Source organism: Ralstonia sp. 24A2, assembly GCF_051783885.1.
Lineage (GTDB): Bacteria > Pseudomonadota > Gammaproteobacteria > Burkholderiales > Burkholderiaceae > Ralstonia.
In genome coordinates this window covers 230,687-288,357 of the sequence record NZ_JBPVZD010000001.1, presented here as the reverse complement: position 1 = coordinate 288,357, position 57,671 = coordinate 230,687, and the positions used below count along the sequence as shown (strand labels likewise).

Here is a 57,671-nt window from a genome sequence, read left to right as displayed (position 1 = left end):
CAGCGCTTGCGTCGTACGGCCATGCGCGTCGGTGTAGTCGACGCGCAGGCCACGGACATCAATTCGGCTCATCGCGATGCGGTTGCCACGGCCTTGGCGCCACTGGCCACACGCTGCACGAAGCGCGAATCAATGGTCGCGCCGTAGTCCGGCAGCACTGCCTGGATCGTGCCCTGCGTCTTCAGGAACTGCGCGGTCGCCAACAGCGATTGCGCCGCACCCGACTGCGCACCGCCGCCCAGCCAGCGCTTGGAGGCCTGCTCCGCCGCATCCGGGAAGGCATACAGCGCGAGGCTAGCCGGCACATCCGCCGCTGCCGCGCCCGAGGTCTTGGCCACCGCCGCCACCTGCGGCGAGGTCACCGTCCAGGCGGCCTTGTTGTCGCGGTAAGCCGCATCGGCCTTGGCCAGCACCTCGACAAACTTGGCGATGAACTCCGCGTGGTCACGTGCAAACTTGCGGTCTGCCACGAAGCCATCAAAGGTCGACTTGCCGGTAGCGGACGCGATCTTGCCGGAGGTGGTCAGCACCGTACCGTTCTTCTTCACCTTGGCGAGCACAGGGTCCCAGATGAAAGCGGCATCCACGTCGCCCCGATCCCACGCGGCAGACAGCTCCTGCGGACGCAGGTTGACCACCTTCACGTCGCGAGGCTCCAGCCCGGCCTGCTGCAACGCGACCAGCGCGTGGAAGTGCGAGGTCGACACATACGGCACGCCCAGCGTCTTGCCCTTCAGATCGGCCACACGCGACACGCCGCTGCCGTTGCGGGCAACCAGCGCCTCGGCGTCGTTGATGTTGTCGAGAATCCAGAACAACGACAGGTCCACGCCCTGCGACACACCCGCCGCAATCGGGCTCGACCCTGCCTCGCCAATCTGCACCGAACCCGAGGCGATGGCGCGCACCACATCGGCACCGCTGGCGAGCTGGCGATAGGTCACCTTGTAGCCCGTGGCGCGCTCGACCTCGCCGGTAGCCTGGGCGTAGCGCCAGGGCAGCACCATGTCCTGATAGGCGATCACAACTTCGCGGTCAGCCGCGCGTGCAGGAGCGGTGCCGAGCAAGGCGAGCGAAACGGCCGCAGACAACGCAGCAGCCAGCAAACGGGGGAGAGAAAAACCAGCCATGAAGGACTCCGGCAGAAGAAGAACGCGCACATGCGCCGGAGTCGATTGTGTGAGACGACAGAGGAGCCTGTCGTCGAAGAAAATCGGCTGAGCTTATGCAGCCGACCTGTAGATCAATATTGGCTGAGCGTGCTGGACAGCAGCTTGGCGGTGATGTCCACGATGGGGATCACGCGCTCGTAGGCCATGCGCATCGGCCCGATCACGCCGAGCGTGCCGACGATCTTGCCGTCGACCTCGTACGGCGCGGTGATGACGGCCATGTCTTCGTGCGGCACGAGGCTGCTTTCGCCACCGATGAAGATCTGCACGCCCTCGGCGCGGCTCGATACGTCCAGCAGTTGCAGCAGGCCCGTCTTCTGCTCGAACACGGCAAAGAGGCGCCGCAGCTTGTCCATGGACGACGACAGGTCTTCCACCTCCAGCAGCTTGCGCTCGCCAGAGATGACCACCGGGTCTTCTTCCGATGCCGCGCTGCTGCCCGCCTCCACCGCCGCCTGCATCAGCGTGGTCATGTCGGCCTGCAACGCAGACAACTCGCCGCGCAGGCGCTCGCGCACGGCGTCGAAGGTCAGGCCGCCGTAGTGTGCGTTGATGTAGTTGGCCGCCTCCACCAACTGCGACGGGGTGTAGGGCGTATCGGTATGGATGATGCGGTTCTGCACGTCGCCCTCGGGCGTGACGACGATCAGCAGGATGCGGTTTTCCGACAACCGCAGGAATTCGATCTGCCGGAACGCGTGCGAGCGGCGCGGCGTCATCACCACGCCGGCAAACTGCGACAGGTTGGACAGCGTTTGCGCCGCCGCCGCAATCACCCGCTGCGACGATTCCGACCCGTGCGACGCCAGTTGCGTGCGCACCTGCTCAGCAATCACGCCGGCCATCTGCTGCGCCATGCGGTCTTGCGCGCCGAGCACGTCCAGCGGGCTGGCCGTTAGCATGGTGTCGACGAAGAGGCGGTAGCCGCGCGGCGTCGGAATGCGCCCGGCCGAGGTGTGCGGGCTGGCGATGAAGCCCATCTCCTCCAGGTCAGACATCACATTGCGGATGGTGGCCGGCGACAGATCGAGCCCCGAATACTTCGACAAGGTGCGCGAGCCCACGGGCTGGCCCTCGGCGATGTACCGTTCGATCAGGGTCTTGAGGAGGATGGTGGCGCGCTTGTCCATGGTTCTTCGATTTTACGCAAAATCGGGGCCAATCTACGGGTGACGCTGGCGTTTCTCGCCAAACAACGTCAAACGTAGCGGGGGTCATATCGATATGGTGTAATGCGCGCATGTCGATTCCCCCGTCCGCCGTGGCCCCGAAACCTCCCGCCGTCTCGTCTGCCTCGCCTTTCAAGACCGTCGCACTGGTCGGCCGGTATTCGGCCGCCAACATTGCCGGCCCGCTCATGGAGCTGGCGTCGTGCATTGCTGCGCGCGGACATGACATCGTGTTCGAGCGCGAAACCGCGCTCAATATCGGCGTGCAGGATTACCCTGCCCTGCCGCCCGAAGAAATGGCCCGCCAGGCCGATGTGGCCGTGGTGCTCGGTGGCGATGGCACGCTGCTCGGCATCGGCCGCCACCTGGCCGGCGCCCGCGTGCCGGTGATTGGCGTCAACCACGGGCGGCTCGGCTTCATGACCGACATCCCGTTCGACGACGTGCAGACCGTGCTGACCGACATGTTGTCGGGCCGCTACGAAGCCGAGACCCGCACGCTGCTGCAGGCACAGGTCGTACGCGACGACGAGGTCATCTTCTCCGCCCTGGCCTTCAACGACGTGGTAGTCAACCGCTCGGGTACGTCGGGCATGGTCGAACTGGCCGTGTCGGTCGATGGCTTCTTTATGTACAACCAGCGTTCGGACGGCTTGATCGTGTCCACGCCCACCGGGTCGACGGCGTATGCGCTGTCCGCCGGCGGGCCGATCCTGCATCCGGCGCTCTCGGGGCTAGTGCTGGTGCCCATCGCACCGCATTCGCTGTCGAACCGGCCGATCGTCATTCCGCAGGATGCGGAGGTGGTCATCCAGGTCACCAGCGGGCGCGATGCCAGCGTCAACTTCGACATGCAGTCGCTCACGTCCCTGCTGCCGGGCGACCGCATCGTGGTGCGCCGCTCGGAGCGCACCGTGCAACTGCTGCACCCAGTCGGCTACAACTACTACGCCACGCTGCGCAAGAAGCTGCACTGGCACGAGTACCCGACCGAAGACAACCGGCTGTAACCCAGACACCGTCCCACGCACCATGCTGCGCAGCCTCACCATCCGCGATTTCGTCATCGTCCACGCGCTGGACCTCGACCTGGCCGACGGCTTTACCGTATTCACGGGCGAGACGGGCGCCGGCAAGTCCATCCTGATCGACGCGCTGGCGCTCACGCTGGGCGAACGCGCCGATGCGGCCGTTGTGCGCGAAGGCGCGCCGCGTGCTGACATCACGGCGGAGTTCGACGTGCATCCGCATGTGGCGGCCTGGCTGGAAGCCCACGAGTTGCACGATGACGAGGGCGTCATCCTGCTGCGCCGCACGGTCGATGCCGCCGGCCGCAGCAGGGCGTTCATCAACGGCGCGGCCGTCACGCTGGCGCAACTGCGCGAAGTGGGCGAGCAACTGGTCGACATTCACGGCCAGCATGCGCATCAACTGCTGCTGAAAACGGACGCCCAGCGCAGCCTGCTCGACGCGCATGCTGGCCTGGAAGGCAGCGTGCGCGTGGTCGGCGAGCACTATCGCGAATGGCACGCCGTAGTGCGCCTGCGCGAAGCCGCCGAGCAGCAATCGCGCGAAGCGCAGCTTGAACGCGAACGCATCGAGTGGCAGGTGAACGAGTTGCAGAAACTCGCCCCCCAACCCGGCGAGTGGGAAGACATTCAAGCCGAGCACCATCGCCTGTCGCACGCCGCCAGCCTGATCGAAGGCACGCGCGCGGCGCTCGATGACCTGTCCGAATCGGAAGGCGCCGTGCTCGTACAACTGGGCGCCACGCTCCACACGCTGCGCGAGCTTGCCGAGATCGACCCTGCGCTGGCCGACGTGTTGGCCGCGCTGGAACCGGCCGAAGTGCAGATCCAGGAAGCCGTGCACACGCTTGCGCGCTATGCCGACCGTGCCGAGCTGGACCCGGATCGCCTCGCCGAAGTCGACGCCCGCATGCAGGCGCTGCACACCATGGCGCGCAAATACCGCGTCGCGCCGGAAACGCTGCCCGCCGAGTTGGCTGAGCGCCAAGCGCAACTGGCCGCGCTGCAGGCAGCGTCCGACCTGGATGCGCTGCAGGCACAGGAAGCACAGACCCACGCCGCCTATATGACGGTCGCCCAGGCGCTGTCGCGTGCCCGCGCCAAGGCCGCACATGAGTTGGCCGAGGCCGTGACCGGCGCCATGCAGGGCCTGTCGATGGCCGGCGGGCGCTTCGACATCGCGCTGCATGCACTGGAACACGGCAGTGCGGCAGGGCTGGAGCAAATCGAATTCCTCGTCGCCGGGCATGCAGGCGTATCGCCTCGCCCATTGGCGAAAGTCGCGTCTGGCGGCGAACTGGCGCGGATCAGCCTGGCCATCTCAGTGATTGCCAGCGAAGCGAGCCCAACCCCCACGCTGATCTTCGACGAGGTCGATTCCGGTATCGGCGGTGCCGTGGCCGAAGTGGTGGGCCGGCGCCTGCGCGAGCTGGGCACGCGTCGCCAAGTGTTGTGCGTGACCCACCTGCCGCAGGTGGCCGCACTGGCCAATCACCACATCCAGGTCGCCAAGCAGACGGTGGCCGGCAGCACGCGTTCAGACCTCGTCGTGCTGGACGCCACCAGCCGCGTGGATGAAATCGCCCGCATGCTGGGCGGTGCATCGCTAACCGACACCACACGCCGCCACGCCGACGAGATGCTGGCCGCCGGCCGCGCCCAACCGGCACCGGCGCCTGTCGCACGTAAATCGCGGCGCGTGGCGCAGTGATCGCCTATACCGGAAGCATCGCCGCCATCGCGCGCGCGAACGCTCCGGCGCCGCGCCCAGCCAACACCGTTGAACGCATTCAAGGAGAACCCCATGGCCCAACCGGCTGCCCGCCACCCCATGTCTTCACGCTCGCTACTGTCGTCCGCCAAGCCCGCGCTGGTGGCAGCGCTTGGCCTGTGTCTGCTGACGGCGTGCAAGTCGGTGCCCGCCATTGACCCTGGCCAACCGCCCGCCATGGACCCCGCCTCCGTCAACACCCAGCCGCCGGCTTCGGTGTCGGCCGCGCACGCCCTGGGCGACATCATTGTCGGCCTGAGCACACCGACCGCCTCTTCCACCACTGTGCAAGGCGTGCTCGACACCGCCGGCGCACGCGCAACGCCACGCCTGGCCTTTGCGGTGATGCGACCGATGTCGGGGGGGTTCTGGGTCGTACGCGCCAGCTCGGGCGATGCGGCAGCCACGCTGGATGGTGCAGTGGCGGCCTTGCGTTCCGCCCCTGGTGTCGCTTCAGCCGACCCGGATCGGGTGATGAAGATTCAGCGCTGAACACGACCCGGCGCGATTCAGCGTCGCGCACATCAGGCCTCCACACTGTGAAAAACGCATGGGCCCGATTCTGGGCCCATCGTGTTTTGTGCTGGTCGCATATCCTGCTACGACCCCAGCACACAGGCGAGCTTTCCCCACCTTAAGCCATCGGGTTTCTGCCATCCCAGGCGGGCAGGTCGCGTGCTACCTTTGGTTATGTGTAACGGAGTGTCAACGATCACCTCCTGACGACGTTTCTCATCACAACAAGATGCCATGGAGCGCGCACTGATGACCCCTTCCCCTTTCCGGTTGAAGTCTTGGCTCCGCGCAGGCGCGGGCGTTGCCTGTCTCGCCTGGCTGATGGGCGGTTACACAGCCACCGCGGTCGCCGCCACGGCGCGGCCGCAATACACGGGCGACCTGATCATCAAATGGCGCGACGACACCAGCGGCACACGCAAGACACTGTCCGCCGCTGAATCCAGCAACCGGCTGCTGTCGGTCGCGCAGACGGCCGGCAGCGCGCTGCAAGTCAAACGCACGTTGGCCACCGATGCGCAGCTCATGCACACGGGCCTGACCGATGCGGCCAGCATTGAAGCCACCGCCGCCAAGATCGCGCAGGACGCGCGCGTGGCCTATGCGGTGCCGGATCGCATCCTGCGGCCCAACACCATCCCCAACGATCCGTACTTCGCCACGCAGAACAACCTTGCCTCGCCGACACTCGTGCCGGGCGGCATCAACGTGGCTGCGGCATGGAGCATCACGCAGGGCTCGGGCAACATCGTCGTGGCAGTGGTCGACACCGGCTATACCGATCACCCGGACCTGGTCGGCAAGATCCTGCCTGGCTACAACTTCATCTCTGACCCTGCCCGCGCGGGCAACACGTTTGGCCGCGGGACGGACGCACATGACTTGGGCGACGGCGTGACCTCGGCGCAGGTTTCCACCATTTCGGGTTGCACCAGCAGCGACGTCGCCAACAGCAGCTGGCACGGCACAGAGGTCAGCAGCGTGCTGGCGGCCAACACCAATAACACGCTCGACATTGCCGGCGTGGCCTGGAACACCCAGGTCGTGCCGGTGCGCGTGTCGGGCAAGTGCGGTGCACTGCTGTCCGATACGGTGGACGGCATGCTGTGGGCCGGCGGCATCGCCGTATCGGGCGTGCCCACCAATGCCAACCCTGCACGCGTGGTCAACGTGAGCTTGGGCAGCACGGGCGCATGCTCGGCCGCCGAGCAGGATGCGGTGAACCGGCTGGCGTCAATCGGCACCACGGTGGTGGCTGCCTCGGGCAATGAAGCCGCACAAAACGCTGATGCGCCGGCCAACTGCACGGGCGCGATCGCCGTCACGGCACACGTGGACAGCGGTGAAAACGCCAGCTATGCCAACGTTGGTCCGCAGGTTGCGCTGTCGGCGCCGGGCGGCGGCTGTGGCAATTCGCAGGCCACCAGCAGCGGCTGCACGGGCACCACGTCAGTCATCCAGGCCGATTCCAACAACGGTGCGCAGACCCTCGGCAGCTACGTCGTCAAATCCGTGGCGGGCACGAGCTTCTCCACACCGGAAGTGGCCGGCACCATCGCACTGATGCTGAGCGTGCAGCCACTACTGTCGAACGCGCAGATCTTGGCCGGCTTGCAGCAGACAGCCCGCCCGCACCCAAGCGGCACGTACTGCGCCGTCAATACTGGCGTGTGCGGTGCAGGCCTGCTGGATACCGCAGGCGCAGTGGGTTACGCCCAGCGGACGACGCCGGCCGGCATTGGCAGCGGCACGTCGAACTCGGGTTCGGGTAGCTCCGGTGGGTCAAGCAGCGGTGGCAGCGGTGGCGGTGGTGCTGTCCCGCTGGCGGGCGCGGCGGTGTTGCTGGCCCTGGGGCTGGCATGCCGACGCAGGCGCCCGCTGCCACAGTAACCGCGGCTCAATCAAGTCGATCAGGACCGCCTCCCACGTGGAGGCGGTTTTTCTTTGGGCCTTCGCTTCAAACCCGTGCACCAGGCTAGGGTTCTTACCTAACTCGACCCGGACCACCCCATCTCAATCCTTTTAGACAATCCATCCATCAATTCAGCAATTCTTTACAAAAAAGAGGCCGCTCTGATGAAGATGATGGTTCCTGGGGGTGTGGTCCGTGCGCTGATGGCCTTCGGTCTGTTGTCGTGTCACGCTGCGCCGGCACTGGCGGCTGAAAAATCGACCACGTTCAACACGCAGTTGCAGTGGGTCACCCAGTTGATCGTCAAGGAAAAAGCCGGCACGGCGGGCGCGTTGAAGCTGCAATCCACGTCGGCAAACGGCGCCGAAAACCCTGCGGATGCCATCACCGTGCAACGCTGGTCAGCCACGGCGCAGTTGCCGATGACGTACAAGCGCGCGATGTCGGGCGGCGCCCATGTGGTGACCCTGCCCAGAATCCTGACGCTGGACGACGCGCAAACCGTCGCGCAGCGCATGGAAGCCAGCGGCCAGTTTGAGTATGTCTCGCCCGACCGCATCCTGCGGCCGATGGCACTGGCGACCGATCCGCTGTTCAGCCGGCAATGGAACCTGCTGCCCGGCGCGGGCGTGGCTGGCGGTGCCAACGTGACGTCCGCTTGGGATGTCACCACCGGCACGCCAACCGTTGGCATCGGGATTGTCGACACCGGCATCCGCGCGGATCACGCAGACTTTGCGGGCACGACTTTCGGCACGGGCCGCAACTTCGTCAGCAGCAGCGCGATGGCGGGCACCATCGACCCCAAGACCGGCACCGCCATCCCTAGCGGGTTCGTCAACAACGGCGCCAACAACAGTGCCGGCAATAGCGACCCGTCCGACCCAGGCGACTGGATCAGCGCCAGCGATGCCGCCTCCTTCCCCACGCTCTGTGGCAGCCAGAGCAACAGCAGCTGGCACGGCACCTTCGTGGCCGGACAGATTGCGGCGCAACGCAACAACAGCATCGGCATTGCGGGCATCGCACCCGGCGTGCACGTACAGATGGCGCGGGCGCTGGGCAAGTGCGGCGGCGTGACGTCAGACATCATGGATGCGATGACGTGGCTGGCCGGCGGCGCCGTCCCGGGCGTCGTGAACAACCCGACGCCAGCCAAGGTCATCAGCATGAGCCTGGGTGGCCCGGGAACCTGCTCCGCACTGGAACAGCGTCGGATCAATGCAGCTCGTGCGCTGGGCGTCACCATCGTGGTAGCTGCCGGCAATGAGTCGGGGCCCGTGGATGCCCCCGCCAACTGCGCCGGCGCCATCGCCGTCACGGCCCACACGCGGGAGGGTGACAACGCCTGGTACGCCAACGTGGGACCGCAAACTGCCATCAGTGCGCCGGGCGGCGGCAGGGGCACGGTCATCCCGGGCACGGGCAGCACCATCGTGTCGCTCTCCAACAGCGGCGCGACGGCACCCATTGCCTCGCCCAGCGGAGACACGACCACCAACGACATGGGCACGTCGATGGCAACGCCCCATGTGGCTGCCACGGTCGCGCTCATGCTGTCGGTCCAGCCTGCGCTAACGCCCGACAACATCACGGTGATCCTCAAGCAATCGGCTCGCCCCTTCCCGCCCGGCACGTACTGCGCCACGCATGCAGGCAGTTGCGGGGCCGGCATGCTGGACGCTGGCTCAGCCATCGCCCAGGCGCAAGGCACGCCCACCGTGCATGTCGCCCCATCGGCAGCAACCGTGGCGCCCAATGCTTCCGTCACGCTCACCGCGGTGGGCGGCGCCGGTTACGGCAGAACGGCAGGCAACCCAGTCTGGGCACAAACCGGCGGAAACCCCGTCACCCTGACCACCTCCACCCCGGACGCCAACGGCAACAGCACAGCCACCTTCACGCCGACTGCCACAGGCGCCTACAGCTTTAACGTGTCCCTGACCAACAATGCCGACGCTACGGCCACCGATACCGCCAGCGTGACCGTCACAAGCGCCACGCCACCGGGATCTGGCACGGAGACCGGCACGAGCACCGGCAGCACGCCCAATAGCAGCGGCGGTGGCGGAGCCATCCCGCTGACAGGGGCTGCCCTGCTGCTGGCCCTGGGGCTTGCATGCACACGTAAGCGCCTGGCGCTACGTTGATCGCACTCACTGTCCGCCTCCCGCATGGAGGCGGTTTTCGTTTGGGTGCCCCCACCTTCGGGCCGCGTCTTCCCTCATTCCCGTTGCGTGCTGCACCGCCATATCTGCACAGACGGGAGATATTAGGGTTTACACCTAATCGCACGTGAAGCACATCATCTCAATCCTTTTGGACAATGCTGCGACGCATTTTGCGATTCACAACAAAAAAACAGGGCTGCTTCAATGAAATCGATGGTTCCCGGGGGTATCGCCCGTGCGCTGGTGGCGCTTGGGCTGGTGTCGTATCACGCTGTACCGGCGTTGGCGGTGGGCAAGGTCGCCGCACCTGCGCCACAGTTGCAATGGGTGACGCAACTGATCGTGAAGGAGAAGAGCAGCGGGCTGAAGACGCAATCGGTTGCGGCAGGCAGCACGGTTGCTCGCGCAGACGTTGCGACGGTGCAACGTTGGTCGGCGGCCGCCCAACTGCCGGTGACCTACAAGCGCGCCATGTCGGGCGGTGCCCACGTCGTCACGCTGCCCAACGCCATGTCGGTTGCGGAGGCTCAGACGGTTGCCCAGCGTATGGAGGCCAGCGGGCAGTTCGAATACGTCTCGCCCGACCGCATCATGCGTCCGGCTGCCGTGCCCAATGACCCGCAGTTCGCCAGCCAGTGGAACCTGTGGCCGAGCACCGCGGTTGCCAACGGGCCAGCCACCCCGGCCGCCGGCGGGGCCAACGTCACCACCGCGTGGGATTCGACCAGGGGCGCGAGCTCGGTCTACGTGGCCGTCATCGACACGGGCCTGCTGACCAATCATGAGGATCTTGTTGGCGCCAACATCCGCTCAGGCTACGACTTCGTCAGCAACGACGCCCACCACTCCACTCCCGACCCAGCGAGCCACAACACGGTGCCACTGGGCTTTGTGGAGAACGATCCGCTCGACACGCCGGCGGGTCGCGATCCCAATCCGTCAGACCCTGGCGACTGGGTACTTGCTTCGGAAGCCTCCGCCTACCCAACCTATTGCGGCACCGCTTCCAACAGCAGCTGGCACGGCACCTTCGTGACGGGCCAGATCGTCGCACAGCACAACTCGGTCGGCATCGCGGGCATTGCGCCCAACGTGACCATCCAGATGGCACGAGCGCTGGGCAAGTGCGGCGGCACCACGTCCGACATCATGGATGCGCTGGCCTGGGTAACGGGTGAGAGCGGCGTGCCCGGCGCCGGCGGTGCGGCCCTGCCGGTCAATACGCCAATGGCGCAGGTGGTCAACATGAGCTTGGGCGGTGCCGGGGCCTGTTCCAACGCCGAACAGGCAACCATCACTGCAGCACGGGCACGGGGCGCCACGATCGTCGTGGCAACTGGGAACGACGGTGTGCGCAGCATCGGCGCGCCGGCCAACTGCAACGGCGTGATCGCCGTCACTGCACACACCATCGACGGCGACAATGCCACCTACGCCAACGTCGGCACCGGCACGACCCTCAGTGCGCCGGGCGGCGGCTCCGGCTCGGTCATTGCCGGCAGCGGCATCGGGATTCGTTCACTGTCCAATGCCGGCTTGACCACACCGGGCACCGACACCAATACATACAAGAGCAAAGTGGGCACCTCGATGGCCACGCCGCATGTGGCGGGCGTTGCTGCGCTGCTACTGGCCTACAAGCCCACGCTGAGCGTGAACGACATCAAAGCGATCCTGACGCAATCGGCACGCCCCTTCCCGGCGGGAACCTACTGCGCACAGAATGCCGGCGCATGTGGGGCAGGCATGTTGGATGCAGGCGCAGCCATCGCATTGGCGGTCGGCAACCCGACGGTGAGCGTCTCAAGCTCGGCCAGCACCATCGTTGCCAACAACGCCGTAACGCTTACGGCCAACGTTGGCGCAGGCTTCGGCAATACGCTCTCCAGCGTTCAATGGGCGGAAACTTCCGGCCCAAGCACGAACGTCACGGCAGCAGGCCCGGACAGCAACGGCAACTACACCGCCACGTTCACGCCGAGCACCGCTGGCACATACACCTTCAAGGTAACCGCGACCAACAACGTGGGCGGCACGGCAACCAGCTCGACCTCCGTGACAGTCACGGCGGCTGCGACCTCGGGCACCGGCACCACCACGGGCTCGGGTACTGCGCCCAGCAGCGGCGGCGGAGGTGGCGGTGCCCTCCCCCTGTGGCTGGCCAGCCTGCTGCTTGCAGGTGGCGCATTCGGCTTGGGTCGCAACCGTCGCATCTCGCGTCTGCCGTAAACGCAAAACGGACACGCTGGCGCCAAGCCGGCGTGTCCGCTCTCTTGGGCGACCGGCGTCTTGCCGGTCAGCCCCGCGCCTGCTTCCTACCTTGGGCGCGCCACTCTCCCAATACCCAGATCAGCAATCCACTCGCCGCGCCAAAGGCGTGCGCGATACGCACCACGCCAAACCCCCAGTGCGGGTCAAAAGCGATGGGCGACAGCCACGATTGCTCGAACCACACCTTTACCAGCACGCCCGTGCACAGCAGCAAGCCGATCCAGCGTGAGAAACGGTCGTCCGTGTCTTCCGTTGGTGAACGCAACAACCGCAGCCCACCCCAGGCCGCCAGACCATGCAGCGCGCCCGACAGCCCGCCGTACCACTGCACGCCCGGCTGACTGAGCAACGCGATCTGCACCAGCACACCGCACGCCACCAGCGCACCGACAATGGCCTGCGGCCGCAGGACACGTGCAAGCAGGAGCATGATCCCCGCCGCGGCCATCGCATCGGCCAGCCAGTGCCAGGTATCGAGATGCACCCACATGGCCGTGACGATGCGCCACCACTGGCCCGCGCGCACGGCATCGCGTTGATACAGCCCAATTGCATGCAACCACGGTACGAACGATAACGCAGCCGACAACGCAGCCACACCCAGGCACGCAGCCCAGGTATGCATCGCGTGCAGGCGCGCGCTCATCCGGCGTGCGAGCCTGACGGTGCGGACGCCGCGCCGAACACCTGCTCCCACAATGCCCGCACGTGGGCCGCTTCATGTGCGCAGGTACCAGCGGGAACGCGCGCGGCGGATTGCCCATCCAGCCGCAGCTTGTGCTGGCGCGCGCGGAAATCGCGGTAGGCATCGGCGACCTGTGCTGCCTGCGTGGCATCGATCAACCCCAGCTCGCCCGCCATGTGCAACAGCGCGATGTTGCCCTTGTTGCGGGTCAGCTCAGCATGCGCGGCGCTATGCAGCAGCACCAGGAACTGCACGGTGAATTCGATATCGACCATGCCGCCGCGGTCGTGCTTGAGGTCGAACAGTTCCGTGGGATTGGCGTGGCCCTCCAGCACGCGCTCACGCATCGCCACGATCTCGTCGCGCAGCGGACCAGCCTCGCGCGCCTGCCGCAGCACGGCGGTGCGTAGCGCTTCAAAGCGCGCGCCGATCTCCGCATCGCCCGCACAGAAGCGCGCGCGCGTCAGCGCCTGGTGTTCCCACACCCAGGCGGCGTTGTCGCCCTCGCGCATCTGGTAACGGCGGAAGGCTTCGAAGTGCGTAACCATCAGGCCGGCCGCGCCGTTCGGGCGCAGGCGCGTGTCCACATCAAACAGCGTGCCGGCGGCGGTATGGCTGGTCAGCCAGGTGATGAGCTTGCGCGCGAACGACGCGTACACCTCGGGCGCACGCTCGTGGTCGTCGTCGTAGAGGAAGATGATGTCGAGGTCTGACGCATAACCAAGTTCCTTGCCGCCCAGGCGCCCGTAGGCCACCACGGCAAAGCGCGGCACCTCGCAATGGCGCGTCGTCACCTGCTTCCACACGGTCTCCAGCGTCAGGTCCAGCATGGCGTCGGCCAGGTCGGAGAGCCGGTCGCTGATGTGCTCAACGCTGAGCATGCCTTGCAGGTCCTGCAACAGGATGCGGAACGTCTCCGCATGGTGTTCCTGGCGCAGGATGTCCATCTGCATTTCGACGTGGTCTTCGGCGGCGCGCAGCCGCTCGCGCACGCGATCGCGAAAAGCGGGCCAGTCCGGGTCGGCCGACAGCGCCTCAACGTCGAGCAGTTCGTCGAGCAGTTGCGGATGGCGCGTCAGATAGTCCGCCGCCCAGCGCGAAGCGTGCAGCGTGTGGGCCACGCGCTCCAGCGCCTGTGGGTATTCGCACAGCAGCGAGAGATACGACGAGCGCCGGCTGATCGCATCGAAGAAATTCAGGAAGCGCGCAATGGTGACGTCCGCATCCGTCTGCCGCGCAGCGTGGTCAAGCGCGCGATTGATCAGCAGGTCAAAACGCTGGCGACTCACCTCGGTCAGCGCGCGGTAACGCGGCGAGTTGCGCGTCGCGCGCAGACGTTCGAGCACGCCGTCGGCGTCGGCATAACCCAGGTCGGCAAGCTGCGTGCGGGCGGACTCGGTACGCTCATCGTCAAGCAGATCGGCGTGCCAGATGGAGGCGCACGGCGGTTGGCTGTCCTGTTTGTCAGAGAAGGTCTGCTCGAACTGCTGCGCCACTTCGTCCTGATAGGCCTCCAGCTGGGTAACCAGCGCGGCGTAGTCCGCAAAGCCCATCATGCGCGCCACGCGCAGCTGGTCTTCCGGCGCGCCCGGCAGATTGTGCGTCTGCGCGTCTTCGATGTACTGCAGGCGGTGTTCAAGCTGACGCAGGAAGCGGTAGGCCTCGGTCAGGCGGGCGACCACGTCGTCGTCGATCAGGCCGCGCTCGGCGGCGGCGCGCAGCACCTCCAGCGTGGGCCGCACACGCAGCCCGAAATCCTGCCCACCGCGGATCAGCTGAAACACCTGCGCAACGAACTCGATTTCGCGGATGCCGCCGCGCCCGAGCTTGATATTGGGCGCGCGCGCATGCAGCTGACCATCACCTTCGCCGGGCTGCCGGTTGGCGCCATTGCTGCGCTTGGCCGCCTCCGCGCGGATCTGCGCATGCAGCGCGCGGATGGCCGCGATCACGCCGTAGTCCAGATAGCGCCGGAACACGAACGGCCCGGTCACGCGATCGAGTTGCTGGATGACGCGCGCCGCGTGCGGGCTGGTCGGGTCGGTGATGACGCGGCCCTTGATCCAGGCGTAGCGCTCCCACTCGCGGCCCTGCACGACAAAGTACTCCTCCAGCATACCCAGGCTGCAGGCCAGCGGCCCGGCATCGCCGTTCGGGCGCAGGCGCATGTCGACACGGAAGACGTAGCCGTCTTCGGTCACATCGGCCAGTGTGTTGATCAGGCGCCGACCCAGCTTCGTGAAGTACTCGTGGTTGGACAGCGGACGCCGAACTTGGCCATCTTTGCCTTGCGTGTCGCCATCGTCGTCGTAGAGAAAGATCAGGTCGATGTCGGACGAGACGTTCAACTCGCGCCCGCCAAGCTTGCCCATGCCGACCACCACCAGCTCCTGCACCTCGCCTGAGGACTGCCCGATCGGCTGGCCGTGCAGCGCCTGCAGTTCCTGACCGATCACGGAGATGGCCGCACGCACGGCAAACTCGGCCAGGTCCGTCATGCTGCCGGTCACTTCGTCGAGCGTGGCGACGCCGGACAGATCGCGCTCGATGAGCGTGGCGAATACCTCGTTGCGCAGCAGGCGCAGTGCGCGCTTGAGTGCGGGCTCGATCTCCACGGCCTTGGCGTCGAACAGCTCGGTAAAGCGCGTGGACAGCCACGCGACGTCAACCGGACCCGCCGCGGCGGTTTGCACGCGCTCGGCCCAGCCCTCACGCGCCTGTGCCAGACGCTGGACATAGCGGGAATAGGCCTGCGCATACGGCAACGCGGCGGTGGCGATTTCCGGCGCGCGGGCCGGAGCTTGCAGGAACGGCTGGGCAGGCAAGGTGGAATCGGTCATGCGGGTCATGCGAACCATCAAGGGAGCTGCGAAGGAAACGTCCATTCTCGCTGAAATGCACGCGGGCCGGTCGGTGGTCACGCACTTTCACGGGCATCGGGCGTGCTTGCCACTCCGCGAGGGCCGTACCCAGCTCCAAATGTGGCACTGCGCCACGAATATCGGATAATCCCGGTCATGCCCCGCCTGCCCCAGCCCCCAGAATCGCCGAAGTCCGATGGCGGACACGCCAGCACCCTGTCCACCCGCCGGACAGGCCTGCGCGCGGCCGGCGCAATCTGGGCATGGATCACTCGGCTGGTGAGCGGGATTGCCGGTGGTTTTGTCGCCTGCATCCGCGCGCCGATCTGGCGCAAGCTGTGGCGCATCCTGTGGAAAACGGCGGTCGCACTGGTCGTCCTGGCCATGGTCGGCATGGTGCTGGTGCGCTTTGTCCTGTGGCCGCGCGTGAGCGTGGCGCGCGAATGGATGGAGCGCGAGGCGTCGAGCGCACTGCACGCCAACGTCGGCATCGGCTCGCTGGAAACCTACTGGGAGGGCTGGCACCCAGCCTTCCGCGCGCAGCGCATCGAGGCCCGTGACAGCGCCGGCCGCCAGACCTTTGCCGTGCAGGATGTGCAGGCAAGGCTGTCATGGCGTTCGCTGCTGCGCATGCAGATCACGTTTGCCGCGCTGCACGCCCGCCGCGCCGACGTATTGGTCCGCCGCACCCCCGCGGGCGCCCTGCTGGTTGCCGGCATGCCGCTGGGGCCCGATACCGGCGGCGACAGCAACTTCTTCGACCAGTTGCTCTCCCAGGGTGACATCGACTTCCGCGAAGGCGCTGTGCGCTGGCTCGACGAGCAGCAGAAGCTGCCCGAGGTGGCGCTAGGCAATGTGCACGTTCAACTGCGCAGCGGCCCGACCCGCCACCGGCTGGATGCCAGCGGCACTTCGCCCAGCCTCTTCAACGGCCCGATCAAGCTGCGCGCCGATTTCCGCCATGACCTGCTGTCCCGCCCGGGCGATTGGCGCCACTGGCACGGACAGGCCAACTGGCAGGTCGACACGCTGCAGCTGGCGGCGGTACAACGCTATGTGCCCGTGATGGAAGCCGCCAGGAGCGGCACCGTCAGTTCAGACGGCTCGGTGGAGTTTGCCGACGGCGTCTTCACGCGCAGCCAGGCACGGCTGACCGGCCAGCAGCTCGACCTGCAGATCCGCAAGGACCTCGACCCGCTCCAGTTGCGCAGCCTGCAGGCGCTCGCCACGCAGCAGCGCACCGCAAACGGCGAACACACACTGCGCATCGACACGCTGCTCTGGCAGCCACTGAACCCGCCCGCGCAACCGGCGCCCGCGCCCGAACTGGCCGGCCCCGGCATCGAAGCCCCTGCCAACCCGGCCGGCACGCCACGCGGGCTGCGCAACGCAAGCGTCGGCTGGGCCATGGATACGCGCGACGAGCTGCGCAGTCTGCAGGTGAAGGCCACGACGCTGGATCTGACCGATCTGCGCAGCATTGCCACCGCCATGCCGCTGCCCGCCCGGGTGCTGGAGCCGCTGCGCGCCAAGCAGCCCGCCGGCCGCATCGACGATCTCGACATCAACTGGCAGCGCGATATCTCCCGCTGGCGGCCAAATACACCGGCGCCGGTGCACTTCACGGGGCGCGCTACGCTGCGGCAAGTGTCCTTCGGGCCCGGAGCACTGCCCGCCGTGCCAGCCGGCCACCACCCCGAACCGGCCGTGCCCGGCGTCGAGAACCTCTCCGGCAACGCGGTCTTCTCCGACGACAAGGGCACATTGCGCATCGATTCCTCCGATACCGCCCTGCTCCTGCCCGGCCTCTTCGATGAAGCACGTGTGCCGCTGGACCGCCTGCAAGGCACCTTCAACTGGACCTATCGCAAGCAGGAACTGATCGTCAGCAGCGACAACCTGACGCTCTCCAATGGCGATCTGTCGGCCCGGTTTGCGGGCAACTACCGCCATGCGCCGGACACCAGCCATGTCGGCACCATCAACCTGAAGGGCACCCTGGAGCGCGCCACCGTCACACGTGTGCCGCGCTACCTGCCGCTCTCCGTCGGGCCGCACACGCGCGAGTACCTGGCCGGCGCCCTGCAGGGCGGCACCGCCAACGACGTCACCCTTGTCCTGACCGGCGACCTGTACGACTTCCCGTACCGCCCGCCGCACAAGGGCGTGTTCCGCGTCGAGGTACCGGTCAAGGACGTGACCTACCAGCCGGCCCCCGCTGACGCCTCGCACCCGACCGGCTGGCCGGCGTTCACCGACACCGAAGGCACCGTGGTGTTCGACGGGCCGTCGATGTCGTTCAAGGTGGCGCGCGCCAAAGCAGGTGACGTGACCTTGACCGACGTGAGCGGCAGCCTGCCCGACATGGGCGACCACCATCCCCTTCTCACCATCGACGGCCGTGCCGACGGCGCCACGCAAAGCTTCCTGCAGTACATCGAGGCCAGCCCGGTTGGTGGCTGGATCGGCCACTTCACCAAGGACGCACGCGCGCAGGGCAACGCCGCGCTGGCGCTCAAGCTCGACCTGCCGCTCAACGAAATGCACACAGCCCGCGCCCAGGGCAGCGTGACCTTCCTGCGCAACGACGTCACGCTGATCCCGCAGGCGCCGCCACTGACCGACGTGACCGGCGCACTGACCTTCACGCACAAGGGCATCGGCTTCGACAACCTGCGCGCCCGCTTTGCCGGCGGCGAGATTCGCCCGACCGGCGGCACCGCGCCTGACGGCACGATCCGCATCCAGGTCGCTGGCACCGCCTCGGCCCAGGGCTTGCGTGAAACCACGCCGGAAGGCAGCCCCATCGCCGCGATTGCCCGCACGCTGGATGGCAGTGCACCGTACAACGCCACCATCAGCGTCAAACAACATCGCCCCGTCATCCAGGTGCAATCCGACCTGACGCCAATGACGGTGCGCCTGCCCGCGCCGTTGAACAAAGCTGCCGGCCAGCCGCTGCCGGTGCGCTTCGACATGCAGCCGCTGGCAGCCAACAACGCACTCGACGAAGTCACGCTGCAGATCGGCAACATCGCCTCCGCTCGTTACGAACTGCGCAGCAACGGCAACGGCACCGAGGTGCTGCGCGGCGGCATCGGCGTGCGCCAGCCCGTGCCGCAACCCGCCGAGGGTGTGCAGGCCAACCTGATGCTGGACCGGCTCGACATCGACGCCTGGCGTCAGGTCTTCGCCGCGCCTGCAGCTGAAAAAGGCGCCGCGCAGGTCGCTACCGAACACGCTGTCGCCAGCGCCGCCAACAGCCACAACGCCTACCTGCCCACACGCCTGAACGGGCGCGCGCAGACGCTGCGCATTCTCGGCCGTGATTTCAGCAGCGTCAGTGTCGATGCCACGCGCGACGGCGCCAACTGGCAATCGAACATCGATTCGCGCGAGATCGCGGGCACCGCGCGCTGGCACGCGGAGAGCGCCGCCGTGCCCTTCGGCGAGCTGACCATGCGCCTGTCGCGCATGAGCATCCCCGATGCGCAGGAAGAGACCGCGCTGACCGAATCGCTGGCGCGCAGCTCGCAGGAAATCCCGTCGCTCGATCTGGTGGCCGACAAGTTCGACTTGCGCGGCAAGACGTTGGGCAAGCTGGAGATCAAGGCGCGCAGCCAGATCACCGATGGCACCCCGGTGTGGACGCTGGAGACGCTCAAGCTCGAACAACCTGCCGCCACCTTCACCGCACAAGGCACGTGGCGCATTCCGCGCCGTCTGCGCGGCGGTGGCGATGACCCCGAGCGCCGCACCTTGCTCGACTTCCACCTCGACCTGCGTGACTCGGGCGAGTTGCTGGAGAAGATGGGCTTCGCCAAGGTGCTCGACGGTGCCAAGGGCAAGTTCGAGGGCCGCGTGGTATGGCGCGGCTCGCCCATGTCGATCGACTACCCGACGCTCAACGGCCGCATGGCGCTGAACCTGGAGCGCGGTCAGTTCCTGCCGGTGGATCCGGGCCTCGCCAAACTGGTCGGCGTGCTGAGCCTGCAGGGCTTGCTGCACTTCGCCACCGACCTGCGCAGCGCCACCGGCCGCGGCACGCCGTTCGAAAGCGTGGCGGCCACCGGCACGATTGCCAGCGGTGTTGCGCGCACGGAAGATTTCACGGTCAAAGGCCCGCAGTTTCAGGTGGCGATGCAGGGCTCGGCCAACATCCTCGATGAAACGCAGGATCTACACGTGAAGGTCACGCCCAAGGTGGACGCTACGTCGGCGTCGCTGGCCGCAGCGTTCATCAACCCGGCCATCGGGCTGGGCACGCTAGCGGCCCAGTTGGTGCTGGGTGACCAGTTATCGAAGGCATTCGCCACGCAATATCACGTCACAGGAAGCTGGGCCAAACCGAAGATCGACAAGATCGCGTCCAGCTCCGGTGCAGGCAGCCATTCCGAAACCTCGGCAAAATAGGCCTCATGACTTCTGCGACCGTTGCTCCCGCCCACACCGCACCCGGCACGGATGTGCTCTCGGGTGCGCCCTTTGGTGCACCTTTCCGCGTCGCCGCCATCCAGACGGTGACGAGTGTCGAGGTGGACGCCAACCTGGCGCGTGCCGATGCGCTGCTCGCCGAGGCCGCTGCCCAGGGCGCGCAACTGGCCTTGCTGCCTGAGTACTTCTGCAAGATGGGCCGCAAGGACAGCGACAAGGTCGCCATCCGCGAAGATGACCAGGATGGCCCGATTCAGTCCTTCCTGGCCGATGCCGCGCGCCGCCACAAGCTGTGGCTCGTCGGCGGCACGCTGCCGATGTGGTGCGAAGACGAACAACGCGTGCGCAACACGTCGCTCGCCTATAACCCGGCCGGGCTGCGCGTGGCGCGCTACGACAAGATCCACCTGTTCAACTTCGTGCGCGGCGAAGAGCGTTACGATGAAGCCCGCACCATCGAACCCGGTGCCACGCCGATCGCCTTTGATGCGCCATGCGGGCGCGTAGGGATGTCGGTGTGTTACGACCTGCGCTTTCCGGAGCTGTACCGTGCGCTGTCGTCGCAGGGCAACCTGAACTTGATTCTGATGCCGGCGGCCTTCACCTACGTGACGGGCGCCGCGCACTGGGAAATCCTGCTGCGCGCCCGCGCGATCGAGAACCAGTGCTACGTGCTCGCCGCCGCACAGGGCGGGCGCCACGAAAACGGCCGCCGCACGTGGGGCCATTCCATGTTGGTCGACCCGTGGGGCGAAGTCATCGCCGCATTGCCTGAAGGCGAAGGCGTGGTCGTCGGCGACATGGACCCGGCCCGCCTTGCGCAAGTGCGCCAGGACTTGCCGGCGTTGAAACACCGTGTGATGTAGCCCAACCGAATTCCAAAGGACCCACTATGAACGCAGGCGACATCGCCATCCAGAATCTGTCCATCGCGCGCCGTGTGCTGCTCGATCCGTACGGCCTCGATGAAGCGCACCTGCAGCGCGCGCTGGCCGACATCTTCACGCACCGCGTCGACTATGCAGACTTGTACTTCCAGTACACGCGCAACGAGGCGTGGAGCCTGGAAGAAGGCATCGTCAAGTCGGGCAGTTTCAGCATTGACCAAGGCGTGGGCGTGCGCGCCGTCTCGGGCGACCGCACCGCATTTGCCTACTCCGACGACATCAGCCTGCCCGCGCTGATGCAGGCCGCCGGCGCCACGCGCACCATCGGCAAGGCCGGCTCCGGCCGCGTGAAGGTGGCGAACAGCCTGGTCAGCGGCCCGAGCGGCCATTCGCTGTATGCACCGAACGACCCGCTCGATTCGATGACGGCTACCGAAAAGGTCGCCCTGCTCGAGCGCATCGAAAAGCTCGCCCGCGCCAAGGACCCGCGCGTGGTGCAGGTCATGGCCGGCCTGGCCGGTGAATACGACGTGATGCTGGTCGCACGCAGCGACGGCGTGATCGCGGCCGATGTGCGCCCGCTGGTACGCATCTCCGTCACCGTCATCGCAGAACAAAATGGGCGCCGCGAAATGGGCAGCTCCGGCGGCGGCGGCCGCTATGCCTACGGCTACTTCACCGACGACCTGCTGCGCGAATACGTGGATGAGGCGGTCTCCTCCGCACTCGTCAACCTGGAGGCCAAGCCGGCACCGGCAGGCACGATGACCGTCGTGCTCGGCCCGGGCTGGCCCGGCGTGCTGCTGCACGAAGCAATCGGCCATGGCCTGGAGGGCGACTTCAACCGCAAGGGCTCGTCGGCGTTCTCCGGCCGCATGGGCGAACGCGTGGCGGCCAAGGGCGTCACCGTGGTGGATGACGGGACGCTGGCCAACCGCCGCGGCTCGCTCAACCTCGACGACGAGGGCAACCCCACGCAGTGCAACACGCTCATCGAAGACGGCATCCTCACCGGCTACATGCAGGACACGCTCAACGCGCGCCTGATGAAGATGCCCGTGACCGGCAACGCCCGCCGCGAGAGCTACGCCGCCCTGCCGATGCCGCGCATGACCAACACCTACATGCTCGGCGGCGACAAGGACCCGCAGGAGATCATCGCCAGCGTGAAGAAGGGCCTGTATGCGGTCAACTTTGGTGGCGGCCAGGTCGACATCACCAACGGCAAGTTCGTGTTCTCCGCCAGCGAGGCCTACCTGATCGAGGACGGCAAGATCACCGCACCGGTCAAGGGCGCGACGCTGGTCGGCAGCGGCCCGGAATCGCTCAAGCACGTGACCATGATCGGCAACGACATGCGCCTCGATTCGGGCATCGGCGTGTGCGGCAAGGAAGGCCAGAGTGTGCCGGTGGGCGTGGGCCAGCCGACCCTGCGCATGGAGAATATGACGGTGGGCGGCACGGTCTGACCGGCCGAAAAACCGTCGCTTGGGCGCCGCACGGGCAGAAACGCCGCTCTTGCGGCGCTCAAAAAAAGGGTTTATAAAGACGTTTCGATTGGTGCGGCGCAGTAGCGCTTCCCTGATTTTTGTTGCACTGCTTAGCTTTCTCTCCCATGTCCTTCGCCAAGTTTTTTTACTTTTACTTTTGGCATCTCGCACCGCTGGCGGAAGGAGAGGGGCGCTTGCAGCAAAAATAAAAGCACCCAGCAGATACCGAAAACCGCCAGCGACCCTGGCGGTTTTTTTTTCGCCCTGTCACCTGCCCCACCCCGGCGCCGACGCGAAACATGATCCGAACACAGTAGACGTTTCCAATACACGAACCAAGACATCCCCCTGGAGCTTTCCATGCCGAAGAACACCGATGATTTGCGCATTCGCGAACTGAAAGAGCTGACGCCGCCGTCGCACTTGATCCGCGAATTCCCGTGCAGCGACACCGTGTCCGATCTGATCTACCAAAGCCGGAACGCGATGCACCGCATCCTGCACGGCATGGACGACCGCCTGATCGTCATCATCGGCCCCTGCTCCATCCACGACACCAAGGCGGCGATGGACTACGCCCGCCGCCTGGTCGAACAGCGCGAGCGCTTCAAGAACGAGCTGGAAATCGTCATGCGCGTGTACTTCGAGAAGCCGCGCACCACGGTCGGCTGGAAGGGTCTGATCAACGATCCGCACATGGACGGCAGCTTCAAGATCAACGACGGCCTGCGCACCGCGCGCGAGCTGCTGATGAACATCAACGAGCTGGGCCTGCCCGCCGGCACCGAATACCTCGACGTGATCAGCCCGCAGTACATCGCCGACTTGGTGAGCTGGGGCGCGATCGGTGCACGCACGACCGAGTCGCAAGTCCACCGCGAACTGGCTTCGGGCCTGTCGTGCCCGGTCGGTTTCAAGAACGGCACCGACGGCAACGTGAAGATCGCTGTCGACGCCATCAAGGCCGCATCGCAGCCGCACCACTTCCTGTCGGTCACCAAGGGCGGCCACTCGGCCATCGTGTCGACGGCCGGCAACGAGGATTGCCACATCATCCTGCGCGGCGGCAAGGCGCCCAACTATGACGCCGCCAGCGTGCAGGAAGCCTGCGACGCCATCTCCAAGTCGGGCCTGGCCGCGCGCCTGATGATCGATGCGTCGCACGCCAACAGCAGCAAGAAGCACGAGAACCAGATTCCGGTGTGTGAAGACATCGGCCGCCAGATGGCTGCCGGTGACAACCGCATCGTCGGGGTGATGGTGGAGTCGCACATCAACGCCGGCCGCCAAGACCACGTGCAGGGCACGCCGGTGTCCGACCTGGCCTACGGCCAGAGCGTGACCGACGCCTGCATCGGCTGGGACGATTCGCTGAAGGTGCTGGAGACGCTGGCCGACGCGGTGCGCAAGCGCCGTCTGGTGCCCGGCAGCGGCAACTGATCTGCGTTGACCGGTTGTGAAGAAGGACGCCTGCGGGCGTCCTTTTCTTTTGGTGCTGCCAGTCCGAATCAGCCCCCAATCACCGCGCTTGCAAGGGCCCGCTAGCCCCGCAACACAGTCATGAGGTGGATCAAACAGAGGCAAGGTCGATGTGATCTTGAGAGTACCCCTCTCAATAGAATGGGGTCATACCCGTGGATGCCGATCACCCCAGAAAAATGACCAGTCGGCAGGGGCAACGCTCACACACCTATGCATACGACAAGGCGAGTTCTGCAGTTCACCCTGATCACAACAGCTTTCGCGGCATTGCAATTGGGGGCGCAAGCGCAATCACAACAACCGTCCGCTGCAAGGCCCACGGCGCAAGCCTCTGCGTCCACGCATGCCCAGTTGCCGCAGGTCATTGATGACCTGCCCGCAAGCAACACAAAGGACATGGACGAGACTACGCGTGCACAGGTGGAGCGCGGCCGCTATGTCGCGCGTCTGGGTGACTGCGTTGCCTGCCACACCAGCGACAAATCCAAGCCGATGGCGGGCGGGCTCGCACTGCAGACGCCGTTTGGTGCGCTGTATTCGACCAACATCACGCCGGACGTGGCAACAGGCATTGGCCGCTATACGTTCGAGCAGTTTGACCGCGCGATGCGCAAGGGCGTGGCCGCAGATGGCCACAACCTGTACCCGGCGATGCCGTATCCGTCCTACGCCAAGACGACGCCGGAGGACATGCAAGCGCTGTACGCCTATCTGATGCAGGGCGTGGCGCCGGTGCAGCAGACCAACCAGCCCCTGGGCATGTCGTTCCCGTTCAACCAGCGCTGGGGGCTGTCGCTGTGGAATTGGGCCTTTCTGGAGAGTGCACCCTTCCAGCCGAATCCTTCGCAATCTGCTGAGTGGAACCGGGGCGCGTATATCGTGCAGGGCCTGGGGCACTGCGGTGCCTGCCATACGCCGCGCGGCATCGGCTTCCAGGAAAAGACCATGTCCGAGGCCACCGCCCAGGGCAAATACTTCCTGGCCGGTGAAACGGTGGAAGGCTGGCGCGCCCTGAGTCTGCGCAGCCTGTGGACACCGCAGGATGTGGCCGAGATGCTCAAGACCGGGCGCAACCGCCACGGCGCCGTGTCCGGCAACATGGTCGACGTGGTGCAGCACAGTACGCAGTACATGACCAACGGCGATCTGCTGGCCATTGGCGAGTACCTCAAATCCTTGCCCACCAGCGCGGTCGACAAGCCGATGCAGGTTGTACAAAGTCCGGCGCCCGTCATCATTCCGCCCGACTCGGGCATGCTCACGCCGCCCGCAAGCCTCTACACCAGCCGCGGCGGCCTGGGCTATCTGCAGTTCTGTGCCGATTGCCACCGCAGCAATGGCGACGGCGTGCCCAACGTGTTTCCGCCGCTGGCAGGCAACCCGGTATTGAGCGACCGCAACCCGGCCACGCTGCTACACATCCTGCTGACCGGCTCTGCTACGGCACAGACGGTGCGCCACGCCCGGGTACTGACCATGCCGTCGTTTGCCCGACTAGGCGACCAGGAAATTGCCGACATCGTGAACTTCACGCGCGAGAGCTGGAGCAACGCCAAACGGCAACCGCAACCGGTGGCGGCGTCCGACGTGACCAAGGCACGCAAGGAACTGGAAGTCAGGCAGCTGGATGCCACCCAATTCGAAACGCCGCGCCTGGCCGCCATGCTCAATGAGCCCAACGCCAAGCAACTGGTGCTCGGTGCGCGCCTGAACATCGACACGCACAACCTGCTGCCCAAGAACGTCGGCAACAAGCTCAACTGCGCCAGTTGCCACCTCAATGCGGGCACGGTTGCCGATGGGTCTCCGTATGTCGGTCTGTCTGCCTTCTTCCCGAGCTATGCACCGCGTGCGGGGCGCGTCATCACGCTCGAAGACCGCATCAACGGCTGCTTCCTGCGCTCGATGAACGGCAAGCCGTTGCCGGTGAATTCCGAAGAGATGAAAGCGATGGTCGCCTACTTCGACTGGATGAAGCGCGAGACCAAGCCGCAAGACAAGGTCGCCGGGCGCGGCGTAGGCAAGATCGACAAGGGTCTCGTGCCCAATACGGACAACGGCCGGAACATCTACGCAGCGCAATGCGCGCTGTGCCACGGCGCCAACGGCGAAGGCATCACGAACGCGCAAGGCCAGTCCGTCTACCCGCCGCTGTGGGGTGATCAGTCGTTCAACATCGGTGCCGGCATGGCGCGTACCTACACAGCAGCCGCGTTTGTGAAGAACAACATGCCGATCGCGTTCCACAACCGGTTCCCGTTGGGGCAAGGCGGGCTGACGGACCAGGAGGCCCTGGATGTGGCGGAATTCTTCTCACACATGCCCCGCCCGGATTTCGCGCCCAAGGTCAACGACTGGCCCCGGGACAAGAAGCCTGCTGACGCCCGCTACTGATCCATGACGCCCCTGGGCCACCAGGGGCCGTGGGTGCGGCGCAATATAAAACAAATGTGACCAAAACATATCAAAATCACACAAGTGCGTTGTCTTTGACATATCGTAGGGAGATTCCCCTGCCCACCCCTGGAGGCAACCATGGCAGACACCCTGGCGGATACCGCCGTCAATACCGCAAGCAAGTACCAGGCGATCATCGCGCAGTACGCCACCGACGTCGGCATGAAGATCCTCGCCGCCATCGTCTTCTGGGTGGTCGGCCGCTGGCTGATCAATTTCGCGGTGCGCATGGTGGAAGGTTCGTTGAGCCGGCAGAAGGTCGATCCGACCGTGCTGCGCTATGTGGGCTCGATCATTACCGTCACGTTGAACGTGCTGCTCGTGATCGGCATCCTGGGGTACTTCGGCATCCAGACGACGACGTTCGCAGCGCTGATTGCAGCAGCCGGCGTGGCCATCGGCATGGCATGGTCGGGGCTGCTGTCGAACTTTGCGGCAGGCGCGTTCCTGATCGTGCTGCGGCCGTTCAAGGTGGGCGATTTCGTGACGGTCGGTGGCATCACCGGCACGGTCAAGGAAATCGGTCTGTTCGCCACGTCGCTCAATACGCCGGACAACGTGGTCACCATTGTCGGCAACGGCAAGATCTTCTCCGACACGATCCAGAACTACACCGCCAACCCGTTCCGCCGCGTTGAACTGAAAGCGCAATTGGCCGGCAGTGCCGACCACCGCGCCGCCATCGCACTGCTCAAGGAGAAGGTTGCCGCCATCCCGAACGTGCTGGCCGATCCGGCAGTCGACGTGGAGATCCTGGAGTTCAACCTGGTCGGGCCGGTGCTGGCCGTGCGCCCCTACACGCACAACGACAACTACTGGCAGGTCTACTTCGACACCAACCGTACCATCAAGGAAGCGCTGGCCGAGGCCGGCTTCCCGGCACCGACGCCATCGCAGGCACTGACGATCACGACGCCGGGGCAACTGGCCGGGCTGACTGCCGTGGCGCAAAGCACGACCACGCCGACAAGCGTGAACTGAACCTCTCGCTGCAAAGCAAACGGCCCGGTGTCACAGCCGGGCCGTTTTGTTTTGGTGTGCCGACTGCGATCAGGTCGGCTTGTGCTCGTCGCGCTTCCACAGCACATCCGTGCCGCCATCCGCGCGATTGAGCACACGTGCCAGCACGAACAGCAGGTCCGATAGACGATTGACGTACTGACGGGGCGCCTCGCCAATCGTCTCGGCGCGGCCAAGCGCGACGATACTGCGTTCCGCCCGGCGCGCGACGGTGCGGCAGATGTGCGCCTGTGCCGCCGCGCGGCTGCCGCCCGGCAGGATGAATTCCGCCAGACGCGGCAGATCGGCGTTGTAGTCAGCCAGCCATTGGTCGAGCCGCAGCACGTGCGCGGTCGTGACCATTGTGTAGCCGGGGATGCACAGTTCGCCGCCCAGGTCGAACAAGTCATGCTGGATGGCGGTCAGCGCTGCATGTATCCCGTCCTGCACGCCATCGGGCAGCGTCTCTGTCAGCAGCACGCCGATGTGCGAGTTCAGTTCGTCGACGTCGCCAATGGCGGCAATGCGCAAGCTGTCTTTGGCCGTGCGGCTGCCGTCGCCGAGGCCGGTGGTGCCGTCGTCGCCGGTGCGCGTGGCGATCTTGGATAAGCGGTTGCCCACGATGCGTCTCCCTGAATGCGGTGCAATATCGATGCGGGCCATTATCGCAAGCCGCGCGCGACCCCGGCGTTAGAATGACAGCCCACGTTGCTCCCAAACTGCGGCCCCAGACCGCAGCCACCGCGAGACGCCATGAACCACCCCGCTCCTCACTCCCAGTTGATCCGCAAGCCGATTCCCACCGCCATGCTCGACGCGCTGCGTGCCCGTTTCGGTGATCGCCTCTCCACCGCCGAAGCCGTGCGCGCCCACCACGGCCGCGACGAATCCGCCTACGACCCGATGCTGCCCGACGCCGTCGTCTTCGCGCAGACCACCGAGGAAGTCGCTGCCGTCGCCAAGCTGTGCTTCGAGCACGAGATTCCGTTGATCCCGTACGGTGCCGGTTCGTCGCTCGAAGGCCACCTGCTGGCGGTGGCCGGCGGCGTGAGCCTCGATCTCTCGCAGATGAACCGCGTGCTGTCGGTCCACCCGGAAGACCTGACGGTGACGGTCGAGCCGGGCGTCACGCGCAAGCAGCTCAATACCGAGATCCGCGACACGGGCCTGTTCTTCCCGATCGACCCGGGTGCGGATGCATCCATCGGCGGCATGTGCGCGACGCGCGCGTCCGGCACCAACGCCGTGCGCTACGGCACGATGCGCGAGAACGTGCTGAACCTGACCGTGGTGACCGCCGACGGCCGCATCATCAAAACGGCCAACCGCGCGCGCAAATCGTCGGCAGGCTACGACCTGACGCGCCTGTTCATCGGCAGCGAAGGGACGCTGGGCATCATCACCGAGATCACGCTCAAGCTGTATCCGCAGCCGGAAGCGGTGTCCGCCGCCGTGTGCGCCTTCCCCAGCATGGGCGATGCGGTGTCCGCTGTGATCGACACCATCCAGATGGGCGTGCCGATTGCGCGCGTGGAGTTTGTCGATGCGCTGGCCATCCGCGCGATCAACCAGTACGACAAGCTCACGCTGCCCGAAATGCCGACGCTGTTCTTCGAGTTCCACGGCTCCGAGCACGGTGTGCAGGAGCAGGCCGAGACCGTCCAGCAGATCGCCGCCGAGCACAAGGGCCAGGGCTTCGAATGGGCCACGCGCCCCGAAGACCGCAGCCGCCTGTGGAACGCCCGCCACAACGCGTACTTCGCCTTCCTGCAGCTCAAGCCCGGCTGCCGCGCCGTCACCACCGACGTGTGCGTGCCGATCTCGCGGCTGGCCGAGTGCGTGGTGGAAACCGAGAAAGACCTGCTCGCCAGTACGCTGCACCTGCCCGCCCCGATCGTCGGCCACGTGGGTGACGGCAACTTCCACGTCGCGCTGCTGATCGATCCGGACAAGCCTGAAGAACTGGAGGAAGCCGAGCGCATCAACCAGCGCATCGTCTCGCGGGCGATTGCCATGGACGGCACCTGCACAGGCGAACACGGCGTCGGCCTGCACAAGATGGACTTCCTCGTCGCCGAGCACGGCAACGATGCGATCGACCTGATGCGCAGCGTCAAGCAGGCGCTGGACCCGAAGCACATCCTGAACCCCGGCAAGATCTTCCACCTGTAAGCGACAGACTCCGCATGGCCTCCGTCTTCAAGCGCGTTCCTCCGCTGCATCTACTGATTGCCTTCGAAGCGGGGGCGCGCCATGCGAGCTTCGCGCGTGCGGCCGAAGAGTTGTCGGTCACGCCCAGTGCGGTCTCGCACCGCATCAAGAACCTCGAAGAGCTGTGGGGCGAAGACCTGTTCGTGCGCACCGGCACGGCACTGCGGTTGACTGCGGCCGGCACGCGGTACCTGCGCAGCGTGCAGGACGCGCTCAAGAGCCTGCATGAACTGGCGCGGCCCGAATTCAGCAAGCAGCGCGCACGGCTGCGCGTGGCGATTCCGCCCACGTTCGGGCGCCAGCACCTGGTACCGCGCATTCCCGAGTTCAACGCGCTGTATCCGCACATCGACGTCGAGCTGCACCTGTCCATCCCCTTCCTCGATGTCAAGGCCGAGGACACCGACGTCGAGATCCGCTACGGCACCGGCCGCTATCCGGACCTGAAGACGACGCTGCTGCTCAACGAGCCGGTCTTCCCGGCGTGCGGGCGCGGCTACTTCGAGCAGATCAGCGGCAACACCATCACCGAAGCCTCGCAACTGCTAAACCTCACGCTGCTGCGCAGCCCGCTGGAGCCATGGCGCCCGTGGTTCGAGGCAGCGGGGCTCGATGCGCTGGAGCCCTCCACCGGCTCGCTCTTCAACGACATCGGCCTGATGCTGGAAGCCGTGGCCTCCAACCAGGGCGTGGCGCTGGTGCGGCAGGCCATGGCGCGCAACTGGCTGGCGTCGGGGCAGATCGTGCGGCTGCTGGACATCGAATCGACCTCGCCGCATGCTTATTACATCGTCCAGCGCGAGCAGGCGCCGATGAAGCCCGAGGCGCAGCATTTTGTGGACTGGCTGCTTGGGCTGGATTGGTAAATCGCCCGGCCTGCGGTTCGTTGCACCTCAAACCTCCGGATTCGAAACTTTTAGTACCGACGCTGGAGCCCAGGACCTCCAACGTTGATGCAAAAAGCAGCATCGTTGGACCTCCGAGGTCCGACGTTGCAGCTCGGAGGTCCGACTCACGACCCTTTTTGCTCCGACAGTGCTGCTTTTTTCATCAATGCCGACGGTTTGACCTCCGCGCTTGGAGCATCTGACCTCCGGATTCGAAACTTTTAGTGTGAAAGCCGGAGGTTTAAGCCCCACCGCCGGCCGTTGAAGCTCCGCGCTCGACGATTTGAATCTTGCTGCACCGCGATGAACCGGATTGGCCGTTTGCGCGAGCCAAATTCATCGCCGCAAAAGTCCTTAACACGCCGCGCGGCGCGGCGGCCGGGCTATAGTGCCTCCCACCCCGGCCCAGCGTCCGGTGATCACAATGAGAGACACGCCATGAACGCGCCGCTGCCCTCCTCCACCCGAGACCTGTCTGCCCTGCAGGCCGAGTTGACCGCCGCGCTGTCGCAGATCGTTCCCGACGACGCCCTGCTCTGGAAGCGCGAAGACACCACCCCGTATGAATGCGACGGCCTGGCCGCCTATCGGCAGGTGCCGCTGGCCGTGGTGCTGCCCGATACCGAAGCGCAGGTCGTCGAGATCCTGCGCGTGTGCCATCGCATGGGTGTGCCCGTGGTGCCGCGCGGCGCGGGGACGAGCCTGTCGGGTGGCGCGATGCCCACGCCGGGCGGGCTGGTGCTATCGCTGGCCAAGTTCAAGCGCATCCTCAAGGTCGATCCGTACACGCGTACAGCAGTCGTGCAGCCCGGTGTGCGCAACCTCGCCATCTCGGAAGCGGCCAACCCGCACGGGCTGTATTACGCGCCCGATCCGTCGTCGCAGATCGCCTGCACCATCGGCGGCAACGTGAACGAGAACTCCGGCGGCGTGCACTGCCTCAAGTACGGCCTGACCGTGCACAACGTGCTGCGCGTGCGCGCCGTGATGATGGACGGCGAGGTCGTCGAATTCGGCAGCGAGGCGCCCGACGCGCCCGGCCTGGACCTGCTAGCCACCGTGATCGGCTCCGAAGGCATGCTGGCCGTGGTGACGGAAGTGACCGTGCGCCTGATCCCCAAGCCGCAGCTCGCACAGGTGATCATGGCGAGCTTCGATGACGTGGAAAGCGGCGGCAACGCCGTGGCCGACGTGATTGCCGCCGGCATCATCCCGGCCGGGCTGGAGATGATGGACAAGCCCGCCACCGCCGCGGTGGAGGAATTCGTCTGCGCCGGATACGACCTCGACGCCGCCGCCATCCTGCTGTGCGAATCCGATGGCACGCCCGAAGAGGTGGCCGAAGAGATCGCGCGCATGAGCGAAGTGCTGCGCGCCTCGGGCGCCACGCGCATCCAGGTCTCGCAAAGCGAAGCTGAGCGGCTGAAGTTCTGGAGCGGCCGCAAGAACGCCTTCCCGGCAGCAGGCCGCATCTCGCCCGACTACTACTGCATGGACGGCACCATCCCGCGCAAGCACATCGGCACGCTGCTCCGGCGCATCCAGGAGATGGAGCAGAAATACGCCCTGCGCTGCATCAACGTGTTCCATGCGGGCGACGGCAACATGCATCCGCTCATCCTTTTCAACGGTGAAGACCAGGACGAGTGGCACCGCGCCGAGCTGTTCGGCTCCGACATCCTGGAAACCTGCGTGGAACTGGGCGGCACGGTGACCGGCGAACACGGCGTGGGCGTGGAAAAGCTCAGCTCGATGTGCGTGCAGTTTTCCACCGAGGAGCGCGACGCCTTCCTGCGCGTGAAGGCCGCCTTCGACCCGGCGCGTCTGCTGAACCCCGACAAGGCTATCCCCACGCTCGCGCGCTGCGCCGAATACGGCAAGCTGCACGTGCGCAACGGCCTGCTACCGCATCCCGATCTGCCGCGCTTCTGAGCCCGCCTATGAGCCAGAATCCATCCCGCCCCGACCGATATCGCTGGCACGCGCACAACGCGCGCCTGGGCGAATACCTCGGCAAGCCCGAAGAGGACGGCTGGCGCCGACGTTGGTACATCATCATCTTCGAGGCCGAGACGCGTGCCGGCCGGCGCTTCGATGAAATCCTGCTGCTCGCCATCGTCGCCAGTGTGGCGGTGGTGATGCTCGACAGCCTGCCGACCATCCATGACCGTGCTGGCACGCTTTTCACGGTGCTCGAATGGCTGTTCACGCTGCTGTTCACGGCGGAGTACGTCATGCGCATCCTGGTCGTGCGCAAGCCTTGGCGCTATGTGCTGAGCTTCTACGGCGTCATCGATTTCGTGTCGATTCTGCCAACGTGGCTGGCCGTCTTTGCGCCCGAAATGGCGTATCTGGTGGACGTGCGCCTGCTGCGGCTGCTGCGCGTGTTCCGGGTGCTCAAGCTCACGCTCTACTTTGAAGAAGCGCAGGTGTTGCTGCGTGCGCTGGTCAACGCGCGGCGCAAGATCTTCGTGTTCCTGGGCACGGTGTTCATCATCACCATCATCCTGGGCACGGTGATGTATGTGGTGGAAGGGCCGCAGCATGGCTTTACCAGCATCCCGGTCAGCATGTACTGGGCGGTGGTCACGCTCACCACCACGGGCTTTGGAGACTTGGTGCCCAAGACGCCATTGGGCCAGTTCATCACGTCGATGACGATCTTGCTCGGCTACAGCATCATCGCGTTCCCGACCGGCATCATCGGCGCCGAACTGGTGAACACCATGCGCCAGCGCTCGCCCAAGACACGCACCTGCACGCACTGCGCCACCGAAGGCCACGACGCCGACGCCGTGTTCTGCAAGCGCTGTGCGACCAAGCTGCCGCCCCTTTCCACGGAAACCGCCCGCAGCCAGTGAGCTGCAGTGCCCGGACGTTCGACATGTCAACCACGCCAGACACCCCGCTTTCACCCATGCTTGCGCGCTTTCGCGATGCCATCGCGCAGGCCGCCGACAGCCGCACACCGCTGACCCTGCGCGGCGGCGGCACGAAAGATTTCTATGGCCGCGCACCAGCGCCGAATGGCACCGTGCTCGACACGCGCGAGTGGTCCGGCATCGTCGATTACGACTGTGCGGAACTCGTCATCACTGCACGCAGCGGCACGCCGCTCGTCGAGATCGAAGCCGCGCTGGCCGAGCACAAGCAGATGCTGGCGTTCGAGCCGCCGCACTTTGCTGCGAACGGCAAGCAGGCAACGGTGGGCGGAGCGTTTGCATCCGGCCTGTCTGGCCCGCGCCGGCAATCGGTGGGCGCGCTGCGTGATTTCGTGCTCGGCGCGGTGGTGATGGATGGCCGCGGCGACATGCTCAACTTCGGCGGCCAGGTGATGAAGAACGTGGCCGGCTACGACGTCTCGCGTCTGATGGCGGGCGCGCTCGGCACGCTCGGCCTCGTGGTGCAGGTGTCGCTCAAGGTGCTGCCGATGCCGTTCTGCGATGCAACGCTGCGCTTTGCCATGGCACAAGCCGAGGCCATCGACACGCTCAACCGCTGGGGCGGCCAGCCGCTGCCAATTGCCGCGTCGGCGTGGATCGACGGTGCGCTGTGGGTCCGCCTGTGCGGCGCCGATGCGGCGGTGCGCGCCGCCATCACCAAGCTCGGCGGCGAGCGTGTCGACGATGCGCAAGCCGGCACGTTCTGGCGCGACCTGCGCGAGCAATCGCACACGTTCTTTGCGCGCGCCCTGCAAGGCAGCCTGCCGCTGTGGCGCATTGCCCTGCCCCCGGCAACGCCGCCGCTGGCACTCGGCCATGCATCGGCGGACGAACAACTCGTCGAATGGGGCGGCGGTCAGCGCTGGTGGATCGACACCGCCAACACGCCTGCCGACACCATCCGCGATGCCGCCCGCAAGGCCGGCGGCCACGCCACGCTGTTCCGCAACGGCGACCGCGCCAGCGACATCTTCACGCCCGTCGCCGCGCCGCTGATGGCCGTGCACAAGCGCCTGAAGGACAGCTTCGATCCGCACGGCATCTTCAACCCGGGCCGCTTGTACGCTGACATCTAACGCACGCTCATCATGCAAATCACCCTCGCGGCGTTCCTGCGCAACACCCCCGACGGCGAAGAAGCCCAAAGCATCGTGCAGAAGTGCGTGCACTGCGGCTTCTGCACGGCCACCTGCCCCACCTACCAACTGCTCGGCGACGAGCTGGACGGCCCGCGCGGGCGCATCTACCTGATGAAGCAGGTGCTGGAAGGCCAGCCCGCCGGCCAGGCCACGCGCCTGCACCTGGACCGCTGCCTGACCTGCCGCAACTGCGAATCGACCTGCCCTTCCGGCGTGACCTACGGGCGCCTGGTGGAGATCGGCCGCAAGATCGTCGATGACCAGCTCGACGCGCGCGGCGAATCGCGCCCGTTGGGCGAGCGCGCCGTGCGCTGGGTGCTGCGTGAAAGCCTGACGCGGCCCGCGCTGTTCGGCCCCGCGCTCAAGCTCGGGCAGGCTGTGCGCCCGCTGCTGCCGCAAGTGCTGCGCAACAAGGTCCCGGCCAAGCAGCCAGAGGCCGGCGTGCGACCCGCCACCACGCACGCGCGCAAGATGCTGCTGCTCGAAGGCTGCGTGCAACCGGCCATGTCGCCCAATATCAATGCCGCCACGGCACGCGTGTTCGACAAGCTGGGCGTGCAGCTCATCAGCGCAGAGCGAGCGGGTTGCTGCGGCGCCATCCGCTATCACATGAACGATCACGTGGGCGGGCTCGGCAACATGCGCGCCAACATTGATGCGTGGTGGCCGCATATCGAAGCCGGCGCCGAAGCCATCGTCATGACGGCTTCCGGCTGCGGCGCGATGGTCAAGGAGTACGGCCACCTGCTGCGCGACGACCCGGCCTATGCCGAGCGTGCGGCACATGTGTCCGCCATGACGCGCGACCTGTGCGAAGTGCTGCCGGCCTTCTCCGAGTCGCTGCTGCAGAAAGCCAAACCTGAAGCACAACGCCCGCGCGTGGCATGGCACCCGCCTTGCACGCTGCAGCACGGCCAGCAGATTCGCGGCGCGGTGGAAACGCTGCTCGGCGCGCTGGGCGTGGACGTCAAGCTCTGCGCCGACAGCCACCTGTGCTGCGGCTCGGCGGGCACGTATTCGGTACTGCAGCCCGAATTGGCCTACCGCCTGCGCGACGACAAGCTGCGCAACCTGCAGGCGACGCAGCCCGAGCGCATCGTCACCGCCAACATCGGTTGCGTGACGCATCTGCAGAGCGGCACCGACACACCGGTCGAACACTGGATCGAGCTGGTGGACCGGATGCTGGCCTGAACCGAACGCGGTCGAGTTCTATACTTGCCGCTTCGTTTTGCCCGGAGGCCCCATGCTGCAAACCTTCGCGATCCTGTTGACGTTCCAGTCGATCGGAGAGCTGCTGACGTATTCCCTGCACCTGCCCGTGCCCGGTCCGGTGATCGGCATGGTGCTGCTGGTGATCTACCTGCTGGTGGACAAGGGCCGCGCGCTCGAAATCATGCAGGGCACCGTCAGCGACTTGCTGCGCCACCTGACCATCCTGTTCGTGCCGGCCGGCGTGGGCGTGATGACGCAACTGAACCGCATCGGGCAGGAATGGCTGCCGATCGTGGTGGCCACCGTCGTGTCGACCTGGCTGTCGATTGCAGCGGGGGCGCTCGTCACGCGCGCGCTGATGCGCCGCATGGGTGACCACGGCGAGACCACCGAGGAGCTCGCCCCATGAACACGATGGCCCCCAACCTGCATCAGCTCTGGGTCTACCTGGCCGCCAGCCCGCTGCTGGGCCTGACTGCCACGCTGATCGCCTACCTGATCGGCCTGCGCCTGCACGAGCGCAGCGGCTTCAACCCGATGGTCAATCCGCTGCTGATTGCGGTGGTCATCCTGGGCACGCTCCTGACATTGACGGGCACGCCGTACAAGACCTACTTCGACGGCGCGCAGTTCGTGCACTTCCTGCTGGGGCCCGCCACCGTGGCGCTGGCGGTGCCGCTGTTCCAGCAGTGGTCGAAGCTGCGCCGGCATGCACTGCCGCTGATGGGCGGGCTGCTGGCCGGGTCGGTGGTGGCGGTGGTCTCTGCTGTCGGGATCGCGTGGCTGCTGGGCGCCTCGCCCGAAACGCTGCGCTCCATGGCGCCGAAGTCGGTGACGATCCCGATCGCCATGGGCATCTCGGAGAAGATCGGCGGCGCACCGACGATCACGGCCGTGCTGGTGCTGATGACCGGCATCGTGGGCGCAACCACCACCACGCGGCTGCTGAACGTGCTGCGCATCCGCGAGTACAGCGTGCGCGGCTTTGCCACCGGCATCGCGGCGCACGGCATCGGCACGGCGCGCGCATTCCAGGTCAATCCGGAAGCGGGCGCGTTCTCAGCGCTGGGCATGGGGCTGAATGGCGTGCTGACAGCGATACTCGTGCCGCTGCTGGCGGGCTGGATTCCGCACTGAGCCCTACCTCGCTCCGCCCCGGCGTTCACTGCCTGGGCAATCTTCAACACCCCACTCCCCTCCTGAAGGCTCCTGACAGAACGCTGTCAGGAGCCTCCCGCCAGAATCGCTCCACCTTAACGGCAACGGCACCCCCAACCGCCGGAGCCACCAACCGGAGCGAGCACCATGGCAAGCGTCATCAACTGGTTTGAAATCCCCGCCAACGATTTCCCGCGCGCGGTGAAGTTTTACGAGAACGTCTTCGACACCCAGCTCAAACAGGAAGACATGGGCGACCTGACCATGGGCGTGTTCCCGGCTGGGGAGACGACCATTCACGGCGCCCTGGTCAAGGGCGAAGGCTTTGCCCCGTCCGACAAGGGCAGCGTCGTGTACCTGAACGCACCCAACCTGGACGCCGTGCTCGAACGCGTGAACGGCAGCGGCGGCCAATGCGTGTTCGGCCCCATGACGCTGCCTGATCACATGGGCCGCATCGCCCACATTGTCGACACCGAAGGCAACCGCGTCGGCCTGCACGAGCCGGACGCCAAGACGCAGGCGTACCTACTGCAGCAGTAAGCGCCCCCGCAAAGGCCGGTGCACGGGTGCCGGCCTTCCCCACGAGACAGAGAAAAACACCATGCCGAGTCAGTCCCCGTATCTCATGCGCGCCGCCGACATTGCTGCGCGCACGCAGTCGTTTTCACACCCCTGGAACAGCCTGTCGGAAATCCACGGCACGATGATGGGCCGGCTGCTCGGGCTCAAACGCACGGGCGTGAATTTCGCGCGCGTGCCGCCGGGCAAGGAGTCGTTCGTCTACCACTCGCACCAACGCGAAGAGGAATGGATCTACATCCTCTCGGGCGAGGCGCAGGCCGAGATTGCCGACAGCATGTTCACCGTGCGCGCGGGCGATTTCATGGCCTTCCCCGTGGGCGTGGCGCATCACCTGCGCAACTGCGGCAAGGAAGACCTGCTCTACCTGTGCGGCGGCGAGCATCTCAATATCGAGATTGCCGATTTTCCCCGGCTGGGCAAGCGCATGCTGCGCCGTGGCGAACAGGTCGACGTGGTCGATATCCACCCGCAGCGCGAGCTGACGCCCTTCGGCGCTTAGTAGGCTCAGGCGGGCTTAGGCGGTCGAATCATGGCGCGCATGGCACCCGGCCCGAAGCCCACTACAATGCCGCGCATGACCCGCCGCGCCGACCGCCTTTTCCAGATTGCCCAGATCCTGCGAGGCCGCCGTTTAACCACGGCGGCAATGCTGGCCGACCGCCTGGGTGTGTCCGAGCGCACGGTGTATCGCGACATCCGAGATCTCTCCATCTCGGGCGTGCCGATTGAAGGCGAAGCCGGCATCGGCTACCGCATGCGTGCCGGCTTCGATCTGGCCCCGCTCATGTTCACCGCCGATGAAGTGGAAGCGCTGGTCGCGGGCGCGCGGATGATCAAGGCATGGAGCGGCGGCACGATGGCCGGCTCGGTCGAAGCGGCGCTGGAAAAGCTCATGGGCGCCCTGCCCGCCGAGCGCCGCACCGAAGCCGAGACCACGCGCATCTTCGCACCCGGCTACGGCATGGGCAGCGAGGTCAAGCAGGTCTTCGATACGCTGCATTCCGCGCTGGGCCGCCACGCGGTGGCTCGACTCTCCTATCGCGACGCGCAGGGCCAGTTGACCGAGCGGTGCATCCAGCCGCTCGGGCTGTTCTTCTGGGGGCAGGTGTGGTTGGTGGCCGCGTGGTGCGAGCACCGTCAGGACTATCGCACCTTCCGCCTGGACCGCTGCGTCAAGGTCGACATCCTGGAGCGGCAGTTTGCGGAATCCGCCGAGCGCTCGCTGGCGGATTTCATGCGCAAGGTGCGTGGGTCAGGCGATTAGGCCGGCAGCGGATCGGGCTCTGCCAGCAGCATCTCGATGTCGCCGGCAATCTCTTCCGGCTTGGTCAGCGGTGCATAGCGCTTGTAGACCGTGCCATCACGACGCAGCAGGAACTTGGTGAAATTCCACTTGATGGCTTCAGTGCCGAGCACGCCGGGCTTCTCGGAAGTCAGCCACTTGTATAGCGGATGGGCGTTGGACCCGTTCACGTCGATCTTGCTGAACATCGGGAACGACACGCCGTAGTTCTTCTCGCAGAACGCGCCGATCTCTGCTGCCTCGCCCGGCTCCTGCTTGCCGAACTGATTGCACGGGAAGCCGAGCACTTCCAGGCCCTTTTCGCCCAGGCGCTTGTACACCGCCTCCAGCCCCGCGTATTGCGGTGTGAACCCGCATTGGCTTGCCGTGTTCACGATCAACAGCACCTTGCCGCGATATTGCGAAAGCGGCACGCGCTGCCCTGCCAGCGAGTCCGCTTCGAACGCATAGACGTCACTCATGGTTACCCTCCGGATGTCTGCGGAAAACTTCCGCACCTGACAAGAATTGTAGCGGCCCGCGCTTGGCGGGCCGTCTGAGGTCAATGCTTGTCGCTCAGTGCTTGTCTGTCTCGGAGTACCAGAAGGTGCGCTTGCGTTTGCCCAGCCCGGTGGGTGTGACCTTGACCGGTGCCAGCGCGGAACCGCCGCCGCCCGTGCCCGTCTGGTTGCCGCAGCCGAAGCACACGGGCACCGGTGTCGTACCGCCGCTGCCGTTGTTCACCAGCACCACGCCATACACGGACGACGGTGGGAAGCCACCGCCATCGAGCACGACGGAGCGGTTGGGGTTCTGGCCGGTGCCGGTCAGGAAGCTGACCGAGTACGTGCGGGCGATACCCAGGTTCGGGTAGCACGCACCGGCGGAAGGCACGGCCGGCGTGTTGGTGCCGAAGGTGGTGTAGCCAGCCACCGTGAGCGGCGCATTCACGACCTTCTCACCCGGATTGGGCAACGTGACGAAAAAGCCGGAACCCGAGCCGTTGTAGGCCACAGAGGTTGCATCGGTCAGGTTGGCCTCAGTCAACGGCACCCAGCCTGCGGGCATGGGCCCGAGGTTCGGGTCCTTGAGCATGTAGAAGCGGTTGACCACGTTGTAGGCCGTGCCCGGCGTGGTCGACGCGGAATACAGCGGATGCTCGCGGTCGCCAGTGCCGGCCATGACGGCGTTGAATCCGGAGGTGGGCACCACATCCGGCGCGTAGAAGAACTTGCGCGCGTTGTTGGTGTTGGCCGCGCCACCCAGCGTGGCGAACAGCGTCAGTGCCCAGTTGGCCGGGGTGTTGCCGGTGGCGGACTGAAAGTCCACACGCCAGATGTTGCCGCCCACATCGCCCACGTAGGCCATCTGGATATAGCCGCTGCCGGTGCGGTCGACCGTGGTCACGTCCGAAGCAATCGAACGCGTCAGGCTGGTGTTCTTCACGCAGACGCCGGCCACGCCGTTGCAGTTGGCCAGCGCGCTCCACACCGGCGTGCCGGTGTAGGCGTCGAGCACAACGATGCCGCGGCCCATCGTGTCGGTACCGGGTGCCGGGTCGCTGTCTTCAGAGGCTGCGTCGTAGCCGGCACCCATGATCAGCAGCGGGTTAGCATAGCCGGCCACACGCATCAGGCGCGGCTTGGACCAGGTCTGACCCAGCTCCGGAATGTCGGTATTGCTGCGCGACCACAGGTAGCGCGGGTTGACCGGGTCCGTCACATCCAGCGCATAGAGCAGGCTGCCGCCACGCCGCGCGGTCAGGTAGATGATCGTGCGCGGGCTGGCCGGGGTGCGCTGGTCCTGCATGACGGTGGTGCTGCCGTCGAAGAAGTCATCGCGCGGCGTCGGTGTCGGCGTAATGCCGCTGGGCGTAGTGGACAGCTTCACTTCCGGCGAGTTGGCATACAGGCGGCTGAGCTTGCCGATGAATTCCGGCGGGATGAAGCCCCACAGCTCGCCCCCCGGGCGCACACTATTGACGCCCATTGTCTGGTTGCCGTTGATGGCGTGGAAGACCCCATCGTTGGCGCCGTAGAAGACCACGATGCCGGTGGTACCGCCATAGTTGATGACCACGGGGCGCGAGTGCAGCACATCGCCATGGATGGACGGACGCACCGTCACGGGCGAACCCGGCCCAGTCTCCGCTTCCTGCCCGGCAACGGTGGAGCCGTCGAGTGCATAGACATCACGGCCGCGCACCCAGTTGATGAAGTTGGTCTGCTCGCTCGACGCAATAGTGGGCGCGCCGTTGGTGCTGTTGTAGGAGTTGATGGCGCTCAGCCCGCTGGTACCCGTTAGCCAGTTGTTGGCCGTGTCGAACGTCGGCATCGCCTTGTTGGTCGGGCAATTGCCGGCGCCATTGCAGGTCAACAGGGTGCGGCCAGTCTGGCTGGTCAGGAAGAGCGCGCGCAGCATTTCACCCGCACCGCCCTTCTCGACCACTTCACCATCCGGCGAGTCGGAAGCCCACCCCTTGCTGGAGGGGCTGTTCTGCCAGAAACCGCCGCTCGGCCAGTTGGCGATGCTGCTGCCATAGCCGCTGGAACCGAATGACAGCGGCGGGTCAGCCGTCCAGAAGCTGGTGGCGTTGGGCGACATGAAACCCGTCCCCGCATTGCTGAGCGCGGCCTTGCCGACCGAGTCCAGCAGCTGGAGGTTGCCATTGGTGTCATAGCCGACCTGGTATTGCTTCAGGTTGCCCATCCAGCGCGGCGCGGCCGTGGCGTCCGGGCGGAACATGCCGATGTACACCTGGTTCAGGAACTGACCCTGCGCATTGACGGCTGCCGGCAAGCTGACCGAGGCGAACACGCTGTTGACGGCCTGGATTTCGTTGAGGATCGACAGCAGTGCATCTTGCAGACCTTGCACGTCGCCCAACTGGACGGTGTAGGCCTTGCCGCCACCATTGGTGGCCATGCTGTTATCGAAGTTGACGTAGTCCTGGTTCTTGCCATCCGTCACCGTGATGGCATAGGTGATGATGTTCTGCGGATTGGCTGTGTTTGCGGTGCCCTGCAGGTCGCTCTGATACATGTAGCGCGCCCACTCGTCGCCCCAGTTCGACGCGTACTTGCTGTTGATGGCGATCTGCGTCGTTTGTGCTGCCGTGGGTGTGGGCACCGCTGCCTGGAGCGCGGCCAGCATCTTCGGGTCGCTTTCCGCCGGGTGGCCGCTGTTGGTCGCGTTGCCGATGTAGATGACGAAGTTGCGCTGACACGGATTGGTGATGGGCGACGTGTACTGCGTGCCCGACAGGCCAGTCACGCCAGTGTTTTTGTATCCCGCGTAGAACGCCCAGGCCTCCTGCATCGCACCGGAAAGCTGCACGTTATTGCCGTTCAGATCGCTGGGAAACTGGTTCTGGATATAGGACAGCAGGCTGTTGACGCCGTTGCTGTCCATCAACTGCAGCGTCTGCGAGGACCGCGGGTTCGCCCGGGGGAATGTAAATAGGCCACCGGGGCTCTTCGGGTCGAACATCAACAGGCCGAGGTTCACGTTGGCCAGCAGCGAGGGGTTGCTCGCGATCGACTGCGCGGCGCCATACAGCGCACATTGCTCAGCCCCCGAGCTCTTCGAAGGGTTGGCAACGGTCAGCCCCGTGGCGTTGCAGGTGAACGAGGCATTGGCATCCGAGTTAGCGCCATCATCAAAGATGATGACCACGTTCGGTTTGCCGGCGTTCTGCTGCAGCCCCGTGTAGAGGTCAATGTCTTCCGCGCAAGCAGGCTGGGAGCCTACCAACGCAAGCGCCAGGGTTGCCGTGGCGGTCAGAGCAAGTCGTCGGGCAATGGAGCGCATATCAATTCTTCCTGGCTAGGTGCCGTCAGGCTTACGGACACGCGGTACCGGTCAGTACCCGTACCGCAACCCCTTGATGCAAAGTGGTGTTGGTGCTCGTTGCGTTGGCGTCGTTGACGTTGGCTGCCACGTCCCATTGCGTTGCACTGCAGTTCGACATGCCACCGGGCGTACCGGCAGACGTCAAGATGCCGGTGTCGGAGTTGTTGTTGACGCCGCCAAAGCAGGACGAATCCGAGGTGTAGTTCGGGTTGGTCGGGTCCGTCGTCAGTTGCGTGTCGGCAATCTGCTTGGTTGCCATGCACACCGGTGCCGCCACCTGCGCCGTGTAATCCGTCTTTCCATCACCGTTCACGTCCACCGGCACACTGGTGGCGACCGGGTTGGCCGTGAAGTCCTGGCTGATGACCTGCTCGATGCCCTGCTGCGCCGCACCGCGCGCTTCCACGCTGTACTGCTGGTTGGCGGCAATCTTGGTGTTGATGACGCTCGAGTTCATGATCATCACAACCACGGCCATGAAGATCGCCAGGAAGATCAGCGTGACAACCAGGGTCACGCCCGACTGGCGTGCTGGCCGACGTACCGGCGGGCGAACCAATAAACGCCGCATGACTTACTCCCGTGGGCCGGCCACGTTGGCCGCCCGTGCAACTTCTGCATAGACATGCCGCTTGTAGCTGTCTTTGAAAGGACCGGACATCGCGCTGCTGCCGCGCCCCAGGTCATAGGTCCGGTTGTCCGTCCAGCCAGCCGCCGGCTTGAGCGTGCTGGCGAGCACATTGATGCGCACAGCAGTCACGTTGCTCCAGTTGGCCGTTGCGGAGGTGGTCCAGTTGTAACCACCCACGTTGTTGCAGGCGGCGCTGTTATCGATGCCGGGGTTGGCCACGTAGCAATCGGGCGAACCGTTGCCATCCACATCCACGCCGTAGGAGAAATGCATGTCCTGGATGCCCTCGGCGATCGATTGGGTTTGCATCGCCCCACCCGAGAGCTCCGCCACCTTGAGCGTGAGAACACCGTTGTCTTTGCCTTTGCAGAGGTCGCACGTGGCAATGTAGAAAGCGCGCACGCTGACCTGACGCAGTTCAGCCGGGTTCAGGCAAGTCTTGTCCTTCAAGGTGAAGTCCGTCGTGGTACCACTGAAGACGAACGGTACCGTGTCCGTGGTGCAGAACGAATCCTGCAAGTAGGCCTGACCAGCAGTCATGGCACTGGGCGACGTGATCCTGGTACTCGACACGCGCCGCACCACCAGGATTTCGGAGTTGGGCGACAGGTTCGGGAGGCAAGTCGCCGGATTCGTCCCGGGCGCATACCCGTAGATCGCCACCGGCACCGTCGCCGGGCTGTTGGTAAAGCCCAGCGTGTTGGTGGCCACGTTGCACACGTCGGGGGTAGAAATCAAGGACGTGCCCAGCAGGTTCAGGTCGCCCAGGTAACCGGCCAGCCCGATCTCCTGGCTGATGACGTCGAGGGCGTAGCGGCCGTTTTCAATCTGCGTGGCACTGTTGCCCAGTTGCACGCGCGACTGCGAGGTCGACGCATATAAGCTGGCCAATGCGGTGAGCAAAAGCAGGCCAAGCGTCATCCCGACCATCAACTCGATCAGCGAGATCCCGCGCTGCCGACGCAGCAGCTTGTGCAGCGGCCTCATGACAGCACCCCGATCCGAACCTGCGTGCTGATGGCGCGGCGATAGGTGTCGCTGCCGAAACTGCCGCTGCCACATGGCAAGGACGACGGCACCGTCTTAACCAGGCCTTGCCAGGCCACGGTCACGCGATAAATCTGGTTGACCGTATCAACAGCTTCGATGCACCCGCGCGCGCCGATCATGGCGCCGAGGGCAACCGTGCCGCTGGCAGCCGTCTCCGCACTACCGAGCAGCGCCGCGTTCCAGGCAGCAAGATCAGTCGTGACGGTGGCTTGTTGAGCCGCCGTGCCAGTCGAGCAGGCCGGTGCCGACAGGCCGCCGTTGCCTGCCGTGGTGGTCGCACCGGCAATCGCATAGCAGGTGGCGACCTGCCGATTGGCATTGAGCCGTGCGGACATATCCTGCAGCAGGGTCAGCGCCTGTTCGCGTTGATAGGACTCCATCTCGGACTGGCTGGAACGCGCCATCATGCCCGCCGCCCCAAGCAGCGCCACCAACAGGATGACCACCGAGATCAGGATCTCGATGAGGGTCGTGCCGCGCTGCCCAGCCTTGCGCGGCCGTGTATGAAACAAACGCGCAGATGTGTTCATGAGCAAACTCCCGAGACGATGGCAACCCGACCAGTTCCACCGACCTGTACGCAAGCGGGTGAGACAGACTGCCCCTGCCCGGAGGGTGTGACCTGGAATGTGCTCGTGCCCGCGATCGGCCGGCCGTCATTGCCAAATGAGAGTGTGTTGCCGCTGCTGGGCGTAATGGTGACGCCACTGTACGGACCAAACGTGCGAACAACGGTGGAATTCACGGTCAGCACCCAACCCGTCGCCCAGTTGTTCGTGGTCGACACGGTGGCGATGGCGTTTTGCTTGACCGCTTCACTGCGCGCCATCGCCATGGCTGAAGACAGATCGAAGGACGCATTGCGCGTAGCCTGCGTCGCGACCATGTTCGAGAAAGACGGCACGGCAATGACCACGAGAATGGCCAGGACGGCCAGCGCGACCATCAGCTCAGTCAGCGTGAAACCCTGGCAGAGCGGCTTGCGAGTCGTGTTCATGCCTATTTCCAGCAAGTGGAGCCGCTGCCGGACGCCGTCTTGGCTCCCGTGTTGGTCAACGTCAGCTGACCGCAGGCAGTGTCGTTGGTCTGCTGCGAACCCTGTGGACTGGCAACCAATTGGTAGGAAGGCGGTACGCTGCTGGCGCTCACCGTAAAGGTGTAGTTAGGCGCAACGTTGGCGGGCACGTTGCTGGCGTACTGCAACGTCGTCAGATCAGGCGCATAGGCCCGGTTGTCCAGCAGAAAGCGCTCCTGTGCCGCGGCGACCTCCTGCATGAAGGATTCCGCAGCCGCACGGTTGGAGCGCACGATGTACTGGACGTACGAGGGATAAGCGATGACCGCCAGGATGGCGACAATCGCCACCGTGATCATCAGCTCGATCAGCGTAAAGCCCCGCGCTGCTTGCGCGCGCTGGCATATCGGCTTGTTAGCCACGTGTTCACCCACCCGTATTTGCTGAAGCAGCTATTTCTTGTAGTACACGCTTGTCAAGCGAATCGACAGACGTGCTCGCCGGTTATACGGCACTTCTCAGCAAATATTAAGGAAACACAATGAAATTTGGGTGACGCGTAGCTGGGCGCAAACGTTATGCGCCCCAAATTACCTCAGATGGTGTAGCCGCCGAGCGACATCACACGACGTTCAGATGCTCGGTACCAGCCGACAGATCGGTCTGGCCGCCCCGCTTGCTGTGCAACTTGATCTGCAGGCGCAAGTCGTTTAGCGAATCCGCATTGCGCAGTGCGTCTTCGTACGTGATCTTGCCTTCTTCGTACAGTTCGAAGAGCGCCTGGTCGAACGAGATCATCCCCTGCTCGCGGGATTTCTTCATGACCTCTTTCAGCTCGTGCACCTCGCCCTTGAAGATGAGGTCCTGCACCAGCGGCGTTGCCAGCATGATCTCCACCGCCGGCACGCGGCCCTTCTTGCCGTTACGCGGCAGCAGGCGCTGCGCAATCATCGCGCGCAGGTTCAGCGACAAGTCGATCAGCAGCTGCTGACGCTTCTCTTCCGGGAAGAAGTTGATGATCCGGTCAATCGCCTGGTTCGAGCTGTTAGCGTGCAGCGTCGCCAGACACAGGTGGCCGGTTTCCGCGTACTGAATGGCGTACTCCATCGTGTCGCGGTCCCGGATTTCGCCGATCAGGATCACGTCCGGCGCCTGACGCAGCGTGTTCTTCAGGGCCACGTGCCACGACTCCGTATCGACGCCCACCTCGCGCTGCGTCACCACGCAGTTCTGGTGCGCGTGCACGTATTCCACCGGGTCTTCAATCGTGATGATGTGGCCGTACGAATTTGCATTGCGATGCCCCACCATTGCCGCCAGCGAGGTCGACTTGCCCGAGCCCGTGGCGCCCACCACGATCACCAGCCCGCGCTTGCTCATCACGATCTCGTTGAGGATCGGCGGCAAGTCCAGCTCGCCCAGCGACGGAATCTTCGTGTTGATGGTCCGCAGCACCATGCCGGCACGGCCCTGCTGGATGAACGCCGACACGCGAAAGCGCCCCGCGCTCGGCGCCGTGATGGCGAAGTTGCACTCGGAGCTGTCTTCGTACTCGCGCAGCTGTTTCTCGTTCATGATCGACTTGACCAGACCGATGGCCTGCACCGCACTCAGCGGCTGCTGGGAGATCGGCGTGACCTTGCCGTCCACCTTGATGGCGGGCGGGAATTCCGACGTGATGAACAAATCCGAGCCACGGCTGTTCACCATCAACTGCAAGAGTTCGTGGATGTATTTGGTGGCGGCTTCGCGGTCCAGCATGGCGTGCCCCTCCTCAAAGGAATTGGAATGCGCGCTGACGTGTCAGTCAGCGCATCAGCATCAGTTCGCGAACGCGTCCGGGTTCTTGGCGATCGCGCGTGCGTCTGCGTAGTTGATCGCCGAGCGCTTGATGAGCTCCGACAGACACTGGTCGAGCGTCTGCATGCCCATGCCGCTGCTGGTCTGCATCATCGAGTACATCTGCGAGATCTTGTTCTCGCGGATCAAGTGGCGGATGGCCGGCGTGGCGATCATGATCTCGTGCGCCGCAATCCGGCCCGAGCCATCGCGCGTCTTGAGCAGCGTCTGCGAGATCACCGCTTCAAGCGATTCAGAAAGCATCGTTCGGACCATCTCCTTCTCGTCCGACGGGAACACGTCGACGACCCGGTCGATGGTTTTGGCAGCCGAGCTGGTGTGCAGCGTGCCGAACACCAAGTGACCGGTTTCGGCCGCGGTGAGCGCAAGGCGAATGGTCTCAAGGTCACGCAATTCGCCGACCAGGACCACGTCCGGGTCTTCACGCAGTGCCGACTTCAGCGCGTTGGCGAACGAGTGCGTGTGCGGCCCCAGTTCGCGCTGGTTGATCAGGCTTTTCTTGGATTCGTGCACGAATTCGATCGGGTCTTCCACCGTGAGGATGTGGCCCATGTCGTTTTCGTTGCGGTGGTTCACCATCGCCGCCAGCGTAGTCGACTTGCCCGAGCCCGTCGGGCCCGTCACCAGCACCAAGCCGCGCGGCTTCATGGCGAGATCGGCAAACACGGCCGGCGCCTTCAGATCATCCAGCGTGAGCACCTTGGACGGAATCGTCCGGAACACAGCCGAAGCACCACGGTTCTGGTTGAATGCATTGACCCGGAAACGCGAGAGCCCCGGGATCTCAAACGAGAAGTCGACTTCCAGGTTTTCTTCGTAGACCTTGCGCTGCCCGTCACTCATGATGTCGTACACCATGGAGTGCACATCCTGGTGCGTGAGCGGTGGCACGTTGATCCGGCGCATGTCGCCGTGGATCCGGATCATCGGCGGCAAGCCGGCCGATAAGTGCAAGTCCGACGCTTTGTTCTTGGCGGAAAACGCCAGAAGCTGCGCGATGTCCATCTTATAATGACCCCCGACTTTTTTATGTCGCCCAGGCGTCGCAATGGCGCTTCCCCGGGTGCTGCCGGCATTGTCAACAACATGCCGGAGCCTTGTTTATTTGTAACAAACGTCGCCGGATTATGTCTGTAATCGCCGCCAACTTGCAAGCCGTGCGTCAGCGGATCACAACGGCCTGCACACTGGCTTCGCGCGATCCCGCGGGTGTCACATTGCTGGCCGTTTCCAAGACGTTCGACGCCGATGCCGTACGTGCTGCGCATGCCGCCGGGCAACGCCTTTTCGGCGAAAACTACGTGCAGGAAGGCATCGCCAAAATCGATGCGCTGGCCGACCTGCGCACGGGCGCTGACCCGATCGCCTGGCACTTCATCGGCCCGCTGCAGAGCAACAAGACGCGTCCCGTGGCCGAGCAGTTCGACTGGGTACACAGCGTCGATCGACTCAAGATTGCCGAACGCCTGTCCGCCCAACGCCCCGATACCCTGCCACCGCTGCAGGTCTGCCTGGAAATCAACATCAGCCGCCAAGCCAGCAAGCACGGCCTGCTGCCCGATTTCGACGAGGTCCTTGCCGTGGCACGCGCGGTGGCTGCCCTGCCCCGCCTGCAATTGCGCGGCCTGATGGCCGTGCCCGAGCCCACCGACGACCCCGCTGCACAGCGCGCACCTTTTGCCGCCCTGAGCCGACTGGCCGACCAGCTACGAGACGCGGGCATCGCCATCGATACCCTGTCGATGGGCATGTCCGCCGACTTGGAAGACGCGATTGCCGAAGGCGCCACCATTGTGCGCGTTGGCAGCGCCATCTTCGGGGTGCGGCAGTATGCGCACGCGCCCGCCTGATTTCCTGTTTCCCGTTGTTCTTCACACCACCACTCTCATGCTCGACACTCTGAAACTCGGCTTCATCGGCGGCGGCAACATGGCGGCAGCCCTCATCGGCGGCCTGATTGCCAAGGGCGCACACGGCGCCAACATCGTGGTGGTGGACCCGACTGAGCCGGCCCGCACACGCGCCGAGCAGACCTGGGGAGCCCGCGCAGCCGCCGCACCGGGCGCTGAACTGGCCGACCGCGATGTGATCGTCCTGGCCGTCAAGCCGCAGCAGATGCGTGAGGTGTGTGCACAGCTCGCGCCGCATCTGGGTAACAGCCTGGTGCTGTCGGTGGCAGCGGGCATTCGCATTCAAGACCTGTCGCGCTGGCTGAATGGGCATGCGCGCATCGTGCGTGCGATGCCAAATACGCCGGCACTGTCGGGCCTGGGCATGACGGGCCTGGCTGCCAACACCGGCCTGTCCGAAGCCGATCGCTCCACGGCCAGTGCCATCGCCAACGCCGTCGGCAAGAGTGTGTGGGTCCCTGCCGAGGCACAGATTGATGCCGTGACCGCCATCTCGGGCAGCGGCCCGGCCTACGTGTTCTATTTCATCGAGGCGATGCAGCAGGCGGCGCAGGAGCTGGGGCTGTCGGCAGAAGATGGGCGCACGCTGGCGGTGGAAACGTTCATCGGCGCTGCCACGCTGGCCGGGCAGTCGACCGAGCCAGTGGAAGTGCTGCGCGAGCGCGTGACGTCCAAGGGCGGGACGACCTACGCGGCACTCACTTCGATGGAGGGTGCGGGTATCAAAGCTGCCTTCGTGCGTGCAATGCATGCTGCGGCTGCGCGCGGTAAGGAGATGGGTGAAGAGTTCGGGCGGGATTGAGTTTTGGGGGTTGGGGTCTTGATTTGATGTTGGTGGTTTGCCTCCCTTTCGCCCCCTGCCGGGGCCGACTCACTTTCTTTGTCTTGCCAAAGAAAGTAAGCAAAGAAAGGCGCGCCCGATGCGGCGACAACCTCCTTGAATTTCCGTGACCGTGTGGGGAAGGAGGCAAACTCGCTTCGCTCAGACAAGGCTCCTTCCTTTTTCCGCCCGCTCACAAAAATTCAAGGCGCCGCATAGGGCAGGAAAGTCAAAAGCCAAACAATCTGTATGTCAGCCAGAACGACAAAGGCCAACCCCGCGATGGGTTGGCCTTTTTCTTTTGACGTTGAGCCCTTGATGGCGCCTTGGATTTTTGTTGCGGGGAGGAAAAAGGAAGGAGCCTTGTCTGAGCGCAGCGAGTTTGCCTCCTTCCCCACCCCGCGACAAAAATCCAAGGAGGGGGTCGCCATCTCGGGCGCGCCTTTCTTTGCCTACTTTCTTTGGCAAGACAAAGAAAATAGGTCAGCCCCGGCAGGGGATGAAACAAGGGATGGACCACAAACACCAATCCTGCAGGATTCAACTCGCCAGTCAGCGCATCAAATACGCCACTGCCACCCCAGCAAACACACAGGCCCCCAGCCAGTTGTTATGCCGGAAGACAAAGAAACACTTCATCCGATCCCGCGTGCGCAGCATCGGGTAATACCAGAGCGCCAGCGCCACGGCGGCCGCCATCCCGATCCAGTAGGCCGCACCCAGCGCCATCACGTGGCCGGCCCAGGCCATGATCCCGAAGAACGCCACATAGCACAGCATGATGGCCGCCACGTCATAGCGGCCGAAGGTAATCGCTGAAGTCTTGATGCCGATGAGCAGATCGTCATCCCGATCGACCATGGCATAAGCCGTGTCGTAGGCAATGGCCCAGAACACGTTCCCCATCAGCATCAACCACGCGAGCACAGGCACCTGATCCTGCACGGCCGCATAGGCCATCGGAATCCCAAACCCAAACGCGATCCCCAGATACGCCTGCGGAATCGCAAAGAAACGCTTGAAGAACGGATACGTGCCGGCGATCAAGATGGCCGCCACTGACATCCACTTGGTCAGCGCATTGAGCGGCAGGATCAGCGTGAAGGCGATAAGCGACAGCACGGCCGCCACGGCCAGCGCCTCCCACGGCGCGATCAGACCAGCGGTGATCGGCCGCTCCTTGGTGCGTTTAACGTGCTTGTCGAAATCCCGATCGGCCCAGTCGTTGACGGCGCAGCCGGCCGAGCGCATCAGGAACGTGCCAACCGTGAAGATCAGCACCAGCGACAGCGGCGGATGCCCGTCGGACGCCATCCACAGCGCCCACAGCGTCGGCCACAGCAGCAGTACCGTACCGATCGGCTTATCCATGCGCATCAGGCGCGCATAGAGGATGAGACGGCTGGGTTGAGCGGCGGACGACTGCATGGAAATCACCAAAGAAAAATGGCGCCTGCACGAGGCAAGGCGCCATTTTAGTCCTGTTGCCCGATTGCTCAGGCTTGAGGCTTAGGCCAGATCAAAACGATCGGCGTTCATCACCTTGACCCACGCAGCCACGAAGTCGCTCACGAAGCGCTGCTTGCCGTCCGCACTGCCGTACACCTCGGCCAGCGCGCGCAAGATCGAGTTCGAGCCGAACACCAGATCAACACGCGTGCCCGTCCACTTGACCTGACCCGTCTTGCGGTCAACGCCCTCGTAGATGTCACCGGCGGCCTTCCACTCCGTGCCCATGTCGAGCAGGTTGACGAAGAAGTCATTCGTCAGCGCACCGGGCGTGGCGGTGAAGACACCGTTCTTGCTGCCATCCGCGTTGATGTTGATAGTGCGCAGGCCACCGATCAGCACCGTCAGCTCGGGCGCGGTCAGCGTCAGCAACTGGGCCTTGTCGATCAGCAGCGCTTCAGCCGGCACCGAGAACTTGGCCTTCTGGAAATTGCGGAAGCCATCGGCAATCGGTTCGAGCACTGCCATCGCGACCGGATCGGTCTGTTCGACCGTCGCATCGACACGGCCCGGCGTGAACGGCACGGTGATGCTCGTGCCGGCTGCCTTGGCAGCGAGTTCAATACCCACGCTGCCCGCCAGCACGATCACGTCTGCCAGCGAAGCCTTGCCCGAAGCCTTCTGGATGTCCTCCAGCTTGGCCAGCGTGCCAGCAACCGACTGATTGACGGCCCAGTCCTTTTGCGGCGCCAGACGGATGCGCGCACCGTTGGCGCCACCACGCTTGTCCGAACCACGGAAGGTCGAGGCAGATGCCCAGGCCACCGCCACCAACTCCGATGCCGACAGACCAGACGCCTCGATCTTCGCCTTCAGATCAGCAATGTCAGCGTCGCTCGGCTTGTGCGTTGCAGCCGGCAGCGGGTCTTGCCAGATCAGGTCTTCGCGCGGCACTTCCGGACCAAGGTAGCGCGACTTCGGGCCGAGATCGCGGTGCGTCAGCTTGAACCAGGCACGCGCGAAGGCTTCAGCAAACGCCTGCGGGTTGTCGAGGAAGCGGCGCGAGATCTTCTCGTATGCCGGGTCGAAGCGCAGCGACAGATCCGTGGTGAGCATGGTCGGACGGCGCTTGGGCGAATCCGGCGTCGGGCCTGGAATGACCGCTTCAGCGTCTTTGGCCACCCACTGCGTTGCGCCGGCCGGGCTCTTTTCCTGCACCCATTCGTACTTGAACAGGTTCTCGAAGAAGAAGTTGCTCCATTGCGCGGGCGTTTGCGTCCAGGTGACTTCCAAACCGCTGCCAATCGCGTCGCCGCCATGGCCGGACTTGTAGCTGCTGGCCCAGCCGAGGCCCTGTGCCTCAAGCGGTGCGCCTTCCGGGTCGGGGCCAACGTGGCTTGCTGGGCCTGCACCGTGCGTCTTGCCGAAGGTGTGGCCACCGGCAATCAGCGCGACGGTCTCTTCATCATCCATCGCCATGCGGGCGAAGGTTTCACGGATGTCATGCGCGGCTGCCAGTGGGTCAGAGTTGCCGCCCGGACCTTCCGGATTGACGTAGATCAGGCCCATCTGCACAGCAGCGAGCGGGTTGTCGAGATCACGCTTGCCCGAGTAGCGGGTGTTGTCCGCGAGCCAGGTCTTCTCGGCACCCCAGTAAACGTCGTTGTCCGGTTCCCAGGTGTCTTCACGGCCGCCGGCAAAGCCGAAGGTGCGGAAGCCCATGGTTTCCAGTGCAACGTTGCCGGTCAGGATCAGCAGGTCGGCCCACGAAATCTGCTGGCCGTATTTCTGCTTGATCGGCCACAGCAGGCGGCGCGACTTGTCGATGTTAACGTTGTCGGGCCACGAGTTGAGCGGCGCGAAACGCTGCTGGCCACGCCCGGCGCCGCCGCGGCCATCGCCGGTGCGGTAGGTGCCGGCGGCATGCCAGGCCATGCGGATGAACTGCGGACCATAGTGGCCAAAGTCGGCCGGCCACCAGTCTTGCGAATCGGTCATCAGGCGGCGCAGATCCGCCTTGAGCGCGTCGTAGTCAAGCGCCTTGAAAGACTTGCGATAGTCAAATTGGGACCCGAGCGGATCGGATTTTTCGGAATGCTGGGCAAGCAGATCAACACGCAGTTGATTGGGCCACCAGTCCTTGTTGGTCGTGCCACCGCCATCGGCTTGGGAAGCCGCAAGCGCTTGGCTGGAAAACGGGCATTTAGCTTCAGTAGTCATCGCTCTCTCGTTGAGGTCTGGGGGGATGAGGCCCCACCCGCAGCGCAGCAGGCTGACGGGCGGGGGGAGGAATTCACTGTTGTCGAAACACCTGTCGTCGCTCGGCGGCGCGACCGCTTGCGCAGACGTCGGGCAGGCTTATGCCAGCAGCGAGCGCAACATCCACGCGGTCTTCTCGTGGATGTCCATGCGCTGCGTGAGCAAGTCAGCGGTCGGCTCGTCGGCGGCCTTGTCGACGTCCGGGAACAGGCTGCGGGCGGTGCGCGTCACGGCTTCGTGGCCGGCCACCAGCTCGCGCACCATGTCCATCGCCTCGGGAATGCCCTTCGATTCCGGGATCGACGACAGCTTGGCAAATTCAGAGTACGAGCCCGGCGCCGGATACCCCAGCGCGCGGATGCGTTCGGCCACCGGGTCAACGGCGTTCCACAGCTCGTTGTACTGCGTCTCGAACATCAGATGCAGCGTGTTGAACATCGGGCCGGTCACGTTCCAGTGGAAGTAGTGCGTCTTCAGGTAGAGCGAGTAGGTATCGGCCAGCAAGCGCGAGAGGCCTTCGGCGATCTTCTTGCGGTCCTTGTCCGCAATACCGATGTTGATCTGGGCTGCGGCAGCCGCGCCGCTGTTCTTCTTTGCCATCTGAGTTCCCCTGAAAGAATGGTGTGGAAAAACCGAATATCCGAGCTTGCTTCAAGCATGCCGTTCGGTTGCCGCCAGTGCGACAAGTTCCAATTGTGGCATCCGCCCATGACGATGACGATCAGGCCGTCAATTGCACCATGCCGTGCAGGAACATGATCATTGCGCCGGCGGCCACGATGGCCAGGCCGATCTGCTTGCGTACCCACTTGCGTTGCAGGCGAGCGTGCTCGGCGCAGTCCATGCCGGACAGCGTTGGTGCCTCGGCATGCGAAGCCTGTGCCGCGCCGGCAAACGCCCGCCATTCCGCCGCAAACATCCGCACCATCGCCATCGTCGTTCTCCTGAAAAATTCTGCACGTTGCACGGCTTGCACCGCACGCGTTACTTCAATTGCTTGGCCCCACCGGAAATCCGTGAGATTCAATGCGATTCACCATAGGCGGCAAGCCATTCCAGCACGGTCGCAACAGCAGCCGAGGCAAGAGGCAGGGACATGGCGGACTCCATTGGTCAAGGGCGGATGAGCGATCGGCTCACCATGAAAGATAGTCTACCTACACGCTATTGCCACGTGAATTTGATTGTTTTTATCTATCAATTAGACGTGCGCTATGACGGTCATGCAATGACTGTCGATATAGCGAAGGAAATTAGAAAATAGCGAAGCAGACGAGAACCTGCACGATGCGGACCGCAGCCAGCAACGGTATGCCCTGTCATTGCTGGAGCAAGCGGGCACTGATGATGGCTACCGAGCACTGCCTCGCGCCCGCTCGACACTGAAGAAGCTTGAAAGAACGCAGGTGCTGTTTGGCAACCTGCGCGAGCCAATTCAAAAGTTGAAGATTGACCTCACGCTCATGAGCGCGATGCGGGCGAGGGACTTTCGCGTTCGACCGATCTTGCTGACGGGGTAACCAGGCGTGGGAAAAACGCACTTCGCGCTGAAGCTGGCAGAAATCTTGAACGTGCCGATGCGGAAGTGGTCCGCTGGAAGCGCCCAAGCAAGCTTCCAACTGGCAGGCGGCGATAGCGCCTGACCGCCGCAAAGGGCCTCGGCTCAGGAGGAGCTCCCCACCCTTGAGTCGAGCTCCTCGCTCGCCCCCCGTTTCTCCGCATACAGGCGCCCCGCGAATATGGCCGCGCTTATGGCGATGCCAGGCGCAACGAAACCTTCCGGCATAGCCGCACTGCACCAGCCTGTCGGTTCGCCCCTATTAGGCAAGTAGCGATACTGTCCGTCCCATCTGTTATCGCTTCGGCGGACTACCCGGACTTCCACATTGCCGTTCTTCGCGTGCACGGTCATGTCCATGACGATCACGTAACCTCACCGAGATAGTCTTCGGCGGTCTTCTTCATTTTGCGCAAAACTTCGGCTGAGACCCGAGGCGGGGCAAGCTTCTTGTCTTGCGCTTCGATCCACGCATCGCCATTGCCAGCCTTGAAGATCGTGAAAGGAACCAGGCCGATGCCCTTCTGCACCTCCTTGTCTTCGTAGCGGCGGCCGATCAGGCGTTTGACGGCAAACAGCGTGTTCTTGGGATTCGTGACGGCCTGCCGTTTGGCGGGCGCGCCGACCAAAATGTCGCCATCGTTCATATAAGCGACGATCGACAGTGTCGTGCGCGCGCCTTCGGAATTCTCGATGACTTTGGTTTGCGCGCCTTCCATCAACGCCACGTACGAGTTCGTGGTGCCGAGATCGATTCCGATAATCTTGCTCATGATGCTCAAGCGACTAGCGCTTCTCCGCCAGGAGTTTCCTCACGCCCCTTTTTCACAATCTCGCTATTCGATGATGCACAAAATGTCGTCTTCACGCCTGCCCAGCAGCGCCTCACCTGCGACCTTGGCAGCGTCCCCCGCATACTTGCCGAACCGCACGCGCTTGCCGTCCTTCACTGTATTGGCGGCACGATATGAAGCTTCTCTGCCAGCATTCGCTCATACACGCCAGCATGCATATCCACTTCCGCCTGGCTGACCACCACGACCTCCATATTGAGTTGGCTGGGCGCCAGCCCGAAAATGGTGGCCAGCGCCAATTCAAGATGGACCGCCACTTCTTTGTCTTTTGCAAAGGTCGTGCCAATGGTGATCGTGTAGGATTTCTCGCCTCGTCCCGCAACCACCTCCACCAACCGGGCTGCTGCGCTCAAGTTGTTCTCAACCGCAATCTTGGCGAGTTCAGCCACGCTCCGTGTTCTCTCGGAAGGGAATCCGCGTGTGCACCTGAGTCTCACCCGATGCTTGCCCAAGGTGAGCCAATCAGAATCAAATTCCACCGATGTCCCCATCCCAAATGCGGCTTCCGCCACTGGAGATGTCAATCCGGAAGACTTCACCTCTCTCGCCTCCATTCGCTGTGTTGCTGAACTGGTTACCGTTGCCCGTTCAGTCGTGACCACACATGCCGTGCGCCACCCTGGTGAGAACAAAACTGCCGGGTCATAGGCCCCACGCCATGTAATTGCCGATCCAATCACTTGACTTCGATCTTCCTGACCGAAGGCGGCGGTGAGCTGGATTTGGGCAGGCGCAGGGTCAGCAGGCCTCGTTCGAATCGGGCATCAACGTGGTCCAGGTCGAGACCGTCCGGCAGCGGGATGCTACGCATAAACGCACCATATGCGCGCTCCAGGCGGTAGCAACCATTTTCCTCGCTCCGAATATCCTGTTTCTTCTCGCCTCGCAGCACCAGCGCCCCATCCTCGATGGTCATCTGCACCTCCTCGCGGTCCATCCCTGGCAGCTCTGCGGTGATCCTCAGAGCCGTGCCATCGTCGACCACGTCGATCCGCGGCTGGAAGCGAGCGGAACTGAAGTCGCCGAACCAACGATCCAAGCCGCCGAAGCTCGTGATCGGTTCGTGTAGGAATTCGCCCATCGCTCGCCAGGGATCGCCGGAAAAGAACCGCGACACATCCGGCCACTCTGGCGCCAAGTGCCTGGGCGCAGGCGCGTTGGATTCCTCTGTGCGCGGCGGCTTGTCGGCGGACGTCCTGCGCAAGAACTTGAACGGGTTCCACTTACCCAGTTCCGTTTTCATGTTGTCCTCCTATTCGACGCGTCTTCAGTTCGATTCCCCTGTCACTGAGGCCGGCAACTTCCGAGCTATGCGAGACAACAGCTTGCTGCATCAGCACTCCAATGCCGCCCTGCTGCCCAAGGAACCACGGTGGCGGCCTTGCGGACGCCACCGTTGCCGGCCCAGTAAGCGACCTCTTGGAGGCGTCACGCCCCGGTGACTTCAATGCGGCGCGGACGCGCTTCGTCGCGACGCGGGATGGTCAACGTCAACACACCGTCCTGCAGGTTCGCCTCGATCTTCGACGTATCAAGGTCGGGACCCAGCGAGAAGGCACGCGCGAAGTGCGGCTGACGAATTTCCGCGTGTTGCACACGCAGGCCAGCAGGTGTCGGCACGACAGCTTCTGCCTCGATATGCAGGTTGCCGTCGTGAACGTTCACGTCGAGCTTGTCCTTGGTCACGCC

The 57,671-nt window shown here is 64.7% G+C and carries 49 protein-coding genes and 2 pseudogenes (2 of these 51 running past the window's edge); 26 read left to right on the top strand and 25 right to left on the bottom strand.

Annotated elements, in window-relative coordinates:
- From ACS13N_RS01260 to hrcA, 3 genes are all read right to left on the bottom strand, one after another.
- Nucleotides 1-72: the start of a taurine ABC transporter ATP-binding protein gene (locus ACS13N_RS01260; RefSeq protein ID WP_438929989.1), read on the bottom strand. Its footprint begins 720 nt before the window's first position; the window shows 72 of its 792 coding nt (coding positions 1-72); the start codon lies at nucleotides 70-72; its stop codon lies off the left edge, out of view.
- Nucleotides 69-1,130, bottom strand: a complete 1,062-nt coding sequence (gene tauA / locus ACS13N_RS01255) for a taurine ABC transporter substrate-binding protein (protein ID WP_438929988.1) — start codon at nucleotides 1,128-1,130, stop codon at nucleotides 69-71. Before tauA ends, ACS13N_RS01260 begins: the two co-directional genes overlap by 4 nt.
- Before the next feature lie 113 nt (nucleotides 1,131-1,243).
- Nucleotides 1,244-2,302, bottom strand: a complete 1,059-nt coding sequence (gene hrcA, locus ACS13N_RS01250) for a heat-inducible transcriptional repressor HrcA (protein ID WP_438929987.1) — start codon at nucleotides 2,300-2,302, stop codon at nucleotides 1,244-1,246.
- A 110-nt stretch (nucleotides 2,303-2,412) separates the two neighbouring features.
- Between hrcA and ACS13N_RS01245 the strand changes: the two genes are divergently transcribed.
- The 6 genes from ACS13N_RS01245 (at nucleotide 2,413) to ACS13N_RS01220 (ending at nucleotide 11,968) form a co-directional block, all read left to right on the top strand.
- A complete protein-coding gene (locus ACS13N_RS01245; protein WP_438929986.1) occupies nucleotides 2,413-3,351 on the top strand; it encodes an NAD kinase in 939 nt (312 codons plus the stop codon).
- Between the two features lie 22 nt (nucleotides 3,352-3,373).
- Nucleotides 3,374-5,080 carry a DNA repair protein RecN gene (recN, locus tag ACS13N_RS01240; protein ID WP_438929985.1) on the top strand — a complete coding sequence of 569 codons (1,707 nt, stop codon included), beginning with the start codon at nucleotides 3,374-3,376 and terminating at the stop codon, nucleotides 5,078-5,080.
- A 93-nt stretch (nucleotides 5,081-5,173) separates the two neighbouring features.
- A complete protein-coding gene (locus ACS13N_RS01235) occupies nucleotides 5,174-5,632 on the top strand; it encodes a hypothetical protein (protein ID WP_438929984.1) in 459 nt (152 codons plus the stop codon).
- 273 nt (nucleotides 5,633-5,905) lie between these two features.
- The gene (gene mprA / locus ACS13N_RS01230; protein WP_438929983.1) at nucleotides 5,906-7,546 is read left to right on the top strand and encodes an MprA protease, GlyGly-CTERM protein-sorting domain-containing form; all 1,641 of its coding nucleotides are present in this window, start codon (nucleotides 5,906-5,908) and stop codon (nucleotides 7,544-7,546) included.
- A 186-nt stretch (nucleotides 7,547-7,732) separates the two neighbouring features.
- Nucleotides 7,733-9,718, top strand: a complete 1,986-nt coding sequence (mprA, locus tag ACS13N_RS01225) for an MprA protease, GlyGly-CTERM protein-sorting domain-containing form (RefSeq protein WP_438929982.1) — start codon at nucleotides 7,733-7,735, stop codon at nucleotides 9,716-9,718.
- Between the two features lie 225 nt (nucleotides 9,719-9,943).
- On the top strand, nucleotides 9,944-11,968 hold the full coding sequence (locus ACS13N_RS01220; RefSeq protein WP_438929981.1) for a S8 family serine peptidase: 2,025 nt from the start codon (nucleotides 9,944-9,946) through the stop codon (nucleotides 11,966-11,968).
- Between the two features lie 67 nt (nucleotides 11,969-12,035).
- On the opposite strand, the gene rrtA is transcribed toward ACS13N_RS01220, so the two are convergent.
- Nucleotides 12,036-12,656 (bottom strand): rhombosortase, encoded by a 621-nt coding sequence (gene rrtA / locus ACS13N_RS01215; protein ID WP_438929980.1) that lies wholly within the window; start codon nucleotides 12,654-12,656, stop codon nucleotides 12,036-12,038.
- A complete protein-coding gene (gene glnE, locus ACS13N_RS01210; protein WP_438929979.1) occupies nucleotides 12,653-15,535 on the bottom strand; it encodes a bifunctional [glutamate--ammonia ligase]-adenylyl-L-tyrosine phosphorylase/[glutamate--ammonia-ligase] adenylyltransferase in 2,883 nt (960 codons plus the stop codon). Before glnE ends, rrtA begins: the two co-directional genes overlap by 4 nt.
- Before the next feature lie 177 nt (nucleotides 15,536-15,712).
- Between glnE and ACS13N_RS01205 the strand changes: the two genes are divergently transcribed.
- The 6 genes from ACS13N_RS01205 to ACS13N_RS01180 all read left to right on the top strand — a co-directional run bounded on the left by ACS13N_RS01205 (nucleotide 15,713) and on the right by ACS13N_RS01180 (nucleotide 27,287).
- Nucleotides 15,713-19,969 carry a YhdP family protein gene (locus ACS13N_RS01205; RefSeq protein WP_438929978.1) on the top strand — a complete coding sequence of 1,419 codons (4,257 nt, stop codon included), beginning with the start codon at nucleotides 15,713-15,715 and terminating at the stop codon, nucleotides 19,967-19,969.
- Between the two features lie 5 nt (nucleotides 19,970-19,974).
- Nucleotides 19,975-20,856 (top strand): carbon-nitrogen hydrolase family protein, encoded by an 882-nt coding sequence (locus ACS13N_RS01200; RefSeq protein WP_438929977.1) that lies wholly within the window; start codon nucleotides 19,975-19,977, stop codon nucleotides 20,854-20,856.
- A 26-nt stretch (nucleotides 20,857-20,882) separates the two neighbouring features.
- Nucleotides 20,883-22,346 (top strand): metalloprotease TldD, encoded by a 1,464-nt coding sequence (gene tldD / locus ACS13N_RS01195; protein ID WP_426394808.1) that lies wholly within the window; start codon nucleotides 20,883-20,885, stop codon nucleotides 22,344-22,346.
- A gap of 381 nt (nucleotides 22,347-22,727) precedes the next feature.
- Nucleotides 22,728-23,807, top strand: coding sequence for a 3-deoxy-7-phosphoheptulonate synthase AroG (gene aroG / locus ACS13N_RS01190; RefSeq protein WP_438929976.1), 1,080 nt, complete (start codon nucleotides 22,728-22,730; stop codon nucleotides 23,805-23,807).
- A 252-nt stretch (nucleotides 23,808-24,059) separates the two neighbouring features.
- Nucleotides 24,060-26,243, top strand: a complete 2,184-nt coding sequence (locus ACS13N_RS01185) for a c-type cytochrome (RefSeq protein ID WP_438929975.1) — start codon at nucleotides 24,060-24,062, stop codon at nucleotides 26,241-26,243.
- Between the two features lie 141 nt (nucleotides 26,244-26,384).
- Nucleotides 26,385-27,287 carry a mechanosensitive ion channel family protein gene (locus tag ACS13N_RS01180; protein ID WP_438929974.1) on the top strand — a complete coding sequence of 301 codons (903 nt, stop codon included), beginning with the start codon at nucleotides 26,385-26,387 and terminating at the stop codon, nucleotides 27,285-27,287.
- Nucleotides 27,288-27,356: 69 nt separating this feature from the next.
- Here the strand turns inward: ACS13N_RS01180 and ACS13N_RS01175 are convergent, their stop codons facing one another.
- Nucleotides 27,357-27,926, bottom strand: a complete 570-nt coding sequence (locus ACS13N_RS01175; RefSeq protein ID WP_438929973.1) for a cob(I)yrinic acid a,c-diamide adenosyltransferase — start codon at nucleotides 27,924-27,926, stop codon at nucleotides 27,357-27,359.
- Between the two features lie 132 nt (nucleotides 27,927-28,058).
- Here ACS13N_RS01175 and ACS13N_RS01170 point away from each other — a divergent pair, with 132 nt between their 5' ends.
- The 11 genes from ACS13N_RS01170 to ACS13N_RS01120 all read left to right on the top strand — a co-directional run bounded on the left by ACS13N_RS01170 (nucleotide 28,059) and on the right by ACS13N_RS01120 (nucleotide 38,706).
- Entirely contained in the window at nucleotides 28,059-29,477 is a 1,419-nt protein-coding gene (locus ACS13N_RS01170; protein WP_438929972.1) for an FAD-binding oxidoreductase, read from the top strand.
- Between the two features lie 14 nt (nucleotides 29,478-29,491).
- Nucleotides 29,492-30,382 carry a LysR substrate-binding domain-containing protein gene (locus tag ACS13N_RS01165; RefSeq protein WP_438929971.1) on the top strand — a complete coding sequence of 297 codons (891 nt, stop codon included), beginning with the start codon at nucleotides 29,492-29,494 and terminating at the stop codon, nucleotides 30,380-30,382.
- Nucleotides 30,383-30,841: 459 nt separating this feature from the next.
- Nucleotides 30,842-32,335, top strand: a complete 1,494-nt coding sequence (locus ACS13N_RS01160) for an FAD-linked oxidase C-terminal domain-containing protein (RefSeq protein WP_438929970.1) — start codon at nucleotides 30,842-30,844, stop codon at nucleotides 32,333-32,335.
- A gap of 8 nt (nucleotides 32,336-32,343) precedes the next feature.
- The gene (locus ACS13N_RS01155) at nucleotides 32,344-33,264 is read left to right on the top strand and encodes an ion transporter (protein ID WP_438929969.1); all 921 of its coding nucleotides are present in this window, start codon (nucleotides 32,344-32,346) and stop codon (nucleotides 33,262-33,264) included.
- 23 nt (nucleotides 33,265-33,287) lie between these two features.
- The gene (gene glcE, locus ACS13N_RS01150; protein ID WP_438929968.1) at nucleotides 33,288-34,421 is read left to right on the top strand and encodes a glycolate oxidase subunit GlcE; all 1,134 of its coding nucleotides are present in this window, start codon (nucleotides 33,288-33,290) and stop codon (nucleotides 34,419-34,421) included.
- A gap of 12 nt (nucleotides 34,422-34,433) precedes the next feature.
- Nucleotides 34,434-35,678 carry a glycolate oxidase subunit GlcF gene (gene glcF, locus ACS13N_RS01145; protein ID WP_438929967.1) on the top strand — a complete coding sequence of 415 codons (1,245 nt, stop codon included), beginning with the start codon at nucleotides 34,434-34,436 and terminating at the stop codon, nucleotides 35,676-35,678.
- 52 nt (nucleotides 35,679-35,730) lie between these two features.
- Nucleotides 35,731-36,108 carry a CidA/LrgA family protein gene (locus ACS13N_RS01140; RefSeq protein ID WP_438929966.1) on the top strand — a complete coding sequence of 126 codons (378 nt, stop codon included), beginning with the start codon at nucleotides 35,731-35,733 and terminating at the stop codon, nucleotides 36,106-36,108.
- Nucleotides 36,105-36,836, top strand: a complete 732-nt coding sequence (locus tag ACS13N_RS01135; protein ID WP_438929965.1) for an LrgB family protein — start codon at nucleotides 36,105-36,107, stop codon at nucleotides 36,834-36,836. The genes ACS13N_RS01140 and ACS13N_RS01135 overlap by 4 nt, the downstream gene beginning before the upstream one ends.
- Nucleotides 36,837-37,004: 168 nt before the next feature.
- Nucleotides 37,005-37,400 (top strand): VOC family protein, encoded by a 396-nt coding sequence (locus ACS13N_RS01130; protein ID WP_027680594.1) that lies wholly within the window; start codon nucleotides 37,005-37,007, stop codon nucleotides 37,398-37,400.
- Between the two features lie 61 nt (nucleotides 37,401-37,461).
- Nucleotides 37,462-37,941, top strand: coding sequence for a cupin domain-containing protein (locus ACS13N_RS01125; protein ID WP_438929964.1), 480 nt, complete (start codon nucleotides 37,462-37,464; stop codon nucleotides 37,939-37,941).
- 66 nt (nucleotides 37,942-38,007) lie between these two features.
- Nucleotides 38,008-38,706, top strand: coding sequence for a helix-turn-helix transcriptional regulator (locus ACS13N_RS01120; protein ID WP_438929963.1), 699 nt, complete (start codon nucleotides 38,008-38,010; stop codon nucleotides 38,704-38,706).
- Here ACS13N_RS01120 and ACS13N_RS01115 read toward each other — a convergent pair.
- From ACS13N_RS01115 to ACS13N_RS01075, 9 genes are all read right to left on the bottom strand, one after another.
- Entirely contained in the window at nucleotides 38,703-39,206 is a 504-nt protein-coding gene (locus tag ACS13N_RS01115) for a glutathione peroxidase (protein WP_438929962.1), read from the bottom strand. The genes ACS13N_RS01120 and ACS13N_RS01115 overlap by 4 nt on opposite strands.
- Before the next feature lie 94 nt (nucleotides 39,207-39,300).
- Complete coding sequence (locus tag ACS13N_RS01110) at nucleotides 39,301-42,534, bottom strand: pilus assembly protein (protein ID WP_438929961.1); 3,234 nt, start codon at nucleotides 42,532-42,534, stop codon at nucleotides 39,301-39,303.
- 31 nt (nucleotides 42,535-42,565) lie between these two features.
- On the bottom strand, nucleotides 42,566-43,147 hold the full coding sequence (locus ACS13N_RS01105) for a pilus assembly PilX N-terminal domain-containing protein (protein WP_438929960.1): 582 nt from the start codon (nucleotides 43,145-43,147) through the stop codon (nucleotides 42,566-42,568).
- A gap of 3 nt (nucleotides 43,148-43,150) precedes the next feature.
- Nucleotides 43,151-44,194, bottom strand: a complete 1,044-nt coding sequence (locus ACS13N_RS01100) for a PilW family protein (protein ID WP_438929959.1) — start codon at nucleotides 44,192-44,194, stop codon at nucleotides 43,151-43,153.
- Complete coding sequence (gene pilV / locus ACS13N_RS01095) at nucleotides 44,191-44,787, bottom strand: type IV pilus modification protein PilV (protein ID WP_438929958.1); 597 nt, start codon at nucleotides 44,785-44,787, stop codon at nucleotides 44,191-44,193. The genes ACS13N_RS01100 and pilV overlap by 4 nt, the downstream gene beginning before the upstream one ends.
- Nucleotides 44,784-45,254: a GspH/FimT family pseudopilin gene (locus tag ACS13N_RS01090; RefSeq protein WP_438929957.1), complete on the bottom strand. Its 471-nt coding sequence runs from the start codon at nucleotides 45,252-45,254 to the stop codon at nucleotides 44,784-44,786. The genes pilV and ACS13N_RS01090 overlap by 4 nt, the downstream gene beginning before the upstream one ends.
- Nucleotides 45,255-45,256: 2 nt before the next feature.
- The gene (locus ACS13N_RS01085) at nucleotides 45,257-45,694 is read right to left on the bottom strand and encodes a type IV pilin protein (RefSeq protein ID WP_438929956.1); all 438 of its coding nucleotides are present in this window, start codon (nucleotides 45,692-45,694) and stop codon (nucleotides 45,257-45,259) included.
- Nucleotides 45,695-45,893: 199 nt separating this feature from the next.
- Complete coding sequence (locus ACS13N_RS01080) at nucleotides 45,894-47,033, bottom strand: PilT/PilU family type 4a pilus ATPase (protein ID WP_438929955.1); 1,140 nt, start codon at nucleotides 47,031-47,033, stop codon at nucleotides 45,894-45,896.
- A 60-nt stretch (nucleotides 47,034-47,093) separates the two neighbouring features.
- A complete protein-coding gene (locus ACS13N_RS01075; protein ID WP_039600020.1) occupies nucleotides 47,094-48,137 on the bottom strand; it encodes a type IV pilus twitching motility protein PilT in 1,044 nt (347 codons plus the stop codon).
- A gap of 122 nt (nucleotides 48,138-48,259) precedes the next feature.
- Between ACS13N_RS01075 and ACS13N_RS01070 the strand changes: the two genes are divergently transcribed.
- Together ACS13N_RS01070 and proC are read left to right on the top strand one after the other, a co-directional pair.
- The gene (locus tag ACS13N_RS01070; protein ID WP_438929954.1) at nucleotides 48,260-48,982 is read left to right on the top strand and encodes a YggS family pyridoxal phosphate-dependent enzyme; all 723 of its coding nucleotides are present in this window, start codon (nucleotides 48,260-48,262) and stop codon (nucleotides 48,980-48,982) included.
- A gap of 37 nt (nucleotides 48,983-49,019) precedes the next feature.
- The gene (gene proC / locus ACS13N_RS01065) at nucleotides 49,020-49,844 is read left to right on the top strand and encodes a pyrroline-5-carboxylate reductase (protein WP_438929953.1); all 825 of its coding nucleotides are present in this window, start codon (nucleotides 49,020-49,022) and stop codon (nucleotides 49,842-49,844) included.
- Between the two features lie 221 nt (nucleotides 49,845-50,065).
- Here the strand turns inward: proC and ACS13N_RS01060 are convergent, their stop codons facing one another.
- The 5 genes from ACS13N_RS01060 to ACS13N_RS01040 all read right to left on the bottom strand — a co-directional run bounded on the left by ACS13N_RS01060 (nucleotide 50,066) and on the right by ACS13N_RS01040 (nucleotide 54,504).
- On the bottom strand, nucleotides 50,066-50,293 hold the full coding sequence (locus ACS13N_RS01060; RefSeq protein ID WP_438929952.1) for a hypothetical protein: 228 nt from the start codon (nucleotides 50,291-50,293) through the stop codon (nucleotides 50,066-50,068).
- A 121-nt stretch (nucleotides 50,294-50,414) separates the two neighbouring features.
- Nucleotides 50,415-51,290, bottom strand: coding sequence for a 4-hydroxybenzoate octaprenyltransferase (gene ubiA / locus ACS13N_RS01055; RefSeq protein WP_438929951.1), 876 nt, complete (start codon nucleotides 51,288-51,290; stop codon nucleotides 50,415-50,417).
- 81 nt (nucleotides 51,291-51,371) lie between these two features.
- A complete protein-coding gene (gene katG / locus ACS13N_RS01050; protein WP_438929950.1) occupies nucleotides 51,372-53,531 on the bottom strand; it encodes a catalase/peroxidase HPI in 2,160 nt (719 codons plus the stop codon).
- Between the two features lie 138 nt (nucleotides 53,532-53,669).
- On the bottom strand, nucleotides 53,670-54,170 hold the full coding sequence (locus ACS13N_RS01045) for a Dps family protein (protein ID WP_296227387.1): 501 nt from the start codon (nucleotides 54,168-54,170) through the stop codon (nucleotides 53,670-53,672).
- Nucleotides 54,171-54,291: 121 nt separating this feature from the next.
- On the bottom strand, nucleotides 54,292-54,504 hold the full coding sequence (locus tag ACS13N_RS01040; RefSeq protein WP_438929949.1) for a hypothetical protein: 213 nt from the start codon (nucleotides 54,502-54,504) through the stop codon (nucleotides 54,292-54,294).
- A 334-nt stretch (nucleotides 54,505-54,838) separates the two neighbouring features.
- Between ACS13N_RS01040 and ACS13N_RS01035 the strand changes: the two are divergent.
- Nucleotides 54,839-55,210: pseudogene (locus ACS13N_RS01035) on the top strand (AAA family ATPase); the annotation flags it as partial.
- A 292-nt stretch (nucleotides 55,211-55,502) separates the two neighbouring features.
- On the opposite strand, the pseudogene ACS13N_RS01030 reads toward ACS13N_RS01035, so the two are convergent.
- From ACS13N_RS01030 to ACS13N_RS01010, 5 genes and pseudogenes are all read right to left on the bottom strand, one after another.
- Nucleotides 55,503-55,901 (bottom strand): annotated as a pseudogene (locus ACS13N_RS01030) (Hsp70 family protein); the annotation flags it as partial.
- Between the two features lie 63 nt (nucleotides 55,902-55,964).
- Complete coding sequence (locus ACS13N_RS01025; protein ID WP_438930585.1) at nucleotides 55,965-56,060, bottom strand: hypothetical protein; 96 nt, start codon at nucleotides 56,058-56,060, stop codon at nucleotides 55,965-55,967.
- A 14-nt stretch (nucleotides 56,061-56,074) separates the two neighbouring features.
- Nucleotides 56,075-56,461, bottom strand: coding sequence for a hypothetical protein (locus ACS13N_RS01020; protein WP_438930584.1), 387 nt, complete (start codon nucleotides 56,459-56,461; stop codon nucleotides 56,075-56,077).
- 197 nt (nucleotides 56,462-56,658) lie between these two features.
- On the bottom strand, nucleotides 56,659-57,225 hold the full coding sequence (locus ACS13N_RS01015; RefSeq protein WP_438929948.1) for an Hsp20/alpha crystallin family protein: 567 nt from the start codon (nucleotides 57,223-57,225) through the stop codon (nucleotides 56,659-56,661).
- A gap of 185 nt (nucleotides 57,226-57,410) precedes the next feature.
- Nucleotides 57,411-57,671, bottom strand: partial view of an Hsp20/alpha crystallin family protein gene (locus tag ACS13N_RS01010; protein ID WP_438929947.1) — the 3' portion only. The gene runs 147 nt beyond the window's last position; only the last 261 of its 408 coding nucleotides appear in the window; its start codon lies off the right edge, out of view; it ends in the stop codon at nucleotides 57,411-57,413.

Coding starts and splice junctions, on each gene's coding strand:
- glcF (WP_438929967.1), top strand. CDS start 34,434: ATGCAAATCACCCTCGCGGCGTTCCTGCGCAACACCCCCGACGGCGAA.
- ACS13N_RS01115 (WP_438929962.1), bottom strand. CDS start 39,206: ATGAGTGACGTCTATGCGTTCGAAGCGGACTCGCTGGCAGGGCAGCGC.
- ACS13N_RS01120 (WP_438929963.1), top strand. CDS start 38,008: ATGCCGCGCATGACCCGCCGCGCCGACCGCCTTTTCCAGATTGCCCAG.
- ACS13N_RS01185 (WP_438929975.1), top strand. CDS start 24,060: ATGCATACGACAAGGCGAGTTCTGCAGTTCACCCTGATCACAACAGCT.
- ACS13N_RS01070 (WP_438929954.1), top strand. CDS start 48,260: ATGTCTGTAATCGCCGCCAACTTGCAAGCCGTGCGTCAGCGGATCACA.
- ACS13N_RS01125 (WP_438929964.1), top strand. CDS start 37,462: ATGCCGAGTCAGTCCCCGTATCTCATGCGCGCCGCCGACATTGCTGCG.
- ACS13N_RS01235 (WP_438929984.1), top strand. CDS start 5,174: ATGGCCCAACCGGCTGCCCGCCACCCCATGTCTTCACGCTCGCTACTG.
- pilV (WP_438929958.1), bottom strand. CDS start 44,787: ATGAACACATCTGCGCGTTTGTTTCATACACGGCCGCGCAAGGCTGGG.
- ACS13N_RS01045 (WP_296227387.1), bottom strand. CDS start 54,170: ATGGCAAAGAAGAACAGCGGCGCGGCTGCCGCAGCCCAGATCAACATC.
- ACS13N_RS01075 (WP_039600020.1), bottom strand. CDS start 48,137: ATGGACATCGCGCAGCTTCTGGCGTTTTCCGCCAAGAACAAAGCGTCG.
- ACS13N_RS01180 (WP_438929974.1), top strand. CDS start 26,385: ATGGCAGACACCCTGGCGGATACCGCCGTCAATACCGCAAGCAAGTAC.
- rrtA (WP_438929980.1), bottom strand. CDS start 12,656: ATGAGCGCGCGCCTGCACGCGATGCATACCTGGGCTGCGTGCCTGGGT.
- ACS13N_RS01200 (WP_438929977.1), top strand. CDS start 19,975: ATGACTTCTGCGACCGTTGCTCCCGCCCACACCGCACCCGGCACGGAT.
- ACS13N_RS01245 (WP_438929986.1), top strand. CDS start 2,413: ATGTCGATTCCCCCGTCCGCCGTGGCCCCGAAACCTCCCGCCGTCTCG.
- ACS13N_RS01135 (WP_438929965.1), top strand. CDS start 36,105: ATGAACACGATGGCCCCCAACCTGCATCAGCTCTGGGTCTACCTGGCC.
- ACS13N_RS01040 (WP_438929949.1), bottom strand. CDS start 54,504: ATGGCGATGGTGCGGATGTTTGCGGCGGAATGGCGGGCGTTTGCCGGC.
- tldD (WP_426394808.1), top strand. CDS start 20,883: ATGAACGCAGGCGACATCGCCATCCAGAATCTGTCCATCGCGCGCCGT.
- ACS13N_RS01090 (WP_438929957.1), bottom strand. CDS start 45,254: ATGAACACGACTCGCAAGCCGCTCTGCCAGGGTTTCACGCTGACTGAG.
- mprA (WP_438929982.1), top strand. CDS start 7,733: ATGAAGATGATGGTTCCTGGGGGTGTGGTCCGTGCGCTGATGGCCTTC.
- ACS13N_RS01155 (WP_438929969.1), top strand. CDS start 32,344: ATGAGCCAGAATCCATCCCGCCCCGACCGATATCGCTGGCACGCGCAC.
- ACS13N_RS01015 (WP_438929948.1), bottom strand. CDS start 57,225: ATGAAAACGGAACTGGGTAAGTGGAACCCGTTCAAGTTCTTGCGCAGG.
- ACS13N_RS01170 (WP_438929972.1), top strand. CDS start 28,059: ATGAACCACCCCGCTCCTCACTCCCAGTTGATCCGCAAGCCGATTCCC.
- glnE (WP_438929979.1), bottom strand. CDS start 15,535: ATGACCGATTCCACCTTGCCTGCCCAGCCGTTCCTGCAAGCTCCGGCC.
- ACS13N_RS01060 (WP_438929952.1), bottom strand. CDS start 50,293: ATGGCGACCCCCTCCTTGGATTTTTGTCGCGGGGTGGGGAAGGAGGCA.
- ACS13N_RS01220 (WP_438929981.1), top strand. CDS start 9,944: ATGAAATCGATGGTTCCCGGGGGTATCGCCCGTGCGCTGGTGGCGCTT.
- aroG (WP_438929976.1), top strand. CDS start 22,728: ATGCCGAAGAACACCGATGATTTGCGCATTCGCGAACTGAAAGAGCTG.
- ACS13N_RS01160 (WP_438929970.1), top strand. CDS start 30,842: ATGAACGCGCCGCTGCCCTCCTCCACCCGAGACCTGTCTGCCCTGCAG.
- ACS13N_RS01165 (WP_438929971.1), top strand. CDS start 29,492: ATGGCCTCCGTCTTCAAGCGCGTTCCTCCGCTGCATCTACTGATTGCC.
- ACS13N_RS01080 (WP_438929955.1), bottom strand. CDS start 47,033: ATGCTGGACCGCGAAGCCGCCACCAAATACATCCACGAACTCTTGCAG.
- ACS13N_RS01105 (WP_438929960.1), bottom strand. CDS start 43,147: ATGCGGCGTTTATTGGTTCGCCCGCCGGTACGTCGGCCAGCACGCCAG.
- katG (WP_438929950.1), bottom strand. CDS start 53,531: ATGACTACTGAAGCTAAATGCCCGTTTTCCAGCCAAGCGCTTGCGGCT.
- mprA (WP_438929983.1), top strand. CDS start 5,906: ATGACCCCTTCCCCTTTCCGGTTGAAGTCTTGGCTCCGCGCAGGCGCG.
- ACS13N_RS01130 (WP_027680594.1), top strand. CDS start 37,005: ATGGCAAGCGTCATCAACTGGTTTGAAATCCCCGCCAACGATTTCCCG.
- ACS13N_RS01110 (WP_438929961.1), bottom strand. CDS start 42,534: ATGCGCTCCATTGCCCGACGACTTGCTCTGACCGCCACGGCAACCCTG.
- tauA (WP_438929988.1), bottom strand. CDS start 1,130: ATGGCTGGTTTTTCTCTCCCCCGTTTGCTGGCTGCTGCGTTGTCTGCG.
- hrcA (WP_438929987.1), bottom strand. CDS start 2,302: ATGGACAAGCGCGCCACCATCCTCCTCAAGACCCTGATCGAACGGTAC.
- proC (WP_438929953.1), top strand. CDS start 49,020: ATGCTCGACACTCTGAAACTCGGCTTCATCGGCGGCGGCAACATGGCG.
- ACS13N_RS01100 (WP_438929959.1), bottom strand. CDS start 44,194: ATGAGGCCGCTGCACAAGCTGCTGCGTCGGCAGCGCGGGATCTCGCTG.
- ACS13N_RS01140 (WP_438929966.1), top strand. CDS start 35,731: ATGCTGCAAACCTTCGCGATCCTGTTGACGTTCCAGTCGATCGGAGAG.
- glcE (WP_438929968.1), top strand. CDS start 33,288: ATGTCAACCACGCCAGACACCCCGCTTTCACCCATGCTTGCGCGCTTT.
- recN (WP_438929985.1), top strand. CDS start 3,374: ATGCTGCGCAGCCTCACCATCCGCGATTTCGTCATCGTCCACGCGCTG.
- ubiA (WP_438929951.1), bottom strand. CDS start 51,290: ATGCAGTCGTCCGCCGCTCAACCCAGCCGTCTCATCCTCTATGCGCGC.
- ACS13N_RS01205 (WP_438929978.1), top strand. CDS start 15,713: ATGCCCCGCCTGCCCCAGCCCCCAGAATCGCCGAAGTCCGATGGCGGA.